This window comes from Pontibacter sp. GD13 (genome assembly GCF_058216355.1).
In genome coordinates this window covers 173,015-230,685 of record NZ_JBYZMQ010000004.1, presented here as the reverse complement: position 1 = coordinate 230,685, position 57,671 = coordinate 173,015, and the positions used below count along the sequence as shown (strand labels likewise).

The window sequence follows — 57,671 nt, the reverse complement described above, 5'->3', positions numbered from 1 at the left end:
TGATGCAAAGTAACCCCCTTGCTGGCAATAGCTGCGCGGTGCATTTTTGTAGGGTACCCGGCATTCTTATCCCAGCCATACGCCTGGTGTACTGCCGCAAGCCGGCTCATGTACTCATCGCGGTATGTTTTGGCCAACACCGACGCCGCCGCAATAGAAAGGTATTTCCCATCTCCCTTCACGATGCAGGTATAAGGCGTGGTAAGCGTTGTCTTAAACCGGTTGCCGTCTATAATCAGGTACTCCGGTGACAGGTCTAGTGCCGCCAAGGCCCGGTGCATGGCCAGGTAAGTGGCGTTCAGGATATTTATGGCATCTATTTCTGTTGGGCTAGCCTCGCCTATCCCCCAGGCAACCGCGTCTTTTACCACCTCCCCCCTTAACTGTTCCCGTTTCTTCTGGCTTAACAGCTTCGAGTCATTGAGCAGGGCATTCTTGTAATCTGGAGGCAGCACCACCGCCGCAGCCACCACCGGCCCGGCCAGGCAGCCCCTCCCCGCCTCATCAATGCCTGCCTCTAAAGTATAGCCGCTATAGTTTGAAAGTAACATACGCGTAAAGGTAAGGAAGTATAAACATAAAGCCCGCCATCAGGTGATGGCGGGCTTTATAAGATATTCACTAATTTATTTCAGGGACTAAAGCAATGGGTTAGTTTGGTATTCGGCCGTTGGAATTTTAAACGTATACCTGCTATCCGTTAATGGAATGGATGCACCTGCGCCAATTGATGATATCGCCTGCGATCTTCGCATGATATCGTTCGTTCTAAAACCTTCAGCCAAGAGCTCGATCCTGCGTTCCGTAAGAATGGTGTTGATCAAATCTTGTTTTGAGGTAGGCACGTACGCCCAGGTTGCATCAGAACGCATGTGCACAGCCATCAGAAGCGCTAAGGCTCTTGTCTCACTCCCTACTTCAGCCTCTGCTTCGGCCAGGTTAAGCAGTACTTCTGAGTATCTGATTACCGGCACCCAGTCAATGAAAGGAGTAACCCCGGCAAACTTCGTCACGTAACGTTGGCCTGAAATAGTAGCTGTCAGGTCGGTTTTACGAACATCTGAGGCCCTGAACTGCGGGTTGGTGTAGATACCTGTAATACCAGTTGTATTCACGTTCAGATAATACTCCCTGTTACCATTTCCACCGTTATAATAATAGCCAAGCTGGTTCTGCGTACCTGGTGCGTTGGTGGCAGCCATTGGCAACGAAAAGAGCGACTCATTGGTGGTGTAGTTGGTGTACACAGTCTTAATATCAGACTGCAGGGCATGCGCCACACGGTTAGGCGATTTAAATGGAGCAGTTGCAGATACAATCTTGTTACCCTCTGTAATCACATCCTGGTAGCGCTTCATGGTTAAGTACACGCGCGTTTTAAGGGCGATAATGGTGTTTTTGTGTGCGCGTGTTGTATTAAGTGCGGCAGAAGTATAATTATCCGGCACATCCTGTTCTGCCTCGTTCAGGTCTTTAAGAATCTGTGTGTACACCTGCGCAACAGTGCTGCTAGCTAACCCATTGTTATCAATACTAGTCTCTCCTTTCAGCCTTAGTGGGATACCTTTGGAGGCACCGTTATCAGATGCATAAGGCTTAGCGTACAGCTGGATGAGTGAGAAGTAAGACAATGCTCTGATAAACTTTGCCTCGCCCCGGTACGCTTTCAGATTCTCAGGTGCTATTTTAGAGGCATTAGCCTCTAAGCCTTCTAAAAACAGGTTGGTTCTGTTTATCGCCAGGTATCCTGAAATCCAGAAGTTTGCCAGGTAAGAATCATCCGCACCCACAGTATGGTTCCAGGTAGTTGCGCCTGTCACACCATTGGCGTTCCGGTTAATAAACTCCTCGGCTCTGATGTCATTGTAGACCAGGTACCTGCCTCCTAAAAATGCTCCAGACTTAACGGTAGCATAAAGGCCGTTGACCTGTGCAAGCACGCGTTCCGGCGTATCGAAAGAGCTTTCTACAGAGATGGATGTCTGTGGCTTTGCCTCTAAGAAGTCATCCTCGCAGGAGGTAACGAAAGGCATTAAAGGTACAGCTAGTAAGGCCAGCCTTACAAAGTACTTCTTGGTTGCGGTTTTATTTGAAAGATTCATGGATGTCGTACTTTAAATGTTAAAAACCAAGGTTAACACCGAGTGTGAACATTCTGCCCTGAGGAACCGTGTTACGTTCAACGCCAGGGGCAATGTTAGAATTACCGTTAGAAGAAATCTCCGGGTCTACACCGCTGTACCTGGTCAGCAGGAAAGCATTGTCTACCTGGCCATACATTCTTAGGGAAGAGATACCTGAGCTGCCAAAAAATCTGGCTGGTACTCTGTATCCAAAAGAAGCGTTCTGTAAACGTACAAAGTCACCTTTTTCCACGTTCACATCAATCGGGAAAGCAGAGCCGTTGGAAACGTTATCGCCATACACCGGACGCGGAATATTCGTTTTCTGACCTTCCTCCTGCCATCTGTCCAGTACATCTGTGTGATTGTTCCAGAATCGCTGGTCACGCAAGCCTGCCTTGGTTCCGTTGTAGATGTAGTTGCCGCCGGAATAGGAGAACAGTACACTTAAATCGAAGTTACGGTACGTCAGGTTATTGGTAAATCCACCATAAAAGGTAGGTAGCGTGTTGTAAAGCGCGTCTGCATCGGCACCTGAAATAGCGTTCGCTTTCGTGCCATCCAGATACGTCCAGGCATTGGCGCCACCACCGTGCTGGTACTGCACCTTCTCACCCTGCTTGTTGATGAATATTCTGCGGCCGTTTTCTGGGTTTACACCAGCTGTTCTTACCACATAAAGGCTACCTACAGGCTGGCCTACTTTGGTTAAGTTGGCCGTTTCGAGCTGAGTTACACCAGGTATTGGAGCATCGCCGTTAGCCAGGGCCGTCACCTCGTTCTTGTTGAAAGTTACGTTAAAATTGGTCTTCCAGGAGAAGTTCGCCTTGTCTATCGGTGTTGCAGTAAGCGCAAACTCCAACCCTTTGTTGTACATTGAGCCTACGTTTGTCAGGATAGAGTTGCCAGGGATACCCTTGGATGGTGCTTGCGGCGCACTCAGGATCAATCCGTTCACATCGTTGTAGTAGTAGTTGGCCTCTAGCGTAACCTTGTTATTCCAAAAACCCAGGTCTACTCCTACGTTGGTCTGCTCACTGGTTTCCCAAGACAGAAGCGTGTTGCCTGCCTGTGAGTAAGCCAGGGTCGATACATCGCCGTAGTTACCTGTGCTATACAGGGAGTAGGAACCTATATCGCTGTTTAGGTTACCATTACCCACACGGCCCCAGCTTCCCTTAAATTTAATGCTGGATAATTTATCCGACAGAGCCGAATTCTTGTAGAAGCCTTCTTCAGACAATAACCAGCCCACAGAAGCACCGCCAAAGTTACCCCACTGCTTGGTAGCAGCTAAGGCAGAGTTTCCATCTCTTCTGAAGTTGCCTGAGAAGAAGTACTTATCTGCATAGTTGTAGCCTACGCTGGAGAGATACGACTCATAAGCTCTCTGGCCCAAAAGGTTACCCGCTGCCAGGTTCGTGTTGTAACCAGCCTGGTAAATTGTGAAACCGTTGTCAGTTAATGTCTGGCGGTTAGAGCCCCATCCGTCTGTAACAGTCTTCTGAACATCTGTACCAACTAACAAACTCACATTATGCTTCTGTGCTATCGTTGTCTGATATCTCAGAGTATTTACCCAGTTCCAGTTCTCTCTGTTTATGTTCTGATTAAAGGCAGAGCCGCCAGAAGAGAATCCATCACCGTGAATGTGGCTCCAGAACTGCTTATTCTCGATATTAGATTTATCGTAAGAGTAGGTAGTAGAAGCTGTAAGGCCTTTGAACAGTTTAAAATCGGCACCCAAATTTGAGATCAGCCTGTTCGACTCGGAGGTATTGCGGTTTAGGTCCAGAAGCGGAAGTGGGTTCTGAAAAGTAATGGCCGCTTTGTTCATTCCTGGCCCAATTGTGTTCGACCCGGTTATGTTATAACTTCCATCGGCGTTTCTTGGGGCAATGTTCGGAGGTAACACCAGCGCCAATCTGGCTAAACCCGACGATGCGAAGGCGGAGCCAGGAAGTGATCCGGTTTGTGGCGCTGTGTTTAAGGAGTTAGCATAAGTTAAGTTACCTCTTAGGCTAAACCAATCCGTTACCTTATGGTTGATATTTAACCTGGAGTTCTTACGCTCAAACGTGTTGGTTTTAATAAAACCATTCTGATCTGTGAGACCTACCGAGAAATAATAACTCGTGTTTTCATTACCTCCATTTACCGATAAGTTGTGATTCTGAGAAACAGCTCTCTGGTATACTTCATCATACCAGTTCGTGTTCACCAAAGACCCATCTGGGTTAGTGCTGGTGAAAAAACTTACACCGTTTGCATCTCGCTGTGCCACCGGCACCAGGGCTGGGTTAATCGCCAGCGCATTTCTAACAGCCTCATTCTTATAATCCGTGTATTGCTGGGCATCTAGCAAACTAGGCAGCCTGGTAGCCATACCCATACCTACCCAGCCATCGTAGTTTACTTTCGTTTTGCCCTTGCTTCCTTTTTTGGTCGTGATAACCAAAACGCCTGCCGCCGCTCTCGAACCGTAAATAGATGTTGATGCGGCATCCTTTAGAATGTCAATCGACTCGATATCAGCAGGATTAATATCTGCCAACGGGTTGTTTGCTGATGAGTTACTTGACAAATCACCAGTCGCTACTGGAATACCATCCACAACTACTAATGGAAATGAGCTCAGCGAGATAGAGTTAATACCTCGAATACGTATAACCGGAGGGTTATTGAGCACACCATTTGGCTGAATAATGTTTACGCCGGCCGCTTTACCCGTTAAAGCCTGAGCAAAACTTTGTACAGGACGGTCTTTAATCGCTGACGCACTGATAGAGGAAGCGGCCCCTGTAAACTCCGTTTTGGTTTGCGTGTTATAGCCTACAACAACTACTTCCTGCAGCTGCTTGTTATCTAAGCCCATTGCCACATTAATACTTGCGGCACTGTTAACGGCTCTCTCAACGGTTAAATACCCAATAAATCTAAACACTAATGTGTTTGATCCGTCGGGCACACTAATCGTGTAGGACCCATCAGCACCTGTGGTGGTTCCTACAGAAGTTCCCTTTACAATTACTGCTACGCCTGGCAGTCCTTGTGATGTTGTCTGGTCTGTTACAGTACCAGAAACTGTTTTGCTCTGTGCGGCTACCTGATTCAGTAGAGCGAACATCAGAACAAAACTCATGAGCAATAGCTTTCTCATTTTGTTGTTGAATAAAGGTGAATTGGATTGGTAGATAGTTAGATAAATGGTTTGGTTATTAATTTAAACTGTGCTTAACTTTCATTTTGGGCAATAAAGTAGCCTAACCCTTTTGGAGGGCGAAAAATAAATTGTACCGAAGTCCAGAAAGAGTCTTAACTCTTTCTGAAAATGTTATGCTATAAAATTTGTAAGGAGAAGTAAATTGTACAATAATGCGCTCTACAACAGACACACCACCATACACTTTGAAAGGAGCAGAATAAACAGGCAATCAAGCCATTTAAGGACCTTTTTGCTTATTTAATCCTATTCGTTTAGCAATGATATTGAGCAATTAAATCAAAAGCAACACTTTCATTTAAATTATTTTTCTAAGAATCAGCCATTTTTTCATGGCTACATCCTCTTATAATCATATCGTGATGTATATCACCAACTTAACAGTAAAACTGTAATATTTGGCGACTTAACAATGTTTAAACTATAATTATCAAAGTTTAAGCATCAATAATTACAAATAAACTTTCTATGGCTAAAACGCTGTAAAAAAAATAAGCCTGGTACAAGTTGTACCAGGCTTATTTTTTAATGTGCTCTGGAGGGTAAAGTCCTCACACAGCAGGTATGCTTATTTGTTAACAGGTGTTTCCTCGAACAAACCAGGTATTGGGCTTGGAGTATTCGGATTGGCGTTCACTTCACTTTGTGGGTAAAGAAAACGCTGCGGCAATTCACTTGCCGTTCCTTTTACAGGGATCCCTAAACGGTTGTTCGTTCTACGGGCATCGTTAAAAGCTTCGATGTTACCGATAAACGTTACGTAACGCTCCTCAATTATTTCGTTAAGCAGGGCATCCTGTACTGATATACCCATTGGGTTCTCGATGCCCAATACTGCGAAGTCGGTTAGCAGGTAAGGCAGGTAGCTGCCGGCTCCGAACATGTCGTTCAGCACCGCTCTGCGGGCATTCAATGCATCAATTGCAGCTTGTGTGTTTCCCTGTCTGGCCAACGCCTCAGCTAATATTAGCTGTGTTTCGGCATAAGTTACCAACGGGAAACCCTGATCAAATGCAAAAGCACCGTCATCATAGTTCAGGTCGTACGTACCCAGGCCACCATTGTAATAATAGTTAAAACGACCTGTTTCATCCGTCTTCGCATTGTTACGATTTTTAGCAAATGCACCCTTCTGAGCCGGATCAAGTATGCGCGGCGCGAAAGCGTTTTCTGCCGTCATATAACCTGGGCGCTCAAGGTTACCAAAAGAATAATAAACGTTTACGTTATAGTAAGCATCCATGTGCGGTGTAACCAAATTACCAGCAGGAGAAGGGATACCTAATCGAGCAGCAGCCTCTGCTTCGGCGTATTTGCCTACCTGCAGGTAATAGCGCGCTTTCAGGGTATAGGCTACATTAATCCACTTGGATGCATTGCCGCCAAAGTAGATATCTTTTTCTGCACGCAGGATACCTCTGTTAAGCTTCAGATTCGCAATCGCATCATCTAAAAGGACTTGCAGGCTCGCGTACACCTCTAACTGAGGGTCGAACTTCGGGTTCTCAACCAAAGTTACCTCAGAGAAAGGAATGTCACCGAACAATGCGGTAGCAGTACCGGCCGCATGTGCTTCCAGCACCTGGGCAACGCCCTTTACCTTCGGATTCAGTTCATTCTCCGCTTTTTCCTGAGCTATTCGTGCCTGCGTTATGGTAGCGTAGTAAATCGTTTCCCAAGGGCTATCAAAGTCACCGGCTGTAACCAGGTACTGATCCAGGTTAATATACTGACGGTCAACTCCAGAAAACTGATCGGTCCATAAACCTGCCAGACGTGCCATTTCACCTTCTTGCAAAAGGGCGTTGCCCAACATTACCCCCTGAATCATGTTGTTCACGTCAACTGATTCTCCACTCGGGTTATTCGGGTCCTCTTCAAAGCCATCAATAAAACTTTCGCATCCCATTACAGACACAGCCAGTGAGAAGATGGTTATATATTTGAATATACTTTTCATATAAATCGTGTATTTAATGGATTAGAAATTGAATCTGATCGAAGCCAGATAAGAGCGCGTGCCTGGGTTGTTGAAATACTCAAGGCCACGGCCATTTCCAGTACCTGTCAGGTTGGTTTCAGGGTCAACACCGTCGAACTCTTTAGACCAGATAACCAGGTTACGGCCTGTTAACGAGAACTGCACATTCTGTAGTTTAGTTGCTTTTCTGAACCCTTCGCTAGCCAACGTGTACGTTAACGTTAACTCTCTGATTCGGGACCAGCTTGCATCCTGTATAAACTGCTCTCCTACTGGGCCGAAACCGCCACCAAGTGATGTCCAGTAGCTCTGGTCCAGGGCTACGTCGTTTCCGCCAAAGTTCTCAATTCTTCCACGGAACGTGTAAGAACCATCTGCATTCGGTGCATACGTATCAGCCACGGTATTACCACTGTATAAGAAAGTATTAGCAGCTTCCTGCGCAGACAAAGTAGTTTGCACGTCGGTATAAGCAGATTTACCAAAATAGCGCAACACGCCTTCTGTACCTGCCCAAATATCACCACCCTGAGAGAATTCGAACAAGGTGAACAGGCTAAACCCTTTGTAAGCCAGCTTGGTATTCAAGCCACCTCTCCAATCTGGGTTCGGGTCTCCGATCACGCCTTCGGTAGCAGCTGCCTGCGGGAAGCCGAAGCTATCCAGTGCCAGGCTGCCATCCTCGTTGCGCTCGAATCTACCACCCCATAGTACGCCTACAGGCTGGCCTTCCACAGCTCTGGAAGATACACCTGTAAAACCAGCCAGGAACAGCGACTCAACGCCACGCAGGTCAGTTACTTTGTTTCTGTTTCTGGTCCAGTTACCACCAATACTCCAGGTCAGGTCGTCAGTTCTAAGTACCTGGCCATCCAATTCAATTTCTATACCCTTGTTCTCCAAGGTAGCAGCATTGTCTGTTCTGAAAGTGAAGCCAGAAGAGGCCGGAACAGGCAATTGGAATATCGCGTCCGTAGTCTCGTTTGTGTAGTAAGTGGCGTTAAGTGACAAACGATTGTCAAAGAAACGAAGGTCAGTACCGAACTCCAGTTCTTTCTTACGCTCAGGCTTTAAGCCGGCATTGCCTTGTACAGCACTTCTAACAAAAGCTCCTGTATAGGCGCTTGCATCTAAACCAGGTCCCCAGCTCTCTACAAAAAAGGCAGGCACGTAATCGTCAGTTGTCAGGTACGGACCTGGCTGTACACCCACTTCACCGTAACCTGCGCGCAGTTTACCAAAGCTCAACACACTGCTGCCCGAGAAAGGGCTCAGCTTAGAGAACTGGAAGGCAACATCAGCAGAAGGATAGAAGAACACGCTTTGCGCCTCTCTACCAAAAGTAGAAGCATTCTCTAACCTTCCTGAGGCATTTACATACACCATGTCATCAAAACCTAACGTGGCGGTAGCATATCCTGCCGAGGTGCGGATAGTGGACTCTGAATCAAATGGCTCGGTATCGGAGTTGGTCGCGTTAGCGAAATCACTGATGCGCTGGTTCAGGATAAAGTTACGATAAGTAGCTCCAACGTTGTTGAACGTGCGCTGGTTCAGGTTAAAGCCTACCAGGAATGATCCTGTGAAACGGTCGTTGAACTGACGGTTGGCACGTGCGATGAAATCCGAGTTTAGCTGGCTTTCTGTAATGGTCTCTTCTGTACCGGAACCGTTACCATTGTTCTCGGAAGAGTTTACCGGGAAAAAGGTCAAGCGTTTGTCAACGTATGTATCCACGCCACCACGGGCTATAAAGTTAAGCCAGGTAGTTGGCTCGTAGTTTAACTCAAACGAACCCAGGAAGCGGTCCACATCTGAAGTGTTACGCTGCTCGTTTATCGTCCAGAGTGGGTTGTTATAAATAGGGCTGGCTGTGTTACCCAGGTATCTTCTGTAAGAGCGCTGTCTGCCCAAAAAGGCATCGCCGGCTGCATTAAAGTAGGTACCCTTGTAATCTCTGATATCAAAGTCAGGGGCGTTACGCAGGAAACCAAGGTATAAACCTGACGTATTGGAACCCTGCTGAATACGGTTAGAGCTAACCTTAGAGTAGGTAATGTTTGCACTTGCTTTTACTGTGCTGGCCAGTCTTTTCTCAGCGTTCAGGCGCCCTGTTGTTCTGGTATAGTCACTGTTGTTGCGAATGATACCTTCCTGATCCAGGTTAGAGAAACTCAGAAAGAAGTTTCCGTCCTGGTCGCCACCGCTAAAGCTCAGGTTGTTCTCCAAAAAGTGTCCGTTCTGGAACACCGCATCGAAGTTAGAGTCGTTAAATGTCTCACGGCTGTTTTTGGTAACGATCGGGTAATAAACCGTACCATCCTGTGCCACAAACTTCTGACCCGTGGTATTCACCACATCTTCGCCTCCGGCTCTGTTGGCAATGATATCACCATACGAAAACGCACTTGTCGGGCTGTAGTTTCCATTGAATCCCTGTCCGTAAGTGTTTTGCAGGTCGTGGGTGTAGCTGATCTGGTCAAGTGAGTAAGTTAACCCGTAGCTTATGTTGATCTTGCCTTTCTCAGATGATCCGCTTTTAGTCGTGATCACCATTACACCGTTTGCAGCACGAGAGCCCCACAAAGCTGCCGCTGAGGCACCTTTCAGAATCTGTACCGAGGCAATGTCGTTCGGGTTGATGTCGTTCAGACGAGACTGCTGCACCACACCACCAACACCTGAACCGAGGTTACTGTTGCTTACAGGCACACCATCCACAATAATGAGTGGCTGCACTGAGCTGGTAATGGTACTCTGTCCACGTATCTGGATATAGGCACCTGCGCCTGGGTCACCGGATGACCTGGTGATCTGCACGCCTGAGGCTTTTCCTGACAAACCGGTTACAGCACTGGTTTCTCCGGATTGCGCGATTCTGGCACCGGTCACCTGGCTTGTGGCCGCACCTTGCTTATCCTTGCTTTCCTTAAAACCCAAAGCAGTAACCACAACTTCATCCAGCTGCTTGGTATCTACGCCTAGTTGCGCATCGATCATCGTTCTGTCGCTGATAGGCGCTTCCAGAGTTTCATAACCAATGTACCGGAATATAATAGTGCTTACATTAATAGGCAGCTCCAGTACATAATTACCGGAAGCATCTGTGGCTGTTCCGGTAGAGGTACCTTTACCTAAAACGGAAACACCGGGTAACGCCTGACCTGTGGCCAGATCCGTTACCTTACCTTTGATTGTCCTCGTCTGTGCCATGGCATTTTGCAGCACAGCAAAGAGCAAAACAAAGCTTAAGAGTAAAACTTTTTTCATTCTGTTAGTGATAAAGTGAATTAAATAGAACAGTGGATTTATACAAATGCTTTATACGGTTAAAAGCACTGTATAAACCAAATGTAACCATTTTTTTTTGCTTTGTCAATCCACATGTACTGTTACAACTGTACGTCACTATGCGTCAACGGCTTATAAAACCCTGTATATTAATAACTTTAGAATTTTTTTTTGTATTTAGTATAGGTTTAAAACAATTATCGGTTCACTGAAAAACCCCTCAGGCGGTACACAAATAAGGCCTGCCACTTGCGTGGCAGGCCCCCTGCTTTTTAGTATGAAAAAAATTAAGCCTGCATCAAAAACGCCTTGATATATACATCCAGGTCACCGTCCAGCACATTCTGCACATCAGAGCGTTCTACCCCTGTACGGATATCCTTCACCAGTTTGTAAGGGTGCAGCACATAATTCCGGATCTGAGAGCCGAAATCGATGCGCTTTTTGGTGCTTTCGATCCGGTCCCGCTCTTCGTTGCGCTTCTCCATCTCAATCTGGTAAAGGCGCGACTTCAGCATGCGCAGGGCATGCTCCTTGTTCATAAGCTGCGAACGCTCTATCTGGCACTCAATTATGATCCCGGAGGGCTTGTGCTTCAGGCGCACTGCCGTCTCTACCTTATTCACGTTCTGACCACCGGCACCGCCTGCCCGGTAGGTATCCCAGTCGATGTCGCTGGGGTTGATGTCAATATGGATCGTGTCATCCACCACCGGGTAGGCAAACACGGAGGCAAAGGAAGTATGGCGCCTGCCCCCTGAGTCGAAGGGGGAGATCCGCACCAGGCGGTGCACCCCAATCTCCGACTTGAGATAGCCGTAGGCGAAGTCGCCGGTGATCTCGAGCGTGGCCGATTTGATACCCGCCCCTTCGCCGGCATTGTAGTTAAGTTGCTTGACACTAAACCGGTGCGACTCTGCCCACATGATGTACATGCGCATCAGCATTTCGGCCCAGTCCTGGCTTTCGGTGCCGCCCGCGCCCGGGTTTATCTCCAGAATGGCGCTCAGCTGGTCTTCCTCGCCGCTGAGCATGCGCTTAAACTCCAGCCCTTCCACGGCCTCTACGGCCTTTTTATACTCCTGCTGTATATCCTCCTCCGACACGTCGCCCTCTTTGTGAAAGTCGAACAACACCTCAAAATCAGATACAGCCTTCTCTACCTCCTCGTAATGATCGGTCCATACTTTCACGGACTTGATCTCTTTCAGGATAACCTCAGCTGCTTTGGGATCGTCCCAAAAATTCGACGCAGTAGTTTGTTGCTCTGTTTCCGCTATCTGCTCTTTCCTGGCATCGTAGTCAAAGATACCTCCTCAGGGCCTCTACTCTGGCCTTCAACTCTTTTAATTGCTCTGTTGTCATTCGCGTGTTTGGTTTATACTTACGATTAAACAATAAAATGCTGAAGTATAAACACCAGCTTATACTTCAGCATTTCTCTTACTCCCTTACTTTAAAGACTGATGCGGTGCACCCAGTTGTGTATGTCCGCCGCCTGGCCGGTTTTTATCATCTCCAGCGCTTTGGCAACCCTGTTCGATATCTCCCGATCTTCGATGGCAGGCAGCTCCATGTCTGTGCCATTGTAATGGATCGTGGCGATCTGAGCGATGGTAGCGGCTGTGCCCGTACCAAAGGCTTCCTGCAGTTTTCCTGCCTGGTAAGCCTCCAGCAACTCATCTACAGAAATCCTGCGCTCTTCTGTGACATAGCCCAGGTCGCGCGCCAGGGTTAACACGCTGTCGCGGGTAATGCCCTTCAGAATGGTGGTGCTGGCTGGCGGGGTTATCAGTTTGCCGTCTATCACAAACATCAGGTTCATCGTGCCGGACTCCTCTATGTACTTATGCTCCTTGGCGTCGGTCCAGATCAACTGGTGGTAGCCTTTCTCCTGCATTTTGCGGGCCGGCAACAGGGCCGCGCCGTAGTTGCCGGCAGCTTTGGCATAACCGGCACCCCCTTCGGCAGAGCGCACGTAATGCGGCTCCACAGCCACCTTCAGCGGCATGCCGTAGTAGGCGCCCACCGGGCAGGTAAAGATCGTAAACCTGTAGCTCCCCGACGGGCGGACACCAATGAAATCATCGGTTGCGAACATGAACGGACGTATATACAGTGCGCAGCCTTCAGTTGGTGGCACCCAGGCAGCATCCAGGCGCACCAGCTGCTCTAGGCCCTGCATAAATAGCTCCTCGGGCACATCGGGCATGCACATGCGCTCCGCCGACGTGTTGAGGCGCCTGAAATTATCCAGCGGACGAAACAACAGTATGTCGCCGTTGGCATCTTTGTAGGCCTTCATCCCCTCAAAAATAGATTGACCGTAATGTATGGCCGAGGTTGCCGGACTAAGTGACATGTTGCCATAGGGCTTCAGCTGCGGTTGCTGCCACGCGCCGTCTTTATAATCTGCCACCAGCATATGGTCAGAGAAAATCTTGCCGAATTCTATGTTATTGAAGTCCAGCTCCGAAATGCGTGATTCGGTTACGCATTTTACTGGTATGGTTAACGTATCCACTGCCATTTTAGCTTAATTGGTTTGTAGTGTAAAGTTAGATGCGCGGCTTCCAGACCACTTCTTCGGCGCCCAGCTCCTGCGTCATTTTACGGCAAAGTGCAAACAGATAGTCAGAAAGCCGGTTCAAATATTTTATAACCAGCTCTTCCACCTCCGCCTCCTGCTGCAACCGGATGGCCAGGCGCTCGGCTCGGCGGCAAACGCAACGGGCCACATGGCAGAAAGAGACCGACTGGTGGCCGCCCGGCAGCACGAATGCGCGCAGTGGCGGCACGGCAGCTGTCATGGCATCAATCTCAGCCTCCAGCAAAAGTATATCCCCCTCCTGCAGGTCAGGGGTTTTCATTTTTGATTTTTCCGGATCGGTCGCCAGCAGGGCGCCAATGGTAAACAACCTGTCCTGTATCTCCTTCAGGGTATCCAGCCGGCTTGTGTTCACTTCCTGATCCCGCACCAGGCCGATGTAAGAGTTTAACTCGTCTACCGTTCCGTAGGCCTCAATGCGAAGGTCTGATTTTGCCACACGGGTGCCGCCTATGAGGGAGGTGCTTCCTTTGTCACCTGTTTTGGTATATATTTTCATGAACCTGAATGCTCGGACTGTAGTCTGGAAGCGGTAATGATATCCTCATTCATCACGTCAGATTCTATAAGCCCATCGCGCAGGCGCACGATACGGTGGGCATAACGGGCAATGTCCTCTTCGTGTGTAACCATAATGATCGTGTTGCCCTTGGCATGCAGGTTCTCGAAAAGCTCCATGATCTCATAAGATGTTTTGGTATCGAGGTTACCCGTAGGCTCATCCGCAAGTATGATACTCGGGTCGTTCACCAGGGCTCTGGCAATGGCCACACGCTGGCGCTGGCCGCCAGACAATTCGTTAGGCTTGTGCTTGCTTCGGTTACCCAGGCCCACGCTTTCCAGCACGCTCTGGGCTTTCTCCTGCCTGGCGCTCTTGTTATAGCCGGCGTAAATCAAGGGCAGCGCTACGTTGTCTAACGATGACTGCCGGGGCAACAGGTTGAAGGTCTGAAACACGAACCCGATCTCCTTGTTACGCACTTCGGCCAGCTCGTTATCCGTCATGTTGCTCACATCGTTCCCGTTCAGGACGTACTGCCCGCCCGTGGGCGTATCCAGACAGCCGATGATATTCATCAGCGTAGATTTACCCGAACCCGACGGCCCCATAAAGGCAACGTATTCACCTTTGCTGATCTTGATGGAAACTGATTTCAGGGCATGGATCGTTTCGGCACCCATGCGGTAAATCTTCGAGATGTCGTGAGTTTCAATGATAACGCTCATAAGGCTGGTTTTCAAAGTTGCCAGTTGTCAGCGCGCGCTTCTACTTCCTGGCGTTTCTTGTCTAATTTCTTTATAAATGTACTATATTCCGCGGCAGGAAGCAAACTTTGCAAGGTCTGTTGCGCCTGCTCTGCATACGTGAACAAGCCCTGGTCCAGGCTTTCCAGCGCATAGGCTTTATAAAGCTCCGAGGCGTAAGGATTATAGGTGATGCCGCTTAACAAAATGGTATAGGCCTTCTCTTTTTCAGGCTTGTAAGCATCAAAGAACCTGGCGGCGGCCAATACCACTTCTTCGTCGTAGAGCAGCATGGCCAGTGCTTGCTCGTACCTGGTGGCCGCTTCTTCTACCCGCCCTTTTTCCTCGGCAACACGGGCTTTAAAGTACAGGCGCTGGCGCTTGTCCCGGTCTGTCAGGTAAAGCTGGTCCATTTTATTGAGCAGGCCGTTATAGTTCTCTGTATAGAGCCATAGCTTCAGCTGCTGCAAATTTAAAGCAGACCGCAGCTCCCCCTCCGCCTGAAACTGGGGCGAGGCGTCCTGCATGGCGTCGTAGGCTGCCTTATAGCGCTTCTTATCCATCAGGTAATCCACGCGGGCCAAGAGGGCGTGCCGTTTCAGATCCTTCCCTTGCACGGCATCCACCAGGGCACTGACCTCCTCCTGCGTTAGCCGGGGTTGGTTAACGAGCAGGTACTGCACCTTATCTTTATCCGGGGCGTCGGCAATCACGGTCTGTACTTCCTGCTGCAGCACCGCTATCAGGTCCTGTGCCACGGCAATTGCAGCCTCATTCTCAGTAAAGCCTACCTCCTGCAGCGCCTCTATCGCCTGCTGGGGTTGGTTTGCCAGCGCCAGGGCAAACCCTTTGGCCAGGAAAGCCGGATTATAGCCCCTCTTTTTGGCCAGCTCAAAATAAGCTGCGGCGGCCTGGTAGTTCTCTTCCTCCAGCATCCACTCCCCTAACGCATTATAGTAATAGCCGCTCCGCGATTCGGCCTGTATCGCCAGGTTCTCCAACAAGTCGCGCCCGGTCTTCACACGGCCGTTGTAATGATGCACCATGCTCTTGAGAAACAGGAGGTCCTCGAAAAAAACCTGGTTGCCGCGCACCGCAAGGTAACTGTTGATGGGAGCCAGTCGTGCGGTATCTCCCTCGCTCAACCTGCTGATGGTTTGGTTATAGAAAAGAGCCAGGTCTTCTATCGCCTCCAGCGAGTCGGGCATAAAAGCGTCTTTTGGTCCCGGGTCGAGGCCAAGCAGCTGGCGCAGTGCGGCCGAGTTGCTCCGCAGCGACTTGTACTGGCTTTTCCGGCTCTCGTCCAGCAGGTCCTTGGCCGGCTCCAGCATGGCTTGCCGGGTATAGTAGGCCAGCCGGTTACTCCTGACAAAGTCCGTATCAGCAGTGTGCTTCTGGGCCAGGTCAAAATAATACGCGGTGCTGTCCTGCACATTGGTCTGGGCATACATCAGGGCCAGGTTGTTGTACATCTCGGCACTCTCCGGAAACTTCTCCACCCCTTGCTGCAGCACGTAAAGCTTCTCAAAAAAATACTGCTTGCCATCGTAGAGGTTCGCCAGCCGGACGTAGAGCTTTGGGTTCGGTCTTTTTTCGAGGGCCTCCTTCAGGTGCAGTATCTCGTTGTTGCGCTGGTCCTGTTTGCGGTACGAGGCTGCCAGGCTGTAATTCGCTTTCACATTGTTTACATCATACAAATCACTCTCCTGGTAAAACCGACGGGCCAGTATATCGTTGCCCGATGCCGTGTAAAGGTCGCCGAGATAATTGTAGTAGCCACTTTGGGCATAGAAATAAACCCGGTATTGGCTGCGCATCACCAATATGGCGCACGCCATCAGGCTCAACAGGAAAAACGAGAAAAGGGATAAGCGCTTTGGCTCATACACCACCCTGTACACGGGCATACGCCGGCTGAGCAGCGTGCTATAGTTAAACAGGATATACAGGAAGAACCCGAAGCCGAACACCAGGTGCGTATACACGATCACATCATGAAAGAGCACCGTAAGCGAATCGTTGGCTGTAGCAAAGGCGTAGCCTATGCTTAGAAAGGTGATGGTGGCAAACACCAGGTATAGCACCGCGCCCGCAGGCCGGAAAAGAAAGATGCGCCGGTAGTAGGCCTCACGTTGGCGCATGCCCCAGAAGCCCGCCACTACGGACAAAAAGAAAATCACGTACCCATTGATGTAAAAAAGGTCGGCTTTCAGGTAACCGATGTGGCGCAGGTAGAGCAACAACAGGTTGAGCAGGTAGAGCATACTGATCAGTACAAACTGCCACAAACCAAAGCGCCGTTCCGGCGTTTTGGCCTGCGTGTTTATCCAAAGCAGGGCGTTCACGTTCTCATACGACACCCAGCCGATAAACAGGACCGCAGCCACCAGTGCGCCTATGCTGCTGTAGTTAACCAAATGAAGGGTGATGAGTGCTGCCGAAAACTCGGCTTCGCTGTAGATGAGCAGGCCCAACACCGCCACCACGCCTGCAATTGCGACAAGGCGCAAGGCAAAGGGGGTTTTGGGCCAGAATGCCTGAAAAGCGTAACTACTAATCGCCAGGAAAGCGATGCTGACCAGCAAGGTGGTTTGGCTGGCGCCACTTCCGAAAACAGCCAGCAGATCGAAATTGAAGGTAGCCAGGAAGAGCATGAGAAGGAGCATGCCCCCATAATATGGGAGCTGCTTCATGGTACTGATGGCTGCGGTGTAGAAAACAAGGCAGACGGCCAGTATGCCGAGCACCAGCGTGGAGGCCACCAGGTTAATGGCAGGCAGGGCGACATCGTACTGCTCGAAAATCAGGTACCCGTCTGCCATGAAGGTGAAAGGCTCGAGCAAGCGTGTCACCTCGTGTACCGGCACCGGCACTACTTGCAGGTCGGTTATCTTATCCCAGCCAAATGCATAGCTTTCTCCGGTAAAATAATGGAACACGCCCAGCACAAGCGCCAACGCACACAGCAGGAGTAAAAAAAGATAGGGATACCTGATGTCAGTATCCCAGTCTTTCCAGAATCTCAGTTTGCTCATAAGTAAGTCAGCCGACTATTCCAGCACCTTGGGAACCCGGAAATAATCGGAGTCTTTTTTAGGGGCGTTTGCCAATGCCTGATCGTGTGTCACGGTGTTCCTCACAACATCCTCCCGAAACACGTTCACCTCCTCCGACATGTGCGTGAGGGGTGCGATGTTTTCTGTATCGAGTTCGCGCAACTGATCTACCCAGTTCAGGATCTTGTTGAGGTCCTGCAACACTTCCTGCTCCTGCTCCTCGTTAAACTCCAGCCTTGCTAAGTGCGCTAATTTTCTGATAGTCTGAATATCGGTTGACATATGTTTGGTTATGTTTCTTTAGTTCCGCTTGCATCACCTGAAAAACCCGCTCTTTAAGCAGGGGAAGGTCTTCCAGTGTCATTCCTGTTGTCTCTATTGGCTCGTGCACCACAATTTTGAGCGGGTGCCAGCGCACTTTCAGCTTCCCGTCCAGATCCGGCAGAAAGTGTTGGTTAAAGGGCATGGTAACAGGCACCACCGGCAACTGCTTTTCAATGGCCAGTTTAAAGGGGCCATCCTTAAACGGCAACATTTCTTTGCCTGCCGTTGGCGGAATAGTGCCTTCCGGAAAAATAACCAGGTTGCGGCCCTGCTCCAGCGTTTTAACTGACTTTAGATAGCTTTTGGCACTGCTGACCGCATTCCTGCGATCTACGGAAATATATAGTTTGCTATACACCTTTCCCCAGAGTGGCACTTTGGCCAACGAGCTTTTGCCTACAAAGTTAAGAAATCCGGGAATGGCATGCAGCATCATCGGAATATCGAGGTAGGAACTGTGGTTTGGGGTAAAAATATACAGCTGCTTTGGGTTAAATTGCATGCGCCACTCCACAATAAGCGGGGTCAGGAACATGCGCAGGAAAACCGTGGACCAGAGCCTGTTTATCCCATGCACATAGCGATACCACTTCTCTTTCCGGATCAGGAAAGCCTGCAGGGGATATGTTACCACAAATGGCGCTATAAACCAGGTAACGCACCAGGTAGTATAGATTCGCTGTGATAAATATTTAATGGCTTTCATGTGTTCAAAAGTAAGAATTATCCCGCACTGTACAAGGGCGCGTTGGCTTACAACAGGCAAGTTTAAAATAACAACGATAAAATGCGTTTACTGGTATAGCCACTCCAGTTTCCGGCTCTGCCAAATCTGGCACTTAGCGCACCTGACAAGAGCTGGTGTGCACCTGCATTGGAGTTGCTGTTTTGCTGAGGCCGGAGGAGAAATATATTTGCTGTCCCGCTTTTAATTTCTTTCCAGCAACAGGTGCGCTTTCAGGATGCCTGCCACGCTAATGGCATCGGTGATCTCATTGTGCAGGGCCATGCGCACTGCTTCGGCGAAAGGCACGCGTTTCAGAAGCAACTCCTCTGTCTCTTCAAAAGCAGTTTCGCCGGCGGTTAGTTCCTGCGCCAGAAAAACAAATCCTTCTTCGTCGGTTACGGAATTGGAAGTATGCAAGCGGCATATATTGGTCCATTTGGCAGCCGTAAAGCCTGTCTCCTCCTGCAGTTCGCGCTTCGCTGACTCCAGGATGTCGTTTTCGAGCAATCCGCCGCCCATGGGTATCTCCCAGCTGTACTCGTTGAGGGGGTAGCGGTACTGCCCCACCAAATACGTGTAGCCCTCGGCGTCGATGGGAATAATGCCGATGGCCTTGTTCTTCATGCTCACCACCCCGTAAATGCCCTCGCCGCCGCCGGGGTTCAGCACCTGGTCTTCGCGCAGCGTTATCCAGGGGTTCTGGTAGATGTGTTTGCTGGAAAGGGTGGTCCAGGGGTTGTGCGTTTCGTCGATCATGGATTAAATTAACTGGATGACAAAGATAACACATTTAGCGCTGCCTGCAGAAATCCAGCTATCGAACCCGAGGCAAAAAATAGTAACCCTATACCTCCTTCACAAAAAAATCCTGCAACCTCAGCGGCTGTAGGATTTTCCGGTCAAGTACAAAGTATGGTTTGATCAAAGTGCCCCGGCCTGGATGTCATCCACCACCGTAGGGTCCAGCAGCGTGGAGGTATCGCCTAAGTTAGCGGTGTCGCCTTCGGCAATCTTGCGCAGGATACGCCGCATAATCTTGCCGGAGCGGGTTTTGGGCAAGCCACCCACGAGCTGGATCTTGTCCGGTTTGGCAATTTTACCGATCTTTTCCACGACGGTTTCTATGATCTCGGCACGGACTCTCTCGCTGTTCTCCGCTTTCCCTTTGCAGATCACAAACGCGTAAATGCCCTGCCCTTTCACATCGTGCGGGTAGCCGACCACCGCCGACTCAATTACGTGGGCGTTGTGGTTGATGGCCTCCTCTATCTCGGCGGTGCCGAAGCGATGCCCCGACACGTTGATCACGTCATCTACGCGACCAATAATCCGGTACAGGCCGTTCTCGTCGCGCTTGGCGCCATCGCCGGTAAAGTATAAACCATTGTATGTAGAGAAGTAACTCAGGCGCATGCGCTCATGGTCGCCGTAGGTAGTCCGGATCATGCCCGGCCACGGGAACCTGATACATAGGTGCCCCTCAACACCATTTTCCACTATCTCCTTCCCATCGCTGTCCACCAACAGGGGCTGAACCCCGGGAAGCGGCAAGCCGGCGTGCGCGGGTTTCATGGGGGTTACGTCGGCCAGTGTAGAGATCATGATGCCGCCTGTCTCGGTTTGCCACCAGGTATCCACTACCGGGCAACGCTCTTTGCCCACATGGGTGTGGTACCAGTGCCAGGCCTCCTCGTTAATAGGCTCGCCTACTGAGCCCAACACTCGTATCGAGTCGAGGCTATAAGACAGCACATCGTCGATGTCGCCCCCCATCAGGGCGCGTATGGCTGTAGGCGCCGTGTAGAAGATGCTCACGCCAAACTTATCGCACACTTGCCAGAAGCGGCCGTTGTCAGGGTAGGTGGGCACGCCCTCGAACATAAGGGAGGTGGCGCCAGAGAGCAGCGGACCGTAGAGCAAATAGGTATGGCCGGTTATCCAGCCAATGTCGGCGGTGCACCAGTACACGTCGCTCTCCTGGTACTGGAACACGTTGCAGAAGCTGTACTGTGCGTACACCATGTAGCCGCCACAGGTATGCACCACGCCTTTTGGCTTGCCCGTGGAGCCGGAAGTATAGAGTATGAAAAGCATATCCTCTGCGTCCATCTCCTCGGGGGGGCATTCTTTGCTAACGCCTTTTACCTCGTCGTGGTACCACACATCCCGGCCTTCCTGCATGTTCACGGCCCAGCCCAGGCGCTCTACCACAATTACTTTTTTCACGGAGGTGCATTTCTCCAGTGCTTCATCTACCACGCGCTTTACCGGAATCTGCTTGGTGCCCCGGTTCAGTCCATCAGCGGTAATCACCATGCTGCACTGTGCGTCGTTTATCCTGTCGGCCATCGCTACAGCCGAAAAGCCGGCGAACACCACCGAATGCACGGCACCAATCCGGGCACAGGCTAGCACAGCAAAGGCCAGCTCCGGTATCATGGGCATGTAAATGCAAATGCGGTCGCCTTTTGTCGCCCCGTTGTTTTTGAGCACGTTGGCAAACTGGCATACTTTCTCGTGCAGCTCGCGGTAGGTATACCGTATAAAACGTTCGCCAGGGTCGTTGGGCTCCCAGATCAGGGCCAGTTTATTGCCGCGCGTTTTCAGGTGCCGGTCCAGGCAGTTTTCCGTTATGTTCAGTTTCCCGCCCTCAAACCACTTGATGCTCGGCTCCTCAAAATTCCACGTCAGGGTTTTGTCCCACTTCTTCCGCCAGGTAAAGGTATCCGCTATCGTTGCCCAGAACTCCTCGGGTTTCTCCACGCTTTGCTGGTAAGCGTTCTGGTATTCTTCATAGGTTTTGATCTGGTAGTTGTTCATGGGGAGGTGTGTGGTTAAGGAATCGAAAAAATTTTACACTGATTTGTGCGGCAACAAAATGCAAACCATAAAGGAAGTATAGGGCTTTAATTCTTAAAACGCAAGCATTAAGGCTGCCCAGAGCCAGCAGGCGGCGCTTACATATCCCGAACCGACACCAACACGTCCGGGTACTGGTCTGTGTTTTCCAGAAACTGCACGATCTTTTCGCCTACCGCATCGGGTGTGGCCAACTCTCCCTTGGCTTTATAATCCTGGAACCTCGCCACATTACTGAAGCGGTTCACGTCGGCCTCCCGGATACTGGCCTGCATCGCGGTATCGACAATGCCCGGCGACAGAGCAAAAACTTTCACACCGGTGCCTCGCGCTTGCTGCTCCTGCTGGATGGTTTGCGAGAGCATATCGAGCGCAGCTTTTGAAGCGCAGTAACTGGCCCAGCCATCAATGGGATGCTTGCCCGCCCCCGAGCTAATGTTAACGATCACCTTCTCGCCAGCATGGGCTTGGTAAACCTTCAGAAACGTATTCATCAGCATGGCCGGCACCACCACGTTCACATCAAAAACAAACTCAAAGCTTTCATTCGGCATGCTCTCGCCCACATACCCGATATCGCCTAATACCCCTGCATTATTGATCAACACAAGCCGTTTGGCATCCGGATAGGGTAAGAAAACTTTCTGCAGGTTATGTTCCACAGCTGCTATATCAGAAAAATCGAGGGGCTGGTGGCGGTAGTTTGGGTGTTTGATGCAGGTGGTGCGCGATACCCCCGCCACTATGTTCTCTGAGTCTTTTAGGAGTATTTCCGCAATGGCTTTTCCAATGCCCTTGCTTGCCCCGGTAATAATAAAAACATTCATAGAAATTTTATGCTAAAAATTTTAAATTCATAGTATGATTTATTACTAACTTAGTATAAGTTAAAGAATCCGTTTTGCTTCTCTTCAGTTACCTATTTTGTAAAGGCTATCAAGAAGTAAATATGGTATACTTTGCTTAGCAGGTATACTTACCCGTTAAGTACAGCAAGTACAACCGTTTAGTTATGGCACAGCAGTATAAAGACATGGCGGGATTGGTACAGGAGCTTTGCGAGCCACATTTTGAGTTAGTTTATCAGCCGCCCTTAAAGCTCTCCCGCGTTACCTGGAACTATGCGCCCTCCAGCCTGGAATACAGGCATGCCATCCTGCATTGGTTTCAGCACCTTTCAAAGAACCAGGTACAGCGCACTTTGTTTAACAATACCAAGGCCGGGCTCATTTCGACGGAGGACCAGCGGTGGAGCGCTTTTTATATTGACTATATGTTGCCTAAAACAAGCCTGAGTAAGCTGGCCTGCGTTATCTCACACGACATATACCAGAAAATGCTGATTGCCCACATGCATTCGCTTACAGCACACCCGACGTACGAACTCCGCTTTTTCGACCAGGAGGCAGAGGCTTATAAGTGGCTAGCAAGCTAATGCCCCAAACTAACACATAAAAAAGGCTGTCGTGTGCTCTAAGGTACACGACAGCCTGATAAGTATAAAATTAACGCCTACTGGTGCGAAATGGAAACCCTGATGACAGAAGACGTAGCGGGAATAGTAAAGGATGGGTGCCGCGATGCTGCGGTTTGTATCTGATTCACCATGTCTGCCGGGCCAACATCTGTTGCCATTGGATCCTGCACCGGCTTTTGGTTAGGGCCGGTTCCGGGTTCCGTGTCTTCCTCGGTACCGGCATCATACAGCACTATCCGTGAGGTCACGTCCCCGTCCACAGCATTTAAACCATCAAACAAATCTAAGCCATTATCACCGAAGGCGTAAAACCAGTCGTTGGACTGCACAAACATGGTTGCCAGCTGCAACCTGTCTCCGGGCGAGGCTTCGAAAGTGAAGGTACTTATTTCGCCAGGGAATATACCAGGGCTATTGCCCGGGCCTCCCGGCGAATCGAATGTGCCTGATATTACATCAGAAAAGCTCTTCAGCTCCATCGCCTCCTGCATCGGGAAACCGTCTTCTGCAATACGCTCTATCCCCTCATCTGCCGGCTGCCCTACTGTAAACATCGGATTATTATCGTCACCGTCATAAACAGCGTAGGCACCAGGCGAAAGCGGCACAGCACCGTTAGCACGTTGTGTGTTTAGAAGGTTTGGAGTAGAAACATTTTCAATTCGTACTGTGAAAGTCTCTGAGATTATATCTATTTCATCGTCGTCGTCGTCGCAGCTTCCTAGTGCCACTGCACTCAGGCAAAGAAAGCCTACCATATACTTATTTAACATAGCTTTATTTAAATTTAACATAGCTTTATTTAAAAATATAAAACATCCCTTTTAAAAATATAAAACATCCCTCTTTTCATAGAGGACCTTTTACTTTTTACGGCGCTATCTTAGCTCAAGCCTATAAAAGCTGTTTATTATTGGCAGAACCAGTGCAATTTAATGTAAAGAATACTAAATAATTAGCAAAGCAGGAAAAAGGGGTATAACAAGTTAGTGCAATTTTATCCTAATCCTTTTTGCTAACTCACACCAGGCTTAACTAGCTACTCAACAAGGAGCTGGTGCCCCTGCCACAGCAAAAGCACCGGCCTAACATGAAAAAACTGCTCTCTCAGTACTACAACTCCTTTCTAATTTTTAATTTTTCTAAAGAATATACTGGCTCAGGTCCCGGTTCTTCACCATACCTGCCAGCCTGTCTTGCACCATAGCCCTGTCGACCACAATGTGGGCGTTAGCGCCTATTTTATCCGGCACATCAAAAAGAATATCATTAAGCAGACGACTCATAACAGTGTGCAGGCGGCGGGCGCCTATGTTCTCCACCTCCGAGTTCACCTCAAATGCAATAGATGCGATCTCATCCAGCGCTTCGTCGTTGAAGGCCAGTTCTACCCCCTCCGAGGCCAGCAGGGCTTCGTATTGTTTGGTCAGCGCGTTTTTCGGAAACCTTAATATCTGGTAAAAGTCATCCTTGGTCAGGCTGTCCAGCTCCACCCGGATAGGGAAGCGGCCCTGCAGCTCTGGAATCAGGTCGGATGGCTTGGCAACGTGAAAGGCACCAGCAGCGATGAACAGGATGTGGTCGGTGTTGATGATGCCATACTTGGTGTTCACCGTGGAACCCTCCACAATTGGCAACAGGTCACGCTGCACACCTTCGCGGCTTACGTCAGGGCCACTGCCTTTCTTGCTGGAGCTGGCTACCTTATCAATCTCATCAATAAAGATAACGCCGGAGTTTTCCGCTTTAAAAATAGCCTCCTCCTTCACCTCATCCATATCGATCAGCTTGGAAGCTTCCTCCTCCAATAAAATCTTACGAGCCTCGGCAATCGTTACCTTGCGCTTCTTTGTTTTCTTGGGCATCATACCACTGATCATCTCCTGAATGTTCATCATGGAGGCCTCGTCCATGCCGGGACCCATTACGCCCATGCCCGGCATGGCGCTTTGCTGTACCCGTATCTCTATCTGGCGATCCTCCAGATCGCCGTTCCGGATCTTGATCCTGAATTTCTCGCGCGTGCGCTCGTTCAGTTCCTGGTCCGTATCCGGCATCGCGTTTGGGTCGGAGGTGACACTGATCGATGCGTTAGAGCGGCCCTGAATAGGCGGGATAAGGGCATCCAGGATAATATCCTCCACCATTTCGGCGGCCTTTTGCTTCACTTCCTCTTTCTTGCGCTGCTTTACCATGTTCACCGACTGCTCCACCAGGTCGCGCACCATGCTTTCCACATCGCGGCCAACATAGCCCACTTCGGTAAATTTAGATGCCTCCACTTTGGTAAAAGGGGCATCGGCTATTTTGGCCAGGCGCCGGGCTATCTCTGTTTTACCCACCCCGGTTGCCCCGATCATGAGGATGTTGTTGGGCACGATATCGCTTTTAATGCTTTCGTCGGCATTCATGCGGCGCCAGCGGTTACGCAGGGCAATGGCTACATTGCGTTTGGCGTCTTTTTGGCCAATAATGTACTTATCCAGCTCTTCCACTATCTGGGCCGGGGTTAAAGATGCTATTTTATTATCTAACATGGTTTCAATTTTAAGAAAGGCCTCAAAGCTACTATACAAGCCCTGCGGCCTATGGGTTTTTAACTGCGCTTCTTTTTAAGGAAGGTACTTGTGTTTGTACTCACCGTAACATAATGGGTGGCACCCGAGGGATGAAAAAAGGCGCTGCTGTAATTCAGCTCAAAGGACCGCACGCGCAACATGGCTCCTGCCGAGAAACCGGCCCCTCCGCCGGCGTTGTCGAGGCGCAGCTCTTTGCGGCGCAAATGGTTGTAACCGGCCCGCAGCTGAAAGTTTTGGCTGAAAACAAACTCGGCTCCGGCTACAAAATGACGTGCCACCTTATCGGCCAGCTTTTTCTCCTCCTGTACCTCGTTGCCATTCTCATCCAGCTTGCCGGGCGCATTGGGGTCCAGGTAAACGATGTCGAACTGGTAGAGGCGGTGCCCGGTAAGGGAAAGCCGCACGGGCATGTGCTCTGGCTTGTAACTGATGCCGAGCTGCGCATCCCAGGGCATTTGCTGGCGCTCTCCGCCTTCAAAAGGCTTAACCTGGTAGCCCACGTTTTTAAAGGCAAGGCCAACCGTAAAGTCTTTCTCCGGATGCTGAAAGGCAACGCCGGCATCTGCCAACAAACCCACGGCCTTGTTCCCTGCTATGCTCGACACAGCCACCTTGGCAGTAGCGCCCATTGTAAAGGCATCTACCTGGCGCGCGTGCGTTACGTGCAAGGTATAATCGTTCACATTAAAGCTGCCCTCCTCCAAACCTGTGGCATCGCGCTGGATAAAGTCGTCGTAGTTGATGTAATTGATGCCCGTAGCCCACCGGCCATACTTTCCAGAGTTGAACCCATACACCACCATACTTTGCCCGATATCGGCCAGGTAGCCCACATAGCTCAAGCTTAGCTGCTTAACCATCTCCTCGCTGAGCAGGGCAGGATTGGCCAGCACCATGTTCACGTCGTGGCCCCCTGCGGTTACATTCACCCCGCCCAGGGCGGCCAGTTTAGCATTTGACGGTAACTCCAGGAAAGAAAAACCGCGCTGCCCACCTACCTGTGCCTGCACTGTAAGCGACAAGCTCAGAAGCATGCAAAGGAGGAGGGCTTTAAGTTTCATGGGTAGTAAATTCTGGATAATTGATTATAAAGCAACTGAGTAGGATGGTTTTTTTCTAAATTTATTATTCAGGCCATCATGCTGCTTCTGCTTAGCTCTCCGTTGCCGTTTTCTCTTCGGTTACGGTAAGCTTAAGCGGGTACTTTACTTTCTCCTGCAGCAAGGCGATCTTCACCACATCATCCACGCGGTCCACGTAATGGATGTGTACCCCTTTCACGTATTGCTCCGGAATCTCGTTGATGTCCTTTTTGTTTTTCTGGCACAGGATGATATCGGTTATTCCGGCTCTTTTCGCCGCCAGTATCTTCTCCTTTATGCCCCCCACCGGCAAAACTTTACCGCGCAACGTAATCTCACCGGTCATGGCCAACCTTGGTTTTACCTTGCGCTGTGTAAACACAGAGGCAATGGAGGTAAAGATGGCAATACCCGCCGAAGGGCCGTCTTTCGGAACTGCTCCCTCCGGAAAGTGGATGTGCAGGTCATACTGATCGAACAGGCGGTAGTCAATATCTAGCAGCTCGGCATGTGCTTTTAAGTAGGAGATGGCCGTCATGGCAGATTCCTTCATCACATCGCCCAGCTGGCCCGACAGCGTTAGTTTCCCCTTGCCCCGGCTAAGTATGGATTCAATAAAAAGGATATCGCCCCCCACCGATGTCCAGGCCAGGCCCGTTACAACGCCTGCCGTGTCGATGTCCTGGTACATCTCCTTATCGAATATCTCGGAGCCCAGTATCTTCACCACATCTTCGGGCTTGATAGATCTGGCAAACTCCTCGTCCATGGCTTTCTGCTTTGCCGTGTTGCGCAGCAGCTGCCCGATCTTGCGCTCCAGACTTCTAACGCCTGACTCGCGGGTATAGTCTTCAATCAGTTTATGCAGCGTACCTTTTGACACTTTTACATCATCCGGCGCCAAACCATGCTCTGCCACCTGCTTGGGCACCAGGTGGCGCTTGGCTATCTCTGTCTTTTCCTCCAGGGTGTACCCTGTCAGTTCGATGATTTCCATCCGGTCTCGCAGGGCCGGCTGGATGGTGTCCAGGGAGTTGGCCGTTGCAATAAACAATACCTTGGACAGGTCGTACTCCACATCCAGGTAGTTATCCATAAACGTGTGGTTCTGCTCCGGGTCCAGCACTTCCAGTAGGGCAGAAGACGGATCGCCACGGAAGTCGGAGGCCAGTTTATCGATCTCATCCAGAATGATGACCGGGTTAGAGGAACCTGTTTTCTTGATCTGGCTGATGATCTTGCCCGGCATGGCACCCACATACGTGCGGCGATGGCCCCGTATCTCGGCCTCATCGCGCACGCCACCCAATGACATCCTGACATAGTTACGACCCAAGGCTTTTGCAATGGAGCGGCCAAGGGAGGTTTTGCCCACCCCCGGAGGGCCGTACAGGCACAGGATAGGCGCCTTCATGTCGTTCTTCAACTTCAGCACGGCCAGGTACTCAATGATGCGCTCCTTCACTTTCTCCAGGCCATAATGGTCGGCATCCAGTATTTTTTTGGTCCGCTTCAGGTTAAAGTTGTCCTTGGTGAACTCGTTCCAGGGCAGGTCCAGCAAAAACTCCAGGTAATTAACAGAAACGGGGTATTCGGCTGCCTGCGAGTTCAGGCGCGCCAATTTGTCTATCTCCTTCTTAAAATGCAGCGCCACGTTTTCGGGCCATTTCTTTTTGGCGGCACGCGCCCTGAACCGTTCAATCTCCTGATCGGGGCCCTCTTGGCCCAGTTCATCCTGCAGCACCTTAATTTGCTGGCGCAGGAAGTAGTCCCGCTGCTGCTGGTCAATGTCGGTGTGTACTTTAGAGTGGATCTCCTGCTTCAGTTCCAGCAACTGGATCTCGCGCAACATCAGCTCCAAGAGCTGCGTTCCGCGCTCCACGCCATCATTCACCTCCAGCAACTGCTGTTTTTGGGCCACTTCTACGTTCAGGTTACTGGACAGGAAGTGGGTCAGGAAGCTGGGCGAGTCTATGTTATCAAGCGCTACCTGGGCTTCTTGCGGTATCTCAGGGTTCAGCTTCAGCATTTTGCCTGCCGCATCCTTCAACGACTGCACCAGCGCTTTCACTTCTTTGCTCTTTTTATCGAGCTTGGTTTCGGTGCAGGGGCTGATCTTAGCGCTCAGGTAAGGGTCTTCCGTCGTGATCTCCTCAATCTTAAAACGGCTGTGCCCCTGAATGATAATGGTGGTATTGCCATCGGGCAGCACCAGCATCTTCAATATTTTGGCCACCGTGCCCACCTCAAATATATCTTCTGCGGTGGGGTCGTCGCTATTGGTGTTCTTTTGGGCTACTACGCCTAAAATCTTATCTCCTTTGTGGGCCTTGCGCACCAGCTTCACCGATTTTTTGCGGCTAACCGTGATGGGCAGCACCACACCCGGAAACAGCACCGTGTTCCGAACAGCCAGAATTGGCAATTCATCCGGCAGACTTTCCACAGGAAGGTCGTCCTCCATCTCAGCGGTGATCACCGGAATCATGTCATCATCTTCCTCATCCGACAAACTGCTTAGCATCAGGTTCTGCAAAAAGTTCTTTAACGTATAGTTCATAATTTATATCAATGCCAAAATGACAGAAATAATGCGATAAGCGCTATATTTCTGAATTGCCTTATAGTAGTCAAGTCCTGTGCCACTCTCAGGCAGCATGCATAATTGTCTTGCCTGCGTATTGCCTAATTAGAATTAGCATTATACTAAGGAACAAAGCCTACTTAAAGGCGTTATAAAGATGTTAACTAAATAATACAATAATAAATCGTTAGGTTTAAACAGTAATGAATCGTGGGCTCCTCTTCTTATTCCTGGCTCTTTTGCTTCCTTTTTTGGGATGTGAGCAGTCGCGGCATATGATGAAGGAAGGCGAAGACCCCTTAAAAGCAAGGAAACACGCACCTGCACCCGATGTTCACCTGAATTTCCCTAATTTAAACAAAATCCCCCACTATCAGAACAGCAAGCAACTTGCCGTTATCCAAAAACTAGAGCGCCGCAAGCAATACGACCAGGCTTTGCCCCTGCTGGAAGACTATGTGCGGCATTTCGGGATTGAGAACTTTTACAAAGACACCAAACTCTTGTGGCGGCTGGGGCAGTTGCTGGAGCGCGAAGGCAGGGAGGAAGAGGCCAAACAGCTCTATCGCCTTGTGTTAAAGCACCACCGCACGGATGCGCGGGGCGTGTATGCCTATTATGACTCGCTGGAGCAGAATACCAAAGACTATTATGTACCCCTGGACTATTATTATGAACTGGTGGAGTACCGCAAGTCAGTTACCACCTTTAAGCCGCCAAAGGGGGTTTACCTGAACATGGGCAACGCCATTAACTCGCCTTTCGCGGATTACGGCCCTACCCTGAACGAGGAGAACGAGGTCTTTATCTTCACTTCTAAACGCAACCTGCAGGGGTTAAATGGTCGGGAGAACGAAGACCTCTATTACTCGAAGCGCGTAAACGGCATCTGGCAGCAGGCCGAGTCCTTCGGGAAACCGATAAACAGCATTTACAACGAAGGTTCCGGATGCCTGAGCCGCGACGGAAAGACGCTCTACTTTGCCCGCTGTGAATCGCCGGACGGTTTTGGCAACTGCGATCTGTATGTGGCCCATCTGCAAGCAGATGGCACCTGGGGTGAGATCACCAACCTGGGACCGCATGTGAACTCCGATGCCTGGGACTCGCAGCCCACCCTTTCCAGCAAAGAGGACACGCTTTATTTCGCCTCTGACCGCCTGGGCGGCTTCGGCTTATCTGACCTGTACTACACTTACAAAACCAGGAAAGGCGACTGGGCACCGGCCCAGAACCTGGGGCCCACCATCAATACCCGCGAGAGCGAAGTAAGCCCTTTTTTCCACCCTTATTACCAGGTTTTATACTTCAGCTCCAGGGGCCACCTGTATAACTTCGGCGATTTCGACATTTACAAAACCTATAAAGTGAACGGCGAATGGCAGGAGCCCCGCAACATAGGCCCCTTGGTGAACGGAAGAGGCAGCGAGTATTACTTCACGATTGATGCCAGCTCCAAGAACCTATACTATGCGCGCTCCGAGCCCGACGACATCGAGAACCTGAACCTGTATTCTTTCCCTTTGCCCATGGAGGCCCACCCCCTGGCCATCACAAAATTGCAGGGAGTGCTAAAGGATTCCGTCAGCAACAAGCCACTGGCCGGCATCGTGTCCATCATCGACCTGGACAACGGAATTGAGGTGTCATCTAAGTACATCCGGCCCGACGGTTCTTTTGAGTTTGACCTGATAGAAGACGCCCGTTACATGATCCTGATCCAGGGACCGGATTTCTTTACCATTGAGCGGGAACTGGAACTACAGCAGGACACCACCTTTCAGCTGATGGCCACCCTGATCGACTACAGCATTCCGATGGTATTTGAGAATATACAGTTTGATCAAAACCAAGCCACAATTAAAGAGGAAATGAAGCCCGTATTAAACGAAGTGGCCCTCTTCCTGGTAGACCACCCTACGTTCCGGCTGGAGATCACGGGCCACACCGATGCGGCCGGCGACCCCGCTTTTAATTTAGGCCTTTCGCAGGACAGGGCGGTGGCGATTCAGAAATATATCGAAAACAAAGCTAAATTGCTGCCTGGCAGGATAGATGCTATCGGGTATGGGAACACACGACCGATCCGGCCAGAAAAAACCGAAGAGGACCGACGCGTAAACCGGCGCGTAGAATTCAGAATGATCAAGCCTGCCAAACCAGAGCAGGGATTCAGATAAAATTATGCCTTTTACCGCCGCTCACCCTGCTATCATTCTGCCCCTGCTGCATGCCCGCAAAAACTGGTTCTCCGTTACGGGCCTGGTAATCGGAAGCATTGCGCCGGACTTTGGGTATTTCCTGAGTTTCCTGCTCCAGAAGAAAATTGAAAGCCATACTTTCCTGTCGGTGGTTACCTTTAACCTGCCTGCCACTGTTTTGCTGGCACTGCTTTTCCATGGGCTGGTGCGGGACAGTCTGATCGCGCACCTGCCTCCATTTTTAAGAAAAAGAGCCGCTGCCGCTGCAGGATCTGCCTGGTTTGCTTACCTACGGCACCATGGGGTCAATTTCCTGGTATCCGCCACGTTGGGCACTGTCTCGCACATCGTCTGGGATTCTTTCACCCATTACGAGGGGTACATGGTAAACAGGGCGCCCATTTTGCTAGAGCAGGTTTCGGTGCTGGGCATATCCATGCAGTTAAGCCGGGCCATTCAGCACGTGAGCACCCTAGCGGGCCTCTTGGTAGTGGGCGTGTACGTTTGGAGGTTACCCGCTCACCTGGTGCTTAGAAAAGGAAATTGGATCGGCTACTGGTGCCTGGTGCTGCTTGTGGGCTTATTTACCATGTTGGCCTATAAGCCCGATGTAGTTATACTTATAACGCTGGATGAACTGGTGGTGCGGTACCTGACCGGTTGCCTGCTGGCAGTACTTGCCATGGGCCTACTGTCCAGATTAAGCATACTGGTTACAAAAAGTTAAATCAGAAACTCATTTCACCCTCTGTATCGCCACGTTGCAACAGCACGCTTTCAGTTTTGTCTTTGTAGTTCAGGTTAACGATGTTCATTTGGTCTTTATACACCTCAGTTAACACCCCGTTTTGGATATACAACTGCTGCAAGGCCGCACCCGTGGCGGGCACCTCTATGTAAATCCAGACGGCATCTGTCTCGGCCTCGGAACCCAGCACTTTATACTTCAAAGGTTTCCCTTTTTCTAACGCAAAGCCCAAATGCTGTTTGAGGTAACTGGCCAACTGCTGCTGTTGCAAAGCGGACTTGCTATCGTAAACCACTTTCTGTTTTGTAAACCTTGTCAGGCCCATTTCCAGGTCGTCAGTAAACACCCGAAGGGCTACATCCAATGATTTTGTAGCCGGGTTATAGGTAATGTCTGTTATGCTGGTGTGGTAATCGTGGGCTGCAGCAGGCAAAGAAATGGCAACCAACATGACCAGGACCAGGGAGAATACACTGAATTTCATTTTGAGGTATTAATAGTAGAGGCGAAAGCAGCCTCGTGAGTTATAGCAAGTAACCTGCCAGTTTCTGAAAAGCCATTCTAAACAACTGCTTTATGTTTATATAGCTAACTGAAACAGAACACGCTATCCCCATCTGCGGGAATAGCGTGTCCGGGTTATAGTAAGGGGTAATAGCCTCCTTATACTTTGTTAGAATATGATCTTGAACACATCATTAAAAATCGCGAATGCCATCAGGCCCAACAAGATCACCATGCCTACTTTTTGGGCGTTTTCCAGGAAGTTGTCGGATGGCTTTCTGCCGCTTATCATCTCATAGGTTAAAAACACGACATGGCCGCCATCCAGTGCCGGGATTGGAAGAAAATTCATAAAGGCTAACACCATAGAGAGCATGGCGGTTATGTTCCAAAATTTATACCAGCTGAAGGTGTCGCCAAAGATCTGGGCAATGCCAATGGGGCCGCTCAAGGATTTAGAGGCTGAAACCTCGCCCCTGAAAATTTTCCCGAACCCTTTCAAATTCGCCGTGATCACGCCAAAGGCCTGCTCGGTACCCAAAGGTATAGACTCTCCCAGGCTGTAGTCGCGGGTGGCGTACTGCAGCAACTGCACGGGCATAAACCCGATTGTACCCTCCTCGCTCACCTCTACCTGCAGCTTGATCGGCTTGCCGTCGCGCTCAACGATCATACTTACTTTTTTGCCGGCATTTTTTTGCAGGTCCTGCTGAAACTCATGGAAGAACAGCACCTCGTTATCGCCTACTTTCTTGATAAAGTCGCCTTGCTGTAAACCGGCATCGGCCGCGGCACTGCCGGCCATCACCTGCCCTACTTTAAACGGCTGACGCGGCTGCACAAAAAACATGCGCTCTTTGTTATCCGCAACACGATCCATGAGGTTGGCGGGTACTTTAATATCTACGCGCTGGCCGTCACGCTCCACTGTGTAGTAAGCATCGCGGCCCAGTAAGGCATCCATCGAATACACGTCTTCGAAGCGCTCCAGGGCTTTCCCGTTCACGGCCACAATACGGTCGCCGGTCCTGAAACCGATGTCTTCCCCTATCTCGTTGGCTACTACGCCATACTTGGCCTCGCTGGCAGGCAGGTAACTTTCGCCGTAGCTAAAAGTAAGGGCCACATAAATAACGATCCCGGTGATCACGTTGACGATAATCCCGCCCATCATCACGATCAGGCGCTGCCAGGCCGGCTTGGAGCGGAACTCCCAGGGCTTGGGCTCCTCTTTCATGGCTTCCGTATCCATCGATTCGTCTACCATGCCGGATATCTTCACAAAACCACCCAGGGGGATCATGCCCAGCATATACTCCGTTTCGCCGATCTTCTTTCCAAACACCTTCGGGGGAAAACCGATCGCATACTTCTCCACGCGCATTCCAAACCATTTGGCTGCCAGCATGTGCCCAAGCTCATGCAACCCTACCAGAATTGTAAGGCCCAGGATGAGCTGGCCTACCATTACTACTATATCCATTAAAAAGAAATTATACTTTGTTGGGGCCTGAGACGTAAAGGCAACAGGCTGTGTGATTTTTTGTTTATTTTTTCAGTTGTGCAGTTGCCCGCTCACGCGCCTCCCTGTCAGTACTAACATAGTCTTCGTAAGAAGGATTCGCAATATACGCAACTTTTGCCATACAGCTCTCGATGATATCGGACATCTGCAGAAAGCCTACCTCATCGTGCAGAAAAGCGTTGACCGCCACCTCGTTGGCCGCGTTCAGAACACAGGGCATGTTACCCCCCTGCTCCATTGCCTCAAAGGCCAGCCCAAGGTTCCGGAAGGTATTTAGGTCGGGTTGCTCGAAGGTCAGTTGCGGGTAATCCATAAAGTTAAAGCGCGGGTAATCAGACTTAAGGCGCTCGGGGTAAGCCATTGCGTACTGTATCGGCAGTTTCATATCGGGCAGGCCCAGCTGCGCTTTCAGCGAGCCGTCCTCAAACTGCACCAGCGAGTGGATGATGGATTGCGGATGCACCACAACCTCTATCTGATCGTTTCTGAGCCCAAACAGCCATTTGGCTTCGATCACCTCCAAACCCTTGTTCATCAGGGAAGCCGAGTCGATGGTGATCTTGGCACCCATCTCCCAGTTAGGATGTTTCAGGGCCTGCGCCTTGGTGATGTGGGCCAGTTCCGCAGTGGTGCGCCCTCTGAAAGGGCCGCCAGAAGCGGTGAGTATAATTTTTTCGATCGGGTTGTGAAATTCTCCCGCCAGACACTGAAAGATAGCGCTGTGCTCTGAGTCAACGGGGTAGATGTTGACACCATGCTCCCGGGCCAGGCCTGTTATGAGCTTCCCGGCCACCACCAGCGTTTCTTTGTTGGCCAACGCGATCTGTTTTCCGGCTTTAATGGCCCGGATGGTGGGCTGCAACCCGGCATAGCCTACCATGGCCGTCAGCACCATGTCCACGGTGCCCATTTCTACTACCGAGCAAAGGGCGTTGCTGCCGGCATACACCTTTATATCGTGGGGCTGGAGGGCACTGCGCACTTTATCGTACAGGTGCTCCCCCACGATCACGACGGCGTTTGGCTTAAACTCAAGCGCCTGGACTATCAGCAGGTCCGCGTTGCTGTGTGCCGTAATTACCTCCAGCTCAAAACTCTCCGGGTTGGCTTTGATCACTTCCAGTGCTTGGGTACCTATTGATCCGGTAGAGCCTAGTATGGCAATTCTCTTCATGCTTATAGTTGATTGCTTGCGCGATGCTCGGCGCTAAAATTTATTTTACCTGGTTGCTGTTCATCGTCTGCAGCAGGCCCTCAGCCAGATCCCGGTTATTGCTCAGGCGGGGCACCTTGTTCTGGCCGCCCAGCTTGCCCTGCAATTTCATATACCTGCGGAACGTCCCCAGCGGCAGCGGCGTTATCTTCAGGCTTTGCAGGATATTACCTTTAATAAGGTCGTCGTAATAACTGTTGAACCGCTGCAGTTTCTCTTCCAGGGTTTTGGTAAAAGCACGTATATCCTGGGGAGGGCGGGCAAACTCCACCAGCCATTGATGGTACGACTGGCCTTGATCCTGACTCACAAATGGTGCCACAGTGAACTCGATAAGCTCTACATTCGGAAAGAGCTCCATGGTTTGCTGCATGGCTCGCTCTACCTCCTCGCCAATTACATGCTCCCCAAAAGCGGAGATATAGTGTTTGATGCGGCCACTCACCACCAGTTTATAGGGGTTGGTAGCGGTAAACTTAACCGTATCGCCCACAGAGTAGCCCCAGAGACCGGCATTGCTGCTAATAACCAGCGCATAATTCACGCCTGTCTGCACTTCTCCGATGGTCAGGCGCGTAGGGTTCTCGCTGAAATACTCCTCTGCAGGAATAAACTCATAAAAAATGCCTGCATCCAGTAAAAGAAGCAAGCCACTGTCTTTTTGTTCATTTTGATAGGCAAAAAAGCCTTCGGAGGCAGGGAAGAGCTCAATAGAGTCGACTGTTTTGCCAATAGACTCGAAAAGTTTTTTGCGGTAAGGCTCGAAGTTCACCCCTCCGTACACAAACAGCGAGAAATTCGGAAAAATGTCTTTCACCCGCTTGCCGGTCTGCTGCATCAGCTTATCAAAATACATCTGCACCCAGGGTGGGATCCCGGAGATCAGGGTCATGTCCTGCTCAATGGTTTCTTCAATTATCTGGTCCAGCTTTGATTCCCAGTCTTCGATGCAGTTCGTTTGGTACGAAGGCAGTTGGTTGTTGCGCAGGTAACCCGGCACATGATGGTTGACAATACCTGACAGGCGCCCTGTTTTGATCCCCCCCTTTTCATCGAGGACGGGACTTCCGGACAGAAAGATCATTTTCCCATCCAAAAAATCAGACTTACCGGTTTCGTAAACATATGCCAGCAGCGCATCGCGCGCGCCATTTATGTGGTTCGGGATGGAGGCTTTGGTTATCGGGATGTACTTGGTGCCGGAGGTTGTGCCTGATGTTTTGGCCAGGTAAAGGGGTTTGCCGGGCCAAAGGATATCCTTTTTCCCTTGCTGTACCTGCTCTAAATACGGCTGCAGCGCCTCGTAATCACGCACAGGAACCGATTTCACAAAATCAGCATGGGTGTGGATGCTTTTAAAATCATGGTCCTGACCAAAAACGGTGTTTTGCCCTTTGGCAACGATTTCATTAAAAACTGCCGCTTGCGTGGCTACGGGGTTTTGTATCCATTTCTGATGCTTTTTATGCACATAAGCGGCCACTACCTTGCTCAATAACGCTTTTACACCCATAAACACCTGTTCTGTGAGAGGGTAAATATAGCCAGATTAACCAGCATTGCCATGTTGTATACTAATTTCCGTAATCCTAACTTAAATTTGCTGCTGGCAACACATGAATAAACCGTCTCAAAGATAAAATTATCCGCCTGGAGGCCGGAATGGCCGCTATAATCGAATTAATCATTATATTGCGATAAGGTTATCTGATAACCGCTTATGTTTTACCAAAACCTCTGAACATGGCAGTGTCCGGTAGTAATGCACGATCGACGTTAATTGTACAGCTCAGTCCAACGCGAAGTGCAAAACTTTCTTTTACAGTACAAATTGTTTTAACACTTTTCTGGCTCGCCTGGGCCAGCATGCTACTCATTACCGATAATGAGACCAGCGACCAAAACTACCTTTACTATGTGTTTTTTGGGTTGGCGCTTTGCTTTTTTGTTTATGTGATCCTGCAGAATACGTCCATATTCGGCGTGCAGTCTTACATAGAAGTTACCCCGCAGTACATCGTACAAAAATCCGGGGTATTCAGGACCAAGCATATCATTGACATACCGGACATCAAAGCCCTGCATGTGTCTCCCTATGCCCTGCGCATTACCTTACACAATGACTCAAAAGTATACCTCGACCTAAAGCAAGTGCGCAAAAAGCGTGACCTTGCCCGTATCAAGGGTAAGATCAAGGAATTGGCATCCCACTGCGGATTTGCCCTTTCTGAGTCGTTGAGCAACAGGCCATAAACTAACTGACAGCAGGCGTTGGGCAGTTTAGGTTCAACCGCTTCCCATTCAGCCTTAGCATACACCAAAAAGAGCGCGGGCCATACTTTCGTAAAAGTATGGCCCGCGCTCTTTTTATATAAAAAATGCCGCTTGTTACTTAACCAGCCTTCGACTTAAATCTTTTCTGAAGTTCCTGAATGCTAGCTTTGAATTTCTTGTCGGTATCGATCAGGTCGGAAACCGTTTGAACAGAGTGGATTACGGTGCTGTGATCGCGGCCACCGAAATGGTAGCCAATGGATTTGAGGGAGTGACTGGTAAACTCCTTTGCGAAATACATCGCCACCTGCCTCGCCGTCACGATCTCCTTTTTCCGCGTTTTGGCCTTCAACGAGTCCAGGCTTACCTGGAAATACTCGGCCACGGTTTTCTGGATGAAGTCGAGATTCACCTCTGTCTCCACATCCTCAATAATATGTTTCAGGGCCTGCTTGGCAAGCTCCAGGTCAATTTCTTTGCGGTTCAGCGACGATTGTGCGATCAGCGAGATCAGCACGCCCTCCAGCTCTCGCACGTTGGTATCCACGCTATAGGCCAGGTATTCCACCACGTTATCCGGTATGTCAATGCCATCGCCCTGCATCTTTTTCTGGATGATGGCCATGCGCGTCTCAAAATCCGGGCTCTGCAGGTCGGCCGTCAGGCCCCACTTAAAGCGGGATAGCAAGCGCTCTTCCAGGCCTTTCAGGTCGCGGGGAGGGCAGTCGGAGGTCATCACGATCTGCTTACCGGACTGGTGCAGGTGGTTGAAGATGTGGAAGAACATTTCCTGCGTTTTCTCTTTGCCGCTCAAGAACTGCACATCGTCTATGATCAGGATATCCACCAAAAGGTAAAAATTGGCGAAATCCTGCACGTTGTTCGTTTTCAGGGACTCGATGAACTGGTTCACGAATTTCTCTGACGACACGTAGAGCACGAACTTCTCGGGGTTGCTGTTCTTGATCTGGTTCCCGATTGCCTGCACCAGGTGCGTTTTACCCAGCCCTACGCCACCGTACACCATCAGGGGGTTGAAGGAGGTCGTGCCTGGCTTGTTGGCCACGGCATACCCCGCCGAGCGCGCCAGGCGGTTACAGTCTCCTTCAATGTAGTTCTCGAAAGTATAAGAGGGGTTTAACTGCGAGTTCAGGAAGTTTCGGTCAATGGTCTTCGACTCGAACGGGCTTTTGATGAAATTCTGCTCCGGCCGGTATGAGTTCACCACAGCCTGCGGTATTTTTTTGGTAGGTAGGTTTACTGTTTGCGGTTTGTTGGCCTCGTTGCCACGGTCCACTATAATAGAATACTCGAGCCTCCCCTCGCTGCCAAGTTCCTGGTAAATGACCTTTTTCAAAAGCTGTACATAGTGCTCTTCAAGCCACTCGTAAAAGAACTGGCTGGGCACTTGTATTGTCAGTACGCTATCGCGCAGGGTAACAGGCTTAATCGGCTCGAACCAGGTTTTAAAACTTTGCTCGCCAATGTTTTCCTTAATCACCTGCAGGCAGTTACTCCATACAGTAGAACAGTCTTTTATCATCCAATTTTCCAAAACTCACTAAGATTCGTTAGGTGCAACAAACCTCTACTATTATCGGCAGGGGGGTTACAAATTTGCTCATTTATATGTAAACAAAAAATTATTTTTTCACGAAGTTGTTACAGGTGTGTTTACAGGCAGCAACGCAGTTCTCACATCTGTCTTACTCCTGGTTTTGCGGTTGAAACTGTAGTCTATCCGGCCCAGGAATATTCCGGACCAGCCTACCTGGTTGATGAGCGTTTCGTGACCGTTAAAATGCTTAACAGCAGTTGGTTCCTCCAGAAAAGTATGGGTGTGCCCTCCCAGGATCAGGTCTATCCCTGCCACTTGCTCCGCCAGCTTCACATCATCAATTTTATCGCTCTCATATTTGTACCCTAGGTGCGAAAGGCATACAACCAGGTTACACTTCTGGTTTACGCGCAACTCCTGAACCATTTCCCGGGCCACCGCCACCGGATCGTGGTAAATGGTCTGTTCAAAGTTATTTTTGCTAACCAAACCCTCCAGCTCTATGCCCAGGCCAAACACCCCAATGCGCACGCCCTGTTTCTCAAAAACTCGGTAAGGCTGAAATTTGTCTTTCAGGATTGTACCAGAGAAATCGTAGTTAGCCGTTACAAACGGGAACTGGGCGAAGGGCAGCATCTTGTCGAGCCCCTGCAGGCCGTTATCGAAATCATGGTTGCCCAGCGTGGCGGCGTCATACTTCATCTGGCTCATCAGCTTGTACTCCAGCTCTCCGCCAAAAAAGTTAAAGTATGGCGTGCCCTGCCAGATATCGCCCGCATCCAGCAGCAGCACATTGGGCTCCTGCTTTCTGATTTGCTCGATGAGCGTGGCCCGCTTCGCCATGCCGCCCATGCCGCCATACTTGCGTCCATCATCCGGAAACGGGTCGATGCGGGAGTGCTGGTCGTTGGTGTGCAGGATGGTGAGGTGTATTTGCTGTGCGGCCTCTGCTGAAAAGGGCATGCCCAGCAGACTAATACCGGCTGCCCCCAGCACGGACGTTTTTAGGAAATCTCTTCTTATCATTTGACTGGCGTTAAGGGAGTATGGTTACCCGGTTTGTGGTATCGGCGCCGATCGGCAGGCCTTTGGCGGTCAGCTCCCGGATGTGCACCATAATGGCATCGCGCATCATGATGCCCACTTTCTCTGACTTCAGGGCGCGCTTGAACACATTCAGATCATCGCCGCCGCCGGCCAGATAATCAGATGTCACGATGGTGTAGTTCTGATCGGGGTTAAATGGTTTCCCACCGATTTTAATAGCAGTCGCTTTCCCGCCTTTCACGGTGTAGGTGGCATTGGCAATGGGGGCATACTTGGCCTCAGCGGCAATGTCAAAAAACTCCTGCACATCCTTGCCAGCCAGTGTCAGCACGACCAGCTCGTTCTCGAATGGCATCAGTTCAAAGATGCTCCCCACGCTCACAGCCCCCAGCGGTATCGGCACGCGCAGGCCGCCGTTGGTGGTGGTGGCCATGTCTATCTGCCCTTTGTAACGTTCCCGGGCCTCCTCCAGCATCAGGTCTACCACAAAATTACCCAACGGCGACTGGTAGTCGCCTTTGCCCAGCGCAACAGGCGCCTGCCCGATGATCTCGGTCATTTTAGCCGTTACCTCCTTCCGGTAAGGGGCAATATGCTCCTCTAGCTGGGTGTCATCCGGGATGTAAGCCGCTACCGGAACGTCTGTCGTCTCGAGGGTGGAAGAGGCTACCCAGGTACGCTGGCAAGCCACAAAACTGAGCATGAGCAGCAGGCCTGCCAAACTTCTGGTTAATTCTCGTTTCATGAATCTGGGTAAAGTATGGGTATAAAGTTACCAGCCTCTTCAACAGCAAGCAAATGCGGTAAGTTCTATGCTTAGCTGTCACTGTAAAAATTACAAAAAACAACAATCTTTAAACAACAAATTATTCAATTTTAAGTTATTAAAGTATAATAACAAACCTCTCATGTTTTCGATTGCTGCTATGAAAAAAACAGATTTTTTTAATTTGCTGCTGGCCTTCCTGCTGCTGGCACCGCTGGCAAGCCAGGCCACACACCTCAACGGCGGTTACATCAGCTATAAGGTCGATCCGCAAAATCCGCTGAAATACTTTTTTACCATGACTTTGTTTGTGGACGACAGATCGCAGGCGTCCGAGTCAACCATTCTGGTCGGGATGGGGGACCTGCATAAAGTGACTGTTGCGCAAAGCAAGCACATCCGATACCTGAACAAGAACAGTTTGGCCATTTTCGAATGGGAGTACACGTACCTGCAGGCCGGTGACTATCTTGTGTATTGGAGCGGGATCAACAGAAATGGGGGCCTCGTGAACGCTACCCAACCGACAGACTTGCTGACAGAATTTTTGTATGCCCAGGTACGGGTGCGCCAAAGCCCCCTGAACCGCCACAGTGTGAAAACAGTGGTGCCTGCCCCGCTCGAGGCCTTTGCAGGGGAGCCATTTAAATGGAATATGATCGCCTACGACCCGGACGGTGACCGGATTACCTACGAACTTGTTCCAAGCCAGTACCTGCAGGATGACGCCGTGCCCCGCGACCTGCCCGGCTACCGGATTCCGGAAGGCTTAACCATTGATGCCACCGGGCAGCTGACGTGGCTAAACCCAACCATGCAAGGGGAGTACGCCATTTCGGTGAAGCTTACGGAGTATAAGAACCAGCAAGCCGTGGGCTTCAGCATCGTGGACCTGGAGTTGACCGTACAGGAGAGGCAACAGCACCCAGTGGTTAGCCTGCTGCACCAGGAGCGCTTGCTGCTAAACCAGCAGGGCTTTGTGGTAGCGCAGCCCGGCCAGTTGCTGAAACTGGAGTATTATGTGGCCAAGGCCCGCGGCAGCACACTTCCGCTTAGCGCCCGCCAGTTCAGCGACCTGGATACCCTGAACCTGGCAAAACCCACACTGGCCATCCGCGACTCTGCCGACGGCTTGGCGGTTACTGTTTCTTTTACTCCGGAAGCCAGCCTGCAGCGCGACTACCCGTATGTGCTCGGCATCCGGGGTGCAGCTCTGATAGCAGACTATACTTCAACGGGCAACAACAAGATTTTTGCATATGGCTGGCAGTTTACAAACATTCTGGTCGGGCAGCAGCAGCCTGCCGCAGCCGGCGACTTGCTGGAGAGCGATCGTCCACTGGTTTACCCGAATCCCGCTGCGGATCAAATCACGTTGCAGGCCCCTTCAAAGCCAGACATGCACTGGCACCTGTTCGATGCCGCCGGGAGAACGGTGAGTACTTTTGCGCTGAAACCCGGCACAAACGACTTTAAAAGACCCGCTGTTTTACCGGCAGGGTTTTATACCTACCGCATCAGCAGCAAAAAAGAGATTATTGGGCGGGGCAAAATCATTTTAAGGTAAAACCCAAAACAAAAGCGCGCGAAACCAGCCAGGCCTCACGCGCTTTTTTATACCTGTAAGCAGGTCATTAGTTTAAGAGTTCGGTTTAACCCTGGCTCATTTTATTTCCCTTTGCTTTCCATGTAGTTTAGCGTCAGGTTGGTGAGGGCTTTCACACCCAGTTTCATGCCGCTTTCATCAATGTAGAAGTCGGGGGTGTGGTGCGCCGGAGCCGTGGTGGGGTCCTGCCCTTTTGCCATGCCACCCACAAACACATACAGCCCGGGCAACTTTTGCTGGTAGTAGGCAAAATCCTCAGCACCGGTCATGGCATCCATCAACACCACATGGTCCTGGCCGGCAACTGCCTGCAGGGTGGGCAGCATTTTGGTGGTCAGTGCGGGGTCGTTGTAGGTGACCGGGGCCATCTCCACGATCTCTACCTCGGCGGTTGCGCCGGCACTTTCAGCGATCTTGGTAGCCGTCAGCCTGATTTTCTCATGTATCTTCTTGCGCATGTCCGTGTCCAGGGTGCGTATGGTTCCCTCCATTTTCACCTCTTCGGGAATGATGTTGTTGCGCACCCCGCCATGGATCATGCCCACCGTGATAACGGCGGCATCTTTGGTAAGCTCTGTCTGGCGGCTGATGATGGTTTGCAACCCGTACACAATCTGCGAGGAGACCACGATCGGGTCCACGCCGTTCCAGGGGCTGGCGCCGTGTACCTGCTTGCCGTTCACCTTTATCCGGAACACGTCGGCGCCGGCCATAATGCCTCCGGGCCTGTACTTGATGGTGCCTACTTCTGTTTGTGAGTTAATATGCAGCCCGAAGATCACCTCGGGTTTCGGGCCTTTCTCCAGCACGCCTTCCTTCACCATCAGCGAGGCGCCACCTGCTTCACCGGCGGGCGCACCCTCCTCCGCGGGCTGGAAGATGAATTTCACTGTGCCTTTCAGGTCTTTTTTCATATTTGCCAGCACCTCTGCGGCACCTAACAGCATGGCGATGTGGGTATCGTGTCCGCAGGCATGCATCACACCTACCTCCTGCCCGTTATACTCGCCAATGGCTTTGGAGGCAAAGGCGATGTCGGCACGTTCGGTTACCGGCAGGGCATCAATATCGGCACGCAGCGCCACTACCGGGCCAGGCTTGCCGCCTTTCAGAACGCCGACCACCCCGGTTTTGGCAACGCCGGTCTCCACCTCTATCCCGAGCTTCTTCAGCTCCTGGGCAATGCGCGCTGCCGTTTTCACCTCGCGGTTACTCAGCTCCGGGTTCTCGTGAAAGTATCTTCTGCACTCAATTACTTTAGGCTCTATCTTGTCGGCCAGGTCGTTTGCCCTGGCCGTTAACTTGCTCTGCTGGGCCATGGCTGGTGCGGCAAGCATGCCCATGCCCAGTGCGGCCAATAACCATTGTTTCTTTTTCATGTGTTTGGGTTGTTAGATAAAAGTATGAAGATAAGGAATTCTGCTGATTATTGGTTCGATGCATTCAACATGTCCTGAGAAGGAGGTAAATTTTATACCAAAAGGCACGCAAACATCAATTCAGGCATTTTGCCGTACAACCTAGCATGCTTAGAAAATGGAAAGAAGCCGTCCGGAAACTGAAAGAAGACATTTACACCCTGTACCTGGCCTACCGTGACCCGCGCATCCCGTTTGCGGCCAAGGTGGTGATGGTGATCACGGTTGCCTATGCTTTTAGCCCGATCGACCTGATCCCGGACTTCATCCCCTTTCTCGGTTACCTCGACGACCTGCTTATACTGCCCCTGGGCATCTGGCTCTCCATTAAGCTGATACCGGAACCTGTGCTGCACCATTACCGCCAAAAGGCAAAAGAGCAGATCCTGCAACGGAAACCCAATTATGTGATGGCCGCATTTATTGTGATGATTTGGTTCCTGATTGGTTACTGGGCCTATCAGGCCTATGTAAGCCGGATCGATTAAAACATAGCCATAGCGTTATATAGTGCCCCCTGGTTTATATGGTACCGTTAATAATTCTATCTTTACAGTAAAATTTAGAGCACAACTAACATGACGGAAGAACAGCAAAAACCGCAGCCTCTTTTTGCGGAGTTCCATTCTGCAGGCGGCAACCACCCGCAAGCCATGGCGGATGCCTGGGAACAGAAAGCCCGCCAGGACCTGCGCGCCGCGCCGCTGGAAAGCCTTACCTGGCATACCTACGAAGGCATTGATGTAAAGCCCTACTATACCAAAGCCGATATCGCCGACCTGCCCTTTGTAGCACAGAAACCCGGTAGCTATCCTTTTGTGCGCGGCGAGAAAACCGCTGCCAATACCTGGCTGAACATACAGCAGATACAGGTGAAGGATAACCATAGCATAGCTGCCATTGATAAAGCCGCAGATGCCCTGCAAAGAGGCGCAGACGGCATCCACTTCATGCTGCATACCCCGGAGTTGTTCGATGTCGCCTACCTGGTTAATAAAATTGATCTGCGCAAGCATGTTGTCAGCTACACGCTTCAAGCCCAGCCAGACACGTTTATCAAGCGGCTCTATGCCGAACTGGAAGCGTGCAAGGTTTCGCACCGTAACCTGAAAGGCTCGGTCAACTTCGACCCGGTTTCGGTAAAAAGCAAAATATCAGCAGAAGAGGGCAAAGCCATCATCCAGGTGCTGGACCTGACCAAAGACAGCCCGGATTTCTATGGCATTACCGTAAACGGCACCAGTTTCAGCAGTGTCGGAGCTTCTGTGGTGCAGGAGATTGCTTATACCCTAAGTACCGCCGTGGCTTATTGCGACAGGCTGACCACCGCCGGCGAGCCCCTGGAGTCGGTGCTGCGCAACGTGCAGTTTCACATGGCGTCGGGCACCAACTACTTTTTTGAGATAGCCAAACTGCGGGCCCTGCGCCTGCTTTGGGCTGCCGTAGTGGAAGCCTACCAGGCTGCTCCCGCTTTGGCCGGACTGCTGCGCATCCACAGTTCCACCTCCAGCTGGTACCAGACCACACTAGACCCGTACATGAACATGCTGCGCACCACCACCGAGGCCATGGCCGCTGTCATGTCAGGCTGCGACTTTCTGACGGTGCTCCCTTTCGACAATACTTTTAAAGACTCTGATGAGTTCTCGGAGCGGATTGCCCGCAACGTTTCCACCATCCTGAAAGAGGAAGCCTACCTGGACAAAGCCATTGACCCTGCTGGAGGCTCTTACTACCTGGAGGCGCTTACCAACCAACTGGCGCAGCACGCCTGGGCTTTGTTTAAAGATGTGGAAAAAAAAGGCGGCTTTGAGGCAGCTTATAAAAGCGGCTTTATACTGGGGAGCATTACGGAGGTAAGCCGCCGAAAATTCAGGAACATTGCCACGGGCCGCGATGTATTGGTGGGCACCAACAAATACCTGAACCCCAAGGAGAAAGTAGATTTCGATCCGGAAGAGTTGATCCAGAACGCCGGGTTCGATACCGCCCGCGCCGCCTACCCTACCGAGGTCATGCGCATGGCCACAGAACTGCACCTGCGAAAAAAGCAACGTCGCCCACTGGCCATAATCGCCATCATCGGCCAGGAGGTAAAGCGGCACGTGAACGCCACCTTCTCGCAGGAGTTCTTTTCCTGTGCAGGCTTCGAAACAACGATCGAGCAGTTCGCATCAGCTGCCGAGGCATCCGACAAGCTGCAGCATACTTCCGCAGAGGTGATTGTGGTGGCCGCCTCAGAGGCTGCCTTTGCACGCGAGTTCGGTCCAGGCTTCCACAATCATCATGCTAAACCAACGGTGATGTTAGCCGATAACCCGGCGCAGCTAAAAGAGGAGATGATGGCCAACGGGTACGAGGAGTTCATCTTTGAAGACTGCGACATGGCGTCCATCATGCGGGTGATCCATAAAAGGCTGCATGAGACTGACACCGCTTAACATGAGACTATTCTGTAGCTGTATCCTGACTGTTAGCCACGCGGAATCGCCGCGCATGCAAGCCGAATAAGGCGTGAAAGTGTGCACACTAAATAATTGAATCACCATTTAATATGCACGCATTCACGCAATCAATCATTCAAAATTGAGATATGAAACCCGATTTTTCTAAAATAGACCTGAGCAAGGTAGCTTCTGCTGATCATGGTCCGAAAGCCGTTTCTGACGCCAACACCTGGAAAACGCCGGAACAGATCGAAGTGAAAACTTTTTATACTTCGGAGGATGCCACGCACTTCGAGCACCTCGATTTCGCTGCCGGCTTGCCACCCTACCTGCGTGGCCCTTACAGCACGATGTATGTGCAAAAGCCCTGGACCATCCGCCAATACGCCGGCTTCTCCACCGCCGAGGAGAGCAACGCTTTCTATCGCCGCAACCTGGCCGGAGGGCAAAAAGGCTTGTCGGTTGCCTTCGACCTGGCCACGCACCGCGGCTACGACTCAGACCACCCGCGCGTTGAGGGCGATGTAGGCAAGGCCGGCGTAGCCATCGATTCTGTGGAGGACATGAAGATCCTCTTCGATCAGATCCCGCTGGATAAGATGTCGGTTTCCATGACCATGAACGGGGCCGTGCTGCCCATCATGGCGTTCTATATTGTGGCCGCCGAGGAGCAGGGGGTGCAGCCAGAGCAGCTGAGCGGCACCATCCAGAACGACATCCTAAAAGAGTTTATGGTGCGTAACACCTACATCTACCCGCCGGAGCCAAGTATGAAGATCATTGCGGATATCTTCGAGTACACCTCCCGCAACATGCCGCGCTTCAACTCCATCTCCATCTCGGGTTACCACATGCAGGAGGCCGGCGCCACCGCCGACCTCGAACTGGCCTATACCCTGGCCGATGGCCTGGAGTATGTGCGCACCGGGCTTAAGGCAGGCATGGACATTGATGATTTCGCCCCGCGCCTCTCGTTTTTCTGGGCCATCGGCATGAACCACTTCATGGAAATTGCCAAGATGCGTGCGGCCCGCATGCTATGGGCTAAACTGATCGGGCAGTTTAACCCCAAAAACCCGAAATCTTTGGCGCTGCGCACGCACTGCCAAACCTCCGGCTGGAGCCTGACCGAGCAGGACCCGTTCAACAACGTGGCCCGCACCTGCGTGGAGGCCATGGCCGCGGCACTGGGCGGCACACAAAGCCTGCACACCAACGCGCTGGATGAGGCCATTGCACTGCCCACCGATTTCTCGGCCCGCATTGCCCGTAACACGCAGATCTACCTGCAACAGGAAACTAACATTACCAAAGTGGTAGACCCGTGGGGCGGCTCTTATTACGTAGAGGCGCTCACGCACGAGATCGCACACAAAGCCTGGGCACTGATGCAGGAAGTGGAAGAACTGGGCGGCATGGCCAAAGCCATCGAGACCGGACTGCCAAAAATGCGCATCGAGGAGGCCGCCGCCCGTAAGCAGGCACGCATCGACTCCGGAAAGGACATCATTGTGGGCGTAAACAAGTATAAACCAGAGCAGATACAGGAGATTGACATCCTGGACATCGACAACACGGCCGTGCGCGAGGCGCAGTTGCGCCGCCTGGCCAGCGTGAAAGAAACCCGCGATGCGGCCAGCGTGCTGAACGCGCTGCAGGCCTTAACGAACGCTGCAGCCTCTGGTGTGGGCAACCTGCTGGAGCTAGCCGTGGAGGCCGCCCGCCGCAGGGCCACATTGGGCGAGATTTCGGATGCCCTGGAAAAAGTTTACGGAAGACACAAAGCAATCATTAGATCCATATCAGGCGTGTACTCAGCAGAATTAACCGACGACGAGAACTTTGAGCAGGCCAAGGCGCTGGCCGATCAGTTTGAGCAACTGGAAGGCCGCAGGCCCCGGATTATGGTGGCTAAAATGGGGCAGGACGGCCACGACCGGGGCTCCAAAGTCATCGCTACCTCCTTTGCCGACCTAGGCTTCGATGTGGACATCGGTCCGCTGTTCCAAACCCCTGCCGAGGTAGCCATGCAAGCCGCCGAGAACGACGTGCACGTAGTGGGCGTGAGCAGCCTGGCAGCCGGCCATAAAACGCTGGTACCGCAACTGATAGCAGAACTTCGCAAACTCGACCGCGGTGATGTCATGGTGATTGTGGGCGGCGTGATTCCGGCGCAGGACTATGATTTCCTGTTTAAAGCAGGTGCTGAAGGCGTGTTCGGCCCGGGCACGATCATCTCAGTGGCCGCGCAGCACATTCTGGAGAAACTGATCAAGTCGGTTGAGGGTTGAGCAATATTTTAGGAAAACATAAAAAAAGGCTTAGCTGGCATTGTTCAGCTGGGCCTTTTTTAGTCTCTTTCTGGCGCCTGTTTGCAACCGGTAACGCACCGTGTGTCTCGTCCGAAGACCTGCCAGTGCGCCTCTACGTCAGATAGCTACCAGTAACAGTTCTTTAAAATTTTACCACCGGGCCAGGTTTACAAACATTGTTTTACCACTTTTACTACCTTCACCCTACCATGAAACTCAAATACATCCTTATCCTGATTGCTGTTGCCCTGGTAGCCTGGTTTATTTACGATACGCTGACCATACCCGGTGTTGCTGATTTAAAAGGGGATTTTAAGGAAACAGCGATGTACCGCAACGAGAACAATACCGGGCCAGTCGTCAGGATTTATGCTGTAACCGTAAACGACACCCTCTGGCAAGAGATGCAACAGTACGGGGAGTACATGCCGCACACCAAGTATGGCAACACCCGGGTATACTTCTTTTTGAACGGCAGACCGGCACCCACAGAAGTATACCCCGGTGAGACAAATTTCAGTACACAATTTCAAGAATTTGCAGTAGCCAAATACGAAAAAGATGCGATGGGTCAGATTTCGTTTGTGCGCTATTAGCAGGAATAGTATACTTGTCGCTTTGCTGCTGTTTTGCGTATGTGTAATCAAGCTTTCACACCCCTAACAGCGCGAGGCATGCACGTTACTTCTTCTACTTTTAAATTTATCGTCCTGCTTCTTTTACCCATTACCCTGATACAGCAGCCTTTAGAGGCCCAGCACCTGTACCGGCCAGCAAAGGACCTGGGAGATTTATTTGCACAGGTGCAGCTGCAGCATGTGTTCAAGGATTCCAAAACGTTCCCGGATTGCGTGCCTTTGCTGCCTCCGGAGCAGATTTTGCGTGCATACCAGCAGCAGCAGGCTGCCCCGGGCTTCAACCTCACCACTTTTGTGCTGGAGCATTTCGCCCTGCCCCCTCAGCCCACCACCGATTTTGCCACACAGAAAGAGAACTCGGTAACGCAGCACATCGAAAGCCTGTGGCCGGTGCTTACCCGTAAGCCCGGGGCGAATGGGGGTTCCCTGATCCCGCTCCCAAACAAATACATTGTGCCCGGCGGCCGATTCCGCGAGATTTATTACTGGGACAGCTTTTTCACGATGCTGGGCTTGCAGGTAAGCGAGCAAACGGATCTGATACAGCACATGGTGGATAATTTCACTTACCTGATCAACACGTTCGGCCATATCCCGAACGGCAACCGCACCTACTACCTCAGCCGCTCACAACCGCCCTTCTATGCGCTCATGCTGCGCGTGCTGGCGCAGCAGAAAGGGCAGCAAGTGTTTACCAAATATGCCCCTGCCCTGCAAAAGGAGTACGATTTCTGGATGCAGGGCGCTGAAAATCTATCTGCAGCCAACCCAGCCTTCCGCCGGGTGGTGCGCATGCCCGACGGCAGCATCCTGAACCGTTACTGGGACGATAACCCGGAACCGCGGCCGGAGTCTTATGTAGAAGATGTGGAACTGGCCAAAGAGGCAGGCAGAGCGCCGGCAGAGGTTTACCGCGATATCAGGGCCGCCGCTGAGTCGGGTTGGGATTTTAGCACGCGCTGGTTCGCCGACGGACAGCACATCAGCACCATCCAAACCACCCAGATCGTTCCCGTAGACCTTAACTCCCTGCTTTACCACATGGAGCTTACCCTGCAGGAAATGGCCGTGCTGGCAGGCAACAGCAGCGATGCCCGCAAGTATGAAAAACTGGCCTGGGCACGGCGCAATGCGGTGCTCAAGTATAACTGGAACGAGCAGGAGGCCTTCTTTTATGATTACAACTTTGTAAAGAAAGCCACCACCCAAATACCGACTCTGGCTGCCGTTTACCCCTTATACTTTAACATGGTAAAACGGAAACCAGCTGAGGCAGTAGCGCATAAAATAGCGGCAGACTTCCTAAAACCCGGCGGGGTAGTAACCACCCTGAACCACAGTGGCCAGCAATGGGATGCTCCCAATGGCTGGGCACCCCTGCAATGGATGACGATTCAGGCACTCCGGAACTACGGTTTTGGCGCATTGGCCACAACCATTGCCACCCGATGGGTGCTGCACAACCAGGAGGTGTACCGGGCTACCGGAAAACTGATGGAAAAGTATAATGTGGAGGACATGACGCTGGAGGCTGGCGGCGGGGAATATCCCAACCAGGATGGCTTCGGCTGGACGAATGGCGTGCTGTTAAAATTACTCTCACAATACCCTGACCTGTACAAGGTTACCGAAAAAGAAGCTAGCGGGCATCACAAGTAAACCCCCAATAAATTACAGACTGGCATCGCTTTTGTACTTTCAGCAATCAACAGACGTTAATTTGTTAGGTATGAAAACACTTACACACATAGCAGCCGCTGCCCTACTTGCATTAAGCAGTTTTACAGCCTTTGCGCAGGGCGAGAAAACAAACTGGTATTTTGGAAAGGGTGCAGGAATAATTTTCTCCGGTGATTCGGCCATTGCCACTTCCAGCCGACTGTTTACGGAGGAAGGCAGCGCCTCCCTTTCCGATAAGGCGGGGAACCTGTTGCTCTACACCAACGGCGTCACTGTCTGGAACCGCAACCACAAAGTAATGCCCAACGGCAACGGCCTGATGGGCGGAAAGTCGTCTACCCAGTCGGCGCTTATACTTCCCAAACCCGGCAGCGACAACATTTACTATATTTTCACGACGGATGTGCAGGCCCAGTCCAATGGCCTGCGCTACAGCATTGTGGATATGAGCAAAGATGGCGGCAACGGCGACCTGGTTTACAAGAACAGCTTTATGATTGCGCCAGCCACAGAAAAACTAACCGCCGTGCGCCACGAAAACGGCCGTGACTGGTGGGTGTTGGCTCACCGCTGGAACAGCAACGGCTACATGGCATTCTTGGTAAACGACGAAGGCGTGGCCACCCAGCCTGTGCTCAGTATGGTGGGCACGGTGCACGGCGGCCCAAACCGTAAAGCCATTGGTTACCTGGTGCCCTCCCCCGACGGCACGCAACTGGCAGCAGCCCTTTGGAACGACGACAGCAATTTTGAGATCCTGAAATTCGACAGGGCCACCGGTAAGGTAGCAGACCCTGTACTGCTGAAGGGGTTTGCGGAAGCCTACGGGGTGGTGTTTTCTCCGGATGGCAGCAAGCTGTATGGCACCACCTATGGTAAAGAATCCGGGAAGGGCCAGGTGGTACAATTCGACCTGAAATCCGGAAGTCCGGAAGCTATTGCTAAATCGGCTGTGGTGGTGGGCACTTCGGGCAGCCCCAAGATCGGCGCCTTACAGACTGGCCCCGACGGAAAAATTTACATGGCCCGAAAGGATAACTATTACCTGGGGGTGATTAAAAACCCAAATGCCAAAGGCACTGCCTGCGGTTTCGAGGATGATGGCTTCCATCTAGGCAAGCAGAAAAGTGACCTGGGTTTGCCCAACTTTCCGCAACTGCCCACTAAAAACAGGATATCTGCTAATTAAGACTTCCTAAGTATAAAAAGCAAAGTCCGGCCTGAACAACAGGCCGGACTTTGCTTTTGGTAGACAGCTAAGGCATGCAGCTGCCATCTTCACGCATTGGTTAGCTACAGTATTTTTGGTTTCCCGATCTTGAAGCGCAGGAAGCCCATGGCGAAGGAGCCGCCGGGGTTATTGGCAGAAAAAGGAGCCGTGATATCGCGGGTGCTCACGCCTAACTCATATACCGGGGTTACGATGGCAAAGCCGATGGGTAGGTTCAGTTTGTCGCCGGCACCGGTTGATACGCCTGTGCTTAAACGGATAAAAGGCAGCGGCTTCACGTCTATTCCCAAGCCTACGAAGTCTTCTGAGATATTGCCCGGCGCATCGTTCAGGGCGTGTACATAGTCCAGGCCCGCTTCTACTTTGTTGCCCAGTTTCACGCCAATGCCTGCCCTGAAGCGGGTTGGCAACTGGGTGGTGATTGCACTAACCGGGGCAAACACCAGGGCGCTGTCGATGATGGTTTTCACCATGTCGGCTGCGTTGTCAAAATCATATTCATCCGTACCGTGGTACTCCGGCAGTTTAAAGCCGTTATCCTTAGCTTCCAGCAGGTTTTCCGTCCACGTCATTTTACCGATATCGGTTAATGAGACACCCAGTTTCACAATTTTAGCAACCTCAGCAGAAATACCGGCATCAAACCCATGCCCGCGACCAACGGGGCTTAGCAGGCCATCGGCCGCTTTCCGGGTAAACTGTGGGTCATCTAAGTAGCGTTCGTAGTTGATGTCCAGTATAGGGGAAGCGGCGCTGTAGGCCTTCACCTCGCCATCTTTGGCACTGAACTCATACAAGGCCATCCCCTGCATGTACCGATAGCCTGCGCCACCATAGATATTCAGGGCAGGCAGGTCGATCAGCTTACGGCCGTATGCCACGTTCCACTCGTTCACCCAAGAGGCCTTCACCTCAGTTCCCTCAAAAAGCTCCGACACAAAAACCGTCTGGCCCGGGGCAAAATCCTGGTACAGCTGGGCATCCTGGCCCAGGAACACCAGCTCCGAGAAGTTTTTGTTAAACGCCACATGGCTTAAAGCGCGCTGCCGGTTACTGAAGGCAAAGCCCCCGATCTTGGGCAGGCTCACAGAAATGGCAAAGGTATTGAGGTCAGCCCCGGCATTCAGCACATTGTTGCTGGTAAATGCCTTAGCCAGGTCTTGCCTGGCTTCCAGGGTGAGTTGCTCGTTTTGGGCCGCCCCCAGAAAGCGATTAAGTGTTTTTCGGGTTAAAGCCTGTGAGCTGGCACCTACGCCGCCCTCCCCGATGGTGAAAGACACAATGGAAGTGCCGCGCCCCAGGTTGGCCGGGTTTACCCCAATGGCCTGAAAATCATGCACAAAGGTGTTCATTACACCGCCCCGGCCCGCCACCGAAAAGCTGCTCAGCTCAGTTTGTGCCATCGCAGCGCCCTGAACAAGGCAAACAACAGCACAAAGCGTAAAAAATCTCTTCATAAAAATTTAAATCGGAAGGAGAGTAATAAAGTAAATACCGCAAAACTACAGGGCTCACCTATCGCCTGCTTTATGTCCAATATATTTACCTTGAAACAATTGCGCAAATATAATTCGGATTACAATTTTAGCCTTTTAATTCAAAATAATTCCGGCAGGCACTAACTTGTTTATAAAATCAAAAAAAGCATATTTAAAGTACCAGGTTTACTTCAGGTTAAATGCCCAGAAGTTATAAATTTGTGAAAGCGCGTTAGCTTACTTCCATTTAACTACTATATAGCTTGGCCAACCGATTTAGCCCCGACACTTATGTTAAGGGTATATTAGCAGGAGACCGCGTGCTACTAAGCCGTGCTATTACCCTGGTAGAGAGCCGCCTGGCAACAGACCAGGAATTGGCGCAGCAGGTAATCAGCCAGGTGCTGCCCCATGCGGGCAATTCCGTGCGTGTGGGCATTACCGGTGTGCCAGGGGTCGGGAAAAGTACGTTTATTGAGGCTTTAGGCACTTACCTGATAAAGGAAAAAGGCAAAAAACTGGCGGTGCTGGCCGTGGACCCTACCAGCCAGCGCACCGGCGGCAGTATTTTGGGTGATAAAACGCGCATGGACTCGCTGGCAATCAACCCGAATGCCTACATCAGGCCCTCGCCGGCTGGCAAGTCGTTGGGGGGCGTAACCAAAAGCACCCGCGAGAGCATTATACTTTGCGAGGCGGCGGGCTATAACGTTATTTTCGTGGAAACCGTAGGTGTGGGGCAATCCGAGACGGCAGTGCACGCCATGGTCGATTTTTTCCTGCTGCTGATGCTGGCGGGCGCCGGCGATGAGTTGCAGGGCATTAAGCGGGGCATAATGGAAATGGCCGACGCGATTGCCATTACCAAAGCCGATGGGCAGAATATACAGCGGGCTAAATCGGCCCGGGTCGAATACCAGAACGCCCTCCACCTCTATCCCTTGGCCGCTTCCGGTTGGGTGCCCCAGGTAAGCGTTTGCTCTGCCCTAAAACTCACCGGCCTACACACCATTTGGGAAAACATAGCGGCGTATGTGGCGCTTACAAAGGAAAAGGGCTATTTTGAACAAAAGCGCCGCGACCAGAACCTGCAATGGATGTATGAGGCCATCCGGCAGGGGCTGGAGGAGAATTTTTACAGCCACCAGCAAATAAAAGAGCAGCTGCCAGGTATAGTCGAACAAGTGAAATCCGGCCAGAAATCCGCGTTTGCCGCAGCGGCGGAGCTGCTGCGGTTGGGATGATGTAGCTGGCTCTTCCCCTCCTCGAAAAGACAGGTCGCGACCTGTCCCTAAGAAGCTTAAAAAAGTATGGAGCAAGCTCCTTCAGTTGTAGGTAAGAGAGCTAGGCTGAAGTATAAAAAGAACGGCTGGTCCATTCCTGAACCAGCCGTTTTCAAATTTTACCTAGTATAACCTAACGCGCTTCCTCCAGGGTAACTTTGGCCCATTTGCAGATCCCACCCAGCGGGGGGTTGTATTTATACACACTCACTTTCACAGATTGTATGAAGGGGAATGCCTGGTATACTTTGTCGATGATGCGGTGGCCCAGGTGCTCGAGTAAGCGCGCGGGTACCTTCATCTCTTCCAGTACCAGTTTGTAGAGCACCTCATAGTTCACGGTTTCGTGCAGATCGTCGGTTTCGGCGGCACGGCGCAGGTCGGTGTTGATCACCAGGTCGATGCCATACTTGTTGCCGATCTTCTGTTCCTCGTCGTAAAATCCGTGGAAGGCAAAGAACTCCATGCCCTCCAGTGCGATCTGTCCCATGGCTACTGCCCGCTTAGCTTATGTCGTCGAAGAAGGAGCCTGCGCTCTGTTTTACGGGAGTGCCGTTGGTGGCATAGCTGCTTCGCGATGGTTCTGTGAGCGGTGGCTGAATCTCGGGTGTATCCGGGGTTACTGGCTGAATTTCCGGCACAGGCTGCTCGATTTCGGGGGCTGGTACACGGCCCGGGTAATCTGGCTGCACAGGCTCTATCTCCGGCGAAGGCACGTTGGGCACCGGTGTGACAGGGTTTGGTATTTCAGGCTGCGGCTGGGTAACATCCGGGGCGGGGTCGCCCAGAGGGGTGTAGCCGTTATGCTGCAGCACTGCTACGGGTGCGTTCGCAGCCGTAGATTCCGGTAATTGGTGCGTGTGGTTGTTGGTGTTCGTTTCCATATCTTTCAGGTTTTTTAGCAGCTCGGCGCTTTCTACTTGTACGCCGGCAGCCCTCGAAAGAATACTCTGAGTACCTGATTTAGGTTTTGATTTAGTTTTCTCGGCTCTTTCCAGCGCCTCGTTTGCCAGGTTTTTCAAATCACGCACCATGGTATCCAAGTGGCCTTCCATACGCTGGTAGTCCTGCTCCAGGGTGCTTACCTCCTGGCGCATTTCCACGATCACGCGCTCGGCGTCTTTTTTCGCGCCTTCCAGCATCTGGCGTGCCTGCTGGCGTGCCTGATTCAGCAGTTCGTTGGCGCTGAGCTCTGCCTCGCGGGCCTGCAGTTCAGCCGACTTGGTGGCCTGCTCCAGTATGCTGTTACCGGTGTCCTCGGCGGTTTTCAGTGTTTTGTAAAGCGATGACTCCACCTCGCGCAGCTTCTGTGTCTCGCGGTGCGAGGCGTCCAGTTTCATGCGCAAATCCTTGTTCTCATCCAGCAGCTTTTCCCACTGCTGCGACAGCGTCATCAAAAAAGCGTTTACATCATCTTTATCTAACCCTCTGAAAGCCTTCTCAAACGTTTTCTGCCTGATTTCTAATGGTGTAATCTTCATAAACTCCCTAAATTTAAATCCCAAACCGAAATGGTACGGTCATCGCTACACGAAACTAACTGATTCTTATGAGCCGTCCAAAATAATTTATTCACCGATGTGCCGTGGCTGGCGTTGCGCACTTTATCAATCACTTTCAGCAGTTTAAAGGTCTGCGCGTCCCATATCTTTATGGATTTATCCATGCTGCAGGTTGCAAAATATTGCCCGTCCGGGCTGTAGGTGATGTGGTTGATGGTGTACATGTGCGCAATCAGATAGCCGCGTTCTTTGTACTCCGCAGTAGTTTGCCACACCCGCAAGTGGGCATCGCGGCCGCCACTCAACAGCAGCTTGCCGTCAGGGGAATAAACCAGTGTAAAAACGGAGTTGGTGTGTGTGTCCAGTTCATACTTTAGGGCCAGGGTGCCGGCATCAAACACGCGTATCTTGTTGTCGCTGTAACCTGCCGCCAGCTCACTGGTCAGGTGATTGTAGGCGAGGCAGCGCACACTTTGGTCCGATTTCCGGAGCATCGTTTCCAGTTCAAAGCTTTCGCCGTTCAAAACACAGATCGCGCCGCCTCCCATGGCCACAAAAGCCCTGTTCTGGTCCGCAGTATACAGAATGTCGAAGATAGCCGTTTTGGGTAACGCCACAGCCTTTAGGCGCTGTTTCGTGTTTAGGTCGATTACCTGCAGCCCCTCCTGGTTTTGCCCAATCAGCAACAGGTTGCGCTCCGGCAAGTAACAAAGCGCATATACCGAACTGTTCACCTGCGCGATGAGCGCGCCGTTCTCCGGTTCGTCCAGGTTCCAGGCGACCACCATGCCATCTCCTGCCGCCGAAAAAAAAACATTTTCCTCCCCTGATCTTTCCAGGGTGTACACGCAGTCGCGGTGGCCGGTAAGCGTGCCTATCTTTTGTATCTGTACTTTGCTGGCCATGGCGCCTTACTACGGGTGTAACTTAATTTTTAGCTAAATTTACAATAAATAAGACGAACCAAACCGGTTTCTGCTTATAAAACCTGCGCACGCGCTTATTATTGTCTATGCCCCTTTTGCAAACATATCAGTTAAACGCCCATACCGTGCTCGGCGTGTGGCAAACCATTGAGCCG

44 protein-coding genes (2 of these 44 running past the window's edge) are annotated in these 57,671 nt (G+C 51.2%); 13 read left to right on the top strand and 31 right to left on the bottom strand.

Going from position 1 to position 57,671, the window contains the following annotated elements; translation table 11 throughout:
* The 15 genes from rnhB to AC4BAN_RS08500 all read right to left on the bottom strand — a co-directional run.
* A protein-coding gene (rnhB, locus tag AC4BAN_RS08570) for a ribonuclease HII (protein ID WP_490563979.1) crosses the window boundary here: on the bottom strand, positions 1–551 show its 5' portion. 34 nt of this gene lie to the left of the window's left edge; 551 of the gene's 585 nt are visible here — the first part of the coding sequence; it begins with the start codon at positions 549–551; its stop codon lies beyond the left edge, outside the window.
* Between the two features lie 87 nt (positions 552–638).
* Positions 639–2,102: a RagB/SusD family nutrient uptake outer membrane protein gene (locus AC4BAN_RS08565; RefSeq protein WP_490563978.1), complete on the bottom strand. Its 1,464-nt coding sequence runs from the start codon at positions 2,100–2,102 to the stop codon at positions 639–641.
* A gap of 19 nt (positions 2,103–2,121) precedes the next feature.
* Positions 2,122–5,283: a SusC/RagA family TonB-linked outer membrane protein gene (locus AC4BAN_RS08560; protein WP_490563977.1), complete on the bottom strand. Its 3,162-nt coding sequence runs from the start codon at positions 5,281–5,283 to the stop codon at positions 2,122–2,124.
* A 631-nt stretch (positions 5,284–5,914) separates the two neighbouring features.
* The gene (locus tag AC4BAN_RS08555; protein WP_490563976.1) at positions 5,915–7,306 is read right to left on the bottom strand and encodes a SusD/RagB family nutrient-binding outer membrane lipoprotein; all 1,392 of its coding nucleotides are present in this window, start codon (positions 7,304–7,306) and stop codon (positions 5,915–5,917) included.
* A 21-nt stretch (positions 7,307–7,327) separates the two neighbouring features.
* On the bottom strand, positions 7,328–10,597 hold the full coding sequence (locus AC4BAN_RS08550; RefSeq protein WP_490563975.1) for a SusC/RagA family TonB-linked outer membrane protein: 3,270 nt from the start codon (positions 10,595–10,597) through the stop codon (positions 7,328–7,330).
* 308 nt (positions 10,598–10,905) lie between these two features.
* Positions 10,906–11,983 (bottom strand): peptide chain release factor 2 gene (gene prfB / locus AC4BAN_RS08545; protein WP_490563974.1). Its coding sequence is split into 2 segments (ribosomal slippage): positions 10,906–11,922 and positions 11,924–11,983, totalling 1,077 coding nucleotides; the frame shifts between segments, so codons are not numbered across the junction.
* 91 nt (positions 11,984–12,074) lie between these two features.
* Entirely contained in the window at positions 12,075–13,148 is a 1,074-nt protein-coding gene (locus tag AC4BAN_RS08540; protein WP_490563973.1) for a branched-chain amino acid aminotransferase, read from the bottom strand.
* A gap of 28 nt (positions 13,149–13,176) precedes the next feature.
* A complete protein-coding gene (locus tag AC4BAN_RS08535) occupies positions 13,177–13,725 on the bottom strand; it encodes a cob(I)yrinic acid a,c-diamide adenosyltransferase (protein ID WP_490563972.1) in 549 nt (182 codons plus the stop codon).
* Entirely contained in the window at positions 13,722–14,453 is a 732-nt protein-coding gene (locus AC4BAN_RS08530; protein WP_490563971.1) for an ABC transporter ATP-binding protein, read from the bottom strand. The genes AC4BAN_RS08535 and AC4BAN_RS08530 overlap by 4 nt, the downstream gene beginning before the upstream one ends.
* An 11-nt stretch (positions 14,454–14,464) precedes the next feature.
* Positions 14,465–17,506: a tetratricopeptide repeat protein gene (locus AC4BAN_RS08525; protein WP_490563970.1), complete on the bottom strand. Its 3,042-nt coding sequence runs from the start codon at positions 17,504–17,506 to the stop codon at positions 14,465–14,467.
* A gap of 15 nt (positions 17,507–17,521) precedes the next feature.
* Positions 17,522–17,809, bottom strand: a complete 288-nt coding sequence (gene gatC / locus AC4BAN_RS08520) for an Asp-tRNA(Asn)/Glu-tRNA(Gln) amidotransferase subunit GatC (RefSeq protein ID WP_490563969.1) — start codon at positions 17,807–17,809, stop codon at positions 17,522–17,524.
* Positions 17,751–18,557, bottom strand: coding sequence for a lysophospholipid acyltransferase family protein (locus tag AC4BAN_RS08515; RefSeq protein ID WP_490563968.1), 807 nt, complete (start codon positions 18,555–18,557; stop codon positions 17,751–17,753). The genes gatC and AC4BAN_RS08515 overlap by 59 nt, the downstream gene beginning before the upstream one ends.
* A 222-nt stretch (positions 18,558–18,779) precedes the next feature.
* Positions 18,780–19,334: an NUDIX domain-containing protein gene (locus tag AC4BAN_RS08510; protein ID WP_490563967.1), complete on the bottom strand. Its 555-nt coding sequence runs from the start codon at positions 19,332–19,334 to the stop codon at positions 18,780–18,782.
* 165 nt (positions 19,335–19,499) lie between these two features.
* Positions 19,500–21,398: an acetate--CoA ligase gene (gene acs, locus AC4BAN_RS08505; RefSeq protein ID WP_490563966.1), complete on the bottom strand. Its 1,899-nt coding sequence runs from the start codon at positions 21,396–21,398 to the stop codon at positions 19,500–19,502.
* A gap of 137 nt (positions 21,399–21,535) precedes the next feature.
* Positions 21,536–22,264 (bottom strand): SDR family NAD(P)-dependent oxidoreductase, encoded by a 729-nt coding sequence (locus AC4BAN_RS08500; protein WP_490563965.1) that lies wholly within the window; start codon positions 22,262–22,264, stop codon positions 21,536–21,538.
* A gap of 185 nt (positions 22,265–22,449) precedes the next feature.
* Between AC4BAN_RS08500 and AC4BAN_RS08495 the strand changes: the two genes are divergently transcribed.
* On the top strand, positions 22,450–22,872 hold the full coding sequence (locus AC4BAN_RS08495; protein ID WP_490563964.1) for a hypothetical protein: 423 nt from the start codon (positions 22,450–22,452) through the stop codon (positions 22,870–22,872).
* A gap of 77 nt (positions 22,873–22,949) precedes the next feature.
* Here the strand turns inward: AC4BAN_RS08495 and AC4BAN_RS08490 are convergent, their stop codons facing one another.
* The 4 genes from AC4BAN_RS08490 to lon form a co-directional block, all read right to left on the bottom strand.
* The gene (locus AC4BAN_RS08490; protein ID WP_490563963.1) at positions 22,950–23,687 is read right to left on the bottom strand and encodes a spondin domain-containing protein; all 738 of its coding nucleotides are present in this window, start codon (positions 23,685–23,687) and stop codon (positions 22,950–22,952) included.
* A 369-nt stretch (positions 23,688–24,056) separates the two neighbouring features.
* On the bottom strand, positions 24,057–25,451 hold the full coding sequence (gene hslU / locus AC4BAN_RS08485) for an ATP-dependent protease ATPase subunit HslU (protein WP_490563962.1): 1,395 nt from the start codon (positions 25,449–25,451) through the stop codon (positions 24,057–24,059).
* Between the two features lie 59 nt (positions 25,452–25,510).
* The gene (gene porQ / locus AC4BAN_RS08480; RefSeq protein WP_490563961.1) at positions 25,511–26,554 is read right to left on the bottom strand and encodes a type IX secretion system protein PorQ; all 1,044 of its coding nucleotides are present in this window, start codon (positions 26,552–26,554) and stop codon (positions 25,511–25,513) included.
* A gap of 91 nt (positions 26,555–26,645) precedes the next feature.
* Entirely contained in the window at positions 26,646–29,135 is a 2,490-nt protein-coding gene (lon, locus tag AC4BAN_RS08475) for an endopeptidase La (RefSeq protein WP_490563960.1), read from the bottom strand.
* A gap of 227 nt (positions 29,136–29,362) precedes the next feature.
* Here lon and AC4BAN_RS08470 point away from each other — a divergent pair, with 227 nt between their 5' ends.
* Together AC4BAN_RS08470 and AC4BAN_RS08465 are read left to right on the top strand one after the other, a co-directional pair.
* The gene (locus AC4BAN_RS08470) at positions 29,363–31,339 is read left to right on the top strand and encodes an OmpA family protein (protein WP_490563959.1); all 1,977 of its coding nucleotides are present in this window, start codon (positions 29,363–29,365) and stop codon (positions 31,337–31,339) included.
* Between the two features lie 4 nt (positions 31,340–31,343).
* Positions 31,344–32,087 carry a DUF4184 family protein gene (locus AC4BAN_RS08465; protein WP_490563958.1) on the top strand — a complete coding sequence of 248 codons (744 nt, stop codon included), beginning with the start codon at positions 31,344–31,346 and terminating at the stop codon, positions 32,085–32,087.
* 1 nt (position 32,088) lies between these two features.
* On the opposite strand, the gene AC4BAN_RS08460 is transcribed toward AC4BAN_RS08465, so the two are convergent.
* The 4 genes from AC4BAN_RS08460 to AC4BAN_RS08445 form a co-directional block, all read right to left on the bottom strand.
* On the bottom strand, positions 32,089–32,592 hold the full coding sequence (locus AC4BAN_RS08460; protein ID WP_490563957.1) for a DUF6702 family protein: 504 nt from the start codon (positions 32,590–32,592) through the stop codon (positions 32,089–32,091).
* A 189-nt stretch (positions 32,593–32,781) separates the two neighbouring features.
* A complete protein-coding gene (gene rseP, locus AC4BAN_RS08455; RefSeq protein ID WP_490563956.1) occupies positions 32,782–34,095 on the bottom strand; it encodes an RIP metalloprotease RseP in 1,314 nt (437 codons plus the stop codon).
* Positions 34,096–34,159: 64 nt separating this feature from the next.
* The gene (locus tag AC4BAN_RS08450; RefSeq protein ID WP_490563955.1) at positions 34,160–35,311 is read right to left on the bottom strand and encodes a 1-deoxy-D-xylulose-5-phosphate reductoisomerase; all 1,152 of its coding nucleotides are present in this window, start codon (positions 35,309–35,311) and stop codon (positions 34,160–34,162) included.
* 40 nt (positions 35,312–35,351) lie between these two features.
* A complete protein-coding gene (locus AC4BAN_RS08445; protein WP_490563954.1) occupies positions 35,352–36,863 on the bottom strand; it encodes a GH3 auxin-responsive promoter family protein in 1,512 nt (503 codons plus the stop codon).
* Between the two features lie 353 nt (positions 36,864–37,216).
* On the opposite strand from AC4BAN_RS08445, the gene AC4BAN_RS08440 reads away from it, so the two are divergent.
* Entirely contained in the window at positions 37,217–37,603 is a 387-nt protein-coding gene (locus AC4BAN_RS08440) for a hypothetical protein (RefSeq protein WP_490563953.1), read from the top strand.
* A 139-nt stretch (positions 37,604–37,742) separates the two neighbouring features.
* On the opposite strand, the gene dnaA is transcribed toward AC4BAN_RS08440, so the two are convergent.
* The 3 genes from dnaA to AC4BAN_RS08425 all read right to left on the bottom strand — a co-directional run bounded on the left by dnaA (position 37,743) and on the right by AC4BAN_RS08425 (position 40,974).
* Entirely contained in the window at positions 37,743–39,167 is a 1,425-nt protein-coding gene (gene dnaA, locus AC4BAN_RS08435) for a chromosomal replication initiator protein DnaA (RefSeq protein WP_490564024.1), read from the bottom strand.
* Between the two features lie 108 nt (positions 39,168–39,275).
* Positions 39,276–40,208, bottom strand: a complete 933-nt coding sequence (locus AC4BAN_RS08430; protein ID WP_490563952.1) for a bifunctional metallophosphatase/5'-nucleotidase — start codon at positions 40,206–40,208, stop codon at positions 39,276–39,278.
* Positions 40,209–40,218: 10 nt separating this feature from the next.
* Positions 40,219–40,974, bottom strand: coding sequence for a 5'-nucleotidase C-terminal domain-containing protein (locus tag AC4BAN_RS08425; protein ID WP_490563951.1), 756 nt, complete (start codon positions 40,972–40,974; stop codon positions 40,219–40,221).
* Positions 40,975–41,155: 181 nt separating this feature from the next.
* Between AC4BAN_RS08425 and AC4BAN_RS08420 the strand changes: the two genes are divergently transcribed.
* Positions 41,156–42,562 (top strand): T9SS type A sorting domain-containing protein, encoded by a 1,407-nt coding sequence (locus tag AC4BAN_RS08420; protein WP_490563950.1) that lies wholly within the window; start codon positions 41,156–41,158, stop codon positions 42,560–42,562.
* A gap of 101 nt (positions 42,563–42,663) precedes the next feature.
* Here the strand turns inward: AC4BAN_RS08420 and AC4BAN_RS08415 are convergent, their stop codons facing one another.
* Positions 42,664–43,980 carry an amidohydrolase gene (locus AC4BAN_RS08415; protein ID WP_490563949.1) on the bottom strand — a complete coding sequence of 439 codons (1,317 nt, stop codon included), beginning with the start codon at positions 43,978–43,980 and terminating at the stop codon, positions 42,664–42,666.
* A 146-nt stretch (positions 43,981–44,126) separates the two neighbouring features.
* Here AC4BAN_RS08415 and AC4BAN_RS08410 point away from each other — a divergent pair, with 146 nt between their 5' ends.
* From AC4BAN_RS08410 to AC4BAN_RS08385, 6 genes are all read left to right on the top strand, one after another.
* Positions 44,127–44,507 carry a YkvA family protein gene (locus AC4BAN_RS08410; protein WP_490563948.1) on the top strand — a complete coding sequence of 127 codons (381 nt, stop codon included), beginning with the start codon at positions 44,127–44,129 and terminating at the stop codon, positions 44,505–44,507.
* A gap of 90 nt (positions 44,508–44,597) precedes the next feature.
* Positions 44,598–46,460 (top strand): methylmalonyl-CoA mutase family protein, encoded by a 1,863-nt coding sequence (locus tag AC4BAN_RS08405; RefSeq protein WP_490563947.1) that lies wholly within the window; start codon positions 44,598–44,600, stop codon positions 46,458–46,460.
* Between the two features lie 152 nt (positions 46,461–46,612).
* A complete protein-coding gene (gene scpA, locus AC4BAN_RS08400) occupies positions 46,613–48,757 on the top strand; it encodes a methylmalonyl-CoA mutase (RefSeq protein ID WP_490563946.1) in 2,145 nt (714 codons plus the stop codon).
* A 230-nt stretch (positions 48,758–48,987) separates the two neighbouring features.
* Complete coding sequence (locus AC4BAN_RS08395; RefSeq protein WP_490563945.1) at positions 48,988–49,374, top strand: hypothetical protein; 387 nt, start codon at positions 48,988–48,990, stop codon at positions 49,372–49,374.
* A 78-nt stretch (positions 49,375–49,452) separates the two neighbouring features.
* The gene (gene treF / locus AC4BAN_RS08390) at positions 49,453–51,075 is read left to right on the top strand and encodes an alpha,alpha-trehalase TreF (RefSeq protein WP_490563944.1); all 1,623 of its coding nucleotides are present in this window, start codon (positions 49,453–49,455) and stop codon (positions 51,073–51,075) included.
* A 70-nt stretch (positions 51,076–51,145) separates the two neighbouring features.
* Entirely contained in the window at positions 51,146–52,285 is a 1,140-nt protein-coding gene (locus AC4BAN_RS08385; RefSeq protein WP_490563943.1) for a hypothetical protein, read from the top strand.
* Positions 52,286–52,389: 104 nt separating this feature from the next.
* Here AC4BAN_RS08385 and AC4BAN_RS08380 read toward each other — a convergent pair whose 3' ends face one another.
* Positions 52,390–53,784 (bottom strand): DUF5723 family protein, encoded by a 1,395-nt coding sequence (locus AC4BAN_RS08380; protein WP_490563942.1) that lies wholly within the window; start codon positions 53,782–53,784, stop codon positions 52,390–52,392.
* Positions 53,785–54,068: 284 nt separating this feature from the next.
* Here AC4BAN_RS08380 and meaB point away from each other — a divergent pair, with 284 nt between their 5' ends.
* Positions 54,069–55,049: a methylmalonyl Co-A mutase-associated GTPase MeaB gene (meaB, locus tag AC4BAN_RS08375; RefSeq protein WP_490563941.1), complete on the top strand. Its 981-nt coding sequence runs from the start codon at positions 54,069–54,071 to the stop codon at positions 55,047–55,049.
* Between the two features lie 172 nt (positions 55,050–55,221).
* Here the strand turns inward: meaB and folB are convergent, their stop codons facing one another.
* The 3 genes from folB to AC4BAN_RS08360 are packed head-to-tail and all read right to left on the bottom strand — an operon-like array spanning position 55,222 to position 57,495.
* Positions 55,222–55,578, bottom strand: coding sequence for a dihydroneopterin aldolase (gene folB, locus AC4BAN_RS08370; protein ID WP_490563940.1), 357 nt, complete (start codon positions 55,576–55,578; stop codon positions 55,222–55,224).
* A gap of 13 nt (positions 55,579–55,591) precedes the next feature.
* Positions 55,592–56,569 (bottom strand): DivIVA domain-containing protein, encoded by a 978-nt coding sequence (locus AC4BAN_RS08365; RefSeq protein ID WP_490563939.1) that lies wholly within the window; start codon positions 56,567–56,569, stop codon positions 55,592–55,594.
* Positions 56,566–57,495 carry a WD40 repeat domain-containing protein gene (locus AC4BAN_RS08360; RefSeq protein WP_490563938.1) on the bottom strand — a complete coding sequence of 310 codons (930 nt, stop codon included), beginning with the start codon at positions 57,493–57,495 and terminating at the stop codon, positions 56,566–56,568. The genes AC4BAN_RS08365 and AC4BAN_RS08360 overlap by 4 nt, the downstream gene beginning before the upstream one ends.
* 107 nt (positions 57,496–57,602) lie before the next feature.
* Here AC4BAN_RS08360 and AC4BAN_RS08355 point away from each other — a divergent pair, with 107 nt between their 5' ends.
* Positions 57,603–57,671: the 5' end (the start) of a 4'-phosphopantetheinyl transferase family protein gene (locus AC4BAN_RS08355; RefSeq protein ID WP_490563937.1), read on the top strand. 570 nt of this gene lie beyond the right edge of the window; the window shows 69 of its 639 coding nt (coding positions 1–69); the start codon lies at positions 57,603–57,605; its stop codon lies beyond the right edge, outside the window.

Bases quoted from the DNA above. Each gene is read 5' to 3' on its own strand.
- AC4BAN_RS08565 (WP_490563978.1), bottom strand. From the start codon at position 2,102: ATGAATCTTTCAAATAAAACCGCAACCAAGAAGTACTTTGTAAGGCTG.
- AC4BAN_RS08560 (WP_490563977.1), bottom strand. From the start codon at position 5,283: ATGAGAAAGCTATTGCTCATGAGTTTTGTTCTGATGTTCGCTCTACTG.
- AC4BAN_RS08555 (WP_490563976.1), bottom strand. From the start codon at position 7,306: ATGAAAAGTATATTCAAATATATAACCATCTTCTCACTGGCTGTGTCT.
- AC4BAN_RS08550 (WP_490563975.1), bottom strand. From the start codon at position 10,597: ATGAAAAAAGTTTTACTCTTAAGCTTTGTTTTGCTCTTTGCTGTGCTG.
- AC4BAN_RS08540 (WP_490563973.1), bottom strand. From the start codon at position 13,148: ATGGCAGTGGATACGTTAACCATACCAGTAAAATGCGTAACCGAATCA.
- AC4BAN_RS08535 (WP_490563972.1), bottom strand. From the start codon at position 13,725: ATGAAAATATATACCAAAACAGGTGACAAAGGAAGCACCTCCCTCATA.
- AC4BAN_RS08530 (WP_490563971.1), bottom strand. From the start codon at position 14,453: ATGAGCGTTATCATTGAAACTCACGACATCTCGAAGATTTACCGCATG.
- AC4BAN_RS08525 (WP_490563970.1), bottom strand. From the start codon at position 17,506: ATGAGCAAACTGAGATTCTGGAAAGACTGGGATACTGACATCAGGTAT.
- gatC (WP_490563969.1), bottom strand. From the start codon at position 17,809: ATGTCAACCGATATTCAGACTATCAGAAAATTAGCGCACTTAGCAAGG.
- AC4BAN_RS08515 (WP_490563968.1), bottom strand. From the start codon at position 18,557: ATGAAAGCCATTAAATATTTATCACAGCGAATCTATACTACCTGGTGC.
- AC4BAN_RS08510 (WP_490563967.1), bottom strand. From the start codon at position 19,334: ATGATCGACGAAACGCACAACCCCTGGACCACCCTTTCCAGCAAACAC.
- acs (WP_490563966.1), bottom strand. From the start codon at position 21,398: ATGAACAACTACCAGATCAAAACCTATGAAGAATACCAGAACGCTTAC.
- AC4BAN_RS08500 (WP_490563965.1), bottom strand. From the start codon at position 22,264: ATGAATGTTTTTATTATTACCGGGGCAAGCAAGGGCATTGGAAAAGCC.
- AC4BAN_RS08495 (WP_490563964.1), top strand. From the start codon at position 22,450: ATGGCACAGCAGTATAAAGACATGGCGGGATTGGTACAGGAGCTTTGC.
- AC4BAN_RS08490 (WP_490563963.1), bottom strand. From the start codon at position 23,687: ATGTTAAATAAGTATATGGTAGGCTTTCTTTGCCTGAGTGCAGTGGCA.
- hslU (WP_490563962.1), bottom strand. From the start codon at position 25,451: ATGTTAGATAATAAAATAGCATCTTTAACCCCGGCCCAGATAGTGGAA.
- porQ (WP_490563961.1), bottom strand. From the start codon at position 26,554: ATGAAACTTAAAGCCCTCCTCCTTTGCATGCTTCTGAGCTTGTCGCTT.
- lon (WP_490563960.1), bottom strand. From the start codon at position 29,135: ATGAACTATACGTTAAAGAACTTTTTGCAGAACCTGATGCTAAGCAGT.
- AC4BAN_RS08470 (WP_490563959.1), top strand. From the start codon at position 29,363: ATGAATCGTGGGCTCCTCTTCTTATTCCTGGCTCTTTTGCTTCCTTTT.
- AC4BAN_RS08465 (WP_490563958.1), top strand. From the start codon at position 31,344: ATGCCTTTTACCGCCGCTCACCCTGCTATCATTCTGCCCCTGCTGCAT.
- AC4BAN_RS08460 (WP_490563957.1), bottom strand. From the start codon at position 32,592: ATGAAATTCAGTGTATTCTCCCTGGTCCTGGTCATGTTGGTTGCCATT.
- rseP (WP_490563956.1), bottom strand. From the start codon at position 34,095: ATGGATATAGTAGTAATGGTAGGCCAGCTCATCCTGGGCCTTACAATT.
- AC4BAN_RS08450 (WP_490563955.1), bottom strand. From the start codon at position 35,311: ATGAAGAGAATTGCCATACTAGGCTCTACCGGATCAATAGGTACCCAA.
- AC4BAN_RS08445 (WP_490563954.1), bottom strand. From the start codon at position 36,863: ATGGGTGTAAAAGCGTTATTGAGCAAGGTAGTGGCCGCTTATGTGCAT.
- AC4BAN_RS08440 (WP_490563953.1), top strand. From the start codon at position 37,217: ATGCTACTCATTACCGATAATGAGACCAGCGACCAAAACTACCTTTAC.
- dnaA (WP_490564024.1), bottom strand. From the start codon at position 39,167: ATGATAAAAGACTGTTCTACTGTATGGAGTAACTGCCTGCAGGTGATT.
- AC4BAN_RS08430 (WP_490563952.1), bottom strand. From the start codon at position 40,208: ATGATAAGAAGAGATTTCCTAAAAACGTCCGTGCTGGGGGCAGCCGGT.
- AC4BAN_RS08425 (WP_490563951.1), bottom strand. From the start codon at position 40,974: ATGAAACGAGAATTAACCAGAAGTTTGGCAGGCCTGCTGCTCATGCTC.
- AC4BAN_RS08420 (WP_490563950.1), top strand. From the start codon at position 41,156: ATGAAAAAAACAGATTTTTTTAATTTGCTGCTGGCCTTCCTGCTGCTG.
- AC4BAN_RS08415 (WP_490563949.1), bottom strand. From the start codon at position 43,980: ATGAAAAAGAAACAATGGTTATTGGCCGCACTGGGCATGGGCATGCTT.
- AC4BAN_RS08410 (WP_490563948.1), top strand. From the start codon at position 44,127: ATGCTTAGAAAATGGAAAGAAGCCGTCCGGAAACTGAAAGAAGACATT.
- AC4BAN_RS08405 (WP_490563947.1), top strand. From the start codon at position 44,598: ATGACGGAAGAACAGCAAAAACCGCAGCCTCTTTTTGCGGAGTTCCAT.
- scpA (WP_490563946.1), top strand. From the start codon at position 46,613: ATGAAACCCGATTTTTCTAAAATAGACCTGAGCAAGGTAGCTTCTGCT.
- AC4BAN_RS08395 (WP_490563945.1), top strand. From the start codon at position 48,988: ATGAAACTCAAATACATCCTTATCCTGATTGCTGTTGCCCTGGTAGCC.
- treF (WP_490563944.1), top strand. From the start codon at position 49,453: ATGCACGTTACTTCTTCTACTTTTAAATTTATCGTCCTGCTTCTTTTA.
- AC4BAN_RS08385 (WP_490563943.1), top strand. From the start codon at position 51,146: ATGAAAACACTTACACACATAGCAGCCGCTGCCCTACTTGCATTAAGC.
- AC4BAN_RS08380 (WP_490563942.1), bottom strand. From the start codon at position 53,784: ATGAAGAGATTTTTTACGCTTTGTGCTGTTGTTTGCCTTGTTCAGGGC.
- folB (WP_490563940.1), bottom strand. From the start codon at position 55,578: ATGGGACAGATCGCACTGGAGGGCATGGAGTTCTTTGCCTTCCACGGA.
- AC4BAN_RS08365 (WP_490563939.1), bottom strand. From the start codon at position 56,569: ATGAAGATTACACCATTAGAAATCAGGCAGAAAACGTTTGAGAAGGCT.
- AC4BAN_RS08360 (WP_490563938.1), bottom strand. From the start codon at position 57,495: ATGGCCAGCAAAGTACAGATACAAAAGATAGGCACGCTTACCGGCCAC.